This window comes from Komagataeibacter oboediens (assembly GCF_018491655.1).
GTDB classification, from domain to species: domain Bacteria; phylum Pseudomonadota; class Alphaproteobacteria; order Acetobacterales; family Acetobacteraceae; genus Komagataeibacter; species Komagataeibacter oboediens.
Map to the genome: position 1 here is coordinate 1 of NZ_JABLUU010000012.1, position 57671 is coordinate 57671.

Here is a 57671-nt window from a genome sequence, read left to right on the forward strand (position 1 = left end):
TGCGATGTAGTGCCACAGCACCGACCGTTTTTCCTGCTAGGCTAGGATCACGGTGCTCGGTAAGGATGCGTTTGTCGCCACAGCCTGAGACGTCGTCGGTCGCAAGGTCAGCAAGTCTCGTCTATTTGGCGACATCTGGGAAACCGCTCAGACATCCATCGCCTTGCCGATCGCCCCGATGCTCCTGCGATCGCTATGTGGCCAGGGACCGGCATGATCCGGACCTGCGCCGCAAGGCGCTCACAGTCATCACCGCAAAGATGGGACGCGTTGTGCACGCGATCATTAAACGCGGTGACGATTACCGGCCCTTCGTTGAGGGGCCGGTTCCTGGTGGAGGAACCCCTCTCACTCAGCGCTGAGAGGGCACGTCAGCGACCTTGTAGACAATGTTTGGGTCTCTCCATCTGGGTTATCGCATCCCATCTTCAGGACGGTTAGAGCCACGGCGCCATCACGCCGCTCTGGACTCTGTGTTTGCTATGGCAGGGAGCACCTTTATTTTGCGTTGGAGACCGTCTGATTTTTGCTTGCAGTATTCTTCAACGACAGTGCAAACTGCCGGTGGAGGCGTGTTGCCAAATCGACCGAATGCTTCCCAATATAGGACGTAGCACATTGCATTATAACCGGTGTACGTACCGTATTCTGCGCAAGGAGAATTATAACATACTATTAAAATTAATTACAAATACAACATTAAGTAATAAATTTCCAAAAAAAATAATCGAATTTTATTGATCTATCGACCCCGGCTGTTCGATGATGATCCGCATACCCCATGTTTTTCCACCGTCAGCAGTTGTCAGCACAACCTGATAGGTTCCATTATTGGGGATTATAATATGATCGAGTGGCGTGTCTGTTGATGGCCAGATGATATTCCTGTCATCATAATGCTTTAACGACACAGTCATCGGTACAACCGGTGCTGCCGTGATCCCGCTTATGATGGCTGCTTTCTGAATATCTTTAGGCAGCAAGGTTTCGATCGCCCTGATATCGATATCGCCGCCACGGTTCGAAGGCAGGCTCAGGATAGCGGAAATGCAGGTTTCGTATTCCTTGTAGCTCTCACTTGTGCAAGGTGTCTGGACGGTCACGCTTGTCGGAGTTCCATCGGGAAGCTTGATGTCTGTCGCATACGCATGGCCAGTCAGCAGGAGTGCTGGAACAAGGGCGAAAAAGCTTTTACGCATAGTACGGGACACCTTACGGGAAATTTGGATAACGTTCACAATCCCACTTTGATTACTCTAAATTGCCTCTGATGCACAGGATGTGATGGCAATGTGTCGAATGGTTAACACATTATTTTATAATCACACATATCCCGTGAAAATAGCTTTCATGTGCTGTGCAGGTGGCTGAAATAGGCAATGCGATCACAATCATATTCACGTTCCCTGTATCTGACATATTTTGTATTCTTCGGTTTGGTGCTTCTGCTGTCCAATGGAGCGAGGCTCTTCCCTCCAAAAACTGGCAACATATGGGTGCACAGAGTCGAACCCGTAAGCATGGGTGCATATAAATTGAGCATAATTGCCATTAATTTTAATAATGTCATAACAATATGGCAACCAGAGCATCGCCTTGGACACCCGGCCAATTATTAAAAGTATGTATGAAATGATGGTGATCGTGATTATCGCCATTGCCAGACAAAAAACAATGTAGTTACAATTTAATAAAATCGCGTGTTATCATGATAGAATGCAATCAGGTCAGTTTATGAAGTCAGGTACCCAACCGTTACCAAGAAAAAACAGTTAAAATGAAATATAATACGTTATATTAAAAGATACAGAGTTTTATTGTTATGAAAAAGTTTACGGTGGTGCCGCTCATTTTCTTGTTGAGTGGATGTTATGGTGTCGGATCTCAAAGACTCGATCGTGATCAACTTGATTATTCTCAGGCGCTGATTGGCTCTTCCAAACAACAGACACTCCTTAATGTGGTCCGTTTAAGATATGCCGACACCCCGGGCTTTCTGGATACGACCCAGCTGATTTCCGGCTACCAGTTGCAGCGCAATATTTCCATTGGGGTTGGCTCAGACTCAAATCCGATCAGGCCAGCGGGGGCTATCGGGGCGCAGATACAGGAAAGTCCGACTTTTACTTTCCAACCCGTTACGGGAGATGCCTATGCGCAAAGTTTCCTGCGCCCGCTTCCTCCCGGTAGCCTGCTTCCCCTGGCCATGGGGGGGTTGCCCATAGATATTTTATTTCGTTTATCGGTCCAGTCGGTTAATCTTATCAATAACGCAGGCGCCATAGGGGGCGATGTCGGGAGAGGTTCGCCTGAATTTTTCGAACTCATCTATGATCTCCGCCGGTTGCAGATTGCAGGCCTTTTAGGCATACAACTAGAACATAGCGAGGAAATACCGGGAAAAACTCCGGCTTTTGATCGCGTATTTCTTACGGTATCATCGACTACAGATCCTCTTCTGGCCGAAGTGGTCAAGTCAACGCGGCGTTTTTTCGAGATGGGCCCAAAAGACGAGCGTGTGGAAGTCGTATATGGGGCAGGAAAACCGCAACATGGCCAGATCAGGCTACTTACCCGTACAATGCTTGGCGTTCTAGGACAGATTGCTTATCAGATCGACGTTCCGCAGGAAGATATTGATTCGGGGCGCACTCTTCCCAAAATCATTCTGGTAGGGCGCAATACAAAACCGACGGTTTTTGTTCATGTCAGCAATGAACAGCCGCATCTTTCTTTTGTGTCAATAAAATATAATAATAAATTCTACTATATATCAGATACCGATTTTCCCAGTAAGCTTGGATTTACAATGTTGCAGATTCTGATGGAGCTTTCAAAGACCACCAAAAATCCGGGTGCCGTGCTGACCATACCGGTGAATGGGTGAATGTCGTCAGCTTATGGATTGAAATATCAGGAGATGATTTGAAAATAACCTGTTGAGTAGTCACAGGCGGAATGCATCACATTCCCTCTCTCCAAAATGCTCATACCTGTTGACGGGACGTGTGGATGCACTAACTGGATTCCGATCAGGCCCGCACCAATAGTTATGGCGATGAGGATAACGAAGAGGAAGAATGTGGCTGCCTTTTCGTATTGGCAGATAGCGGCAGCGCGCCATTCCTTGCGCCTTGTCCACAGGGTTTCGACCAGATGCCGGTGTCAGTAAGCCCATTTGAGACAGGCGAACTCAGGATCATTCTTTCTTGGCAGCATGGCATTGCGACATCTGCGGTTCCAGGGATCTTTACGGGATTTGTGCTAGATATACCCACGATCACAGGCAACGTAGGGAGGTAAACGCAGCAGACGTCGCGCGGATTATAAATGTGATGACAGTTCGTGTGCCTGTCCGGGGACGGTGTGAATGATAGTGTTCTGCCATGCCGCATCTGCGCCGATGCACACCCAGATGCCAAAGCTGCCACGTGAGTGGCCAGGAAACCTAACGATCCCTATGGCGTCCATTGTATCCCTGTTTTTGGAGCGGTTTCGGCTGCCTTGTGATGGGTACGGATCGGCGCCCAATCGAGAAAGACCCTGCAGAGGGGCTGATCCCTGTCTCTGAGTCTTTTTAAAGAGGTGCTGCCACACGTGGAGCCTCGACCATCGGATAAACAATTGTGCGGCGGTTAACCAGGGACCCAACAGTAGCTGGCAGGGCACGCCACTTTGCGCCGTTTGTATGCCATCAGAAGGTCACGGAAATCTTCCGCCGAAGGTTCTTCGGCGGGGTCTTGCCCCTCGGATAGACTTTCTTGATTAAAGAGATCCAGACAGACTGCATCGTGCTAATAATAAACAGCTGTACGTTTCATTCCGAAGTTAAAGTACTAAATGATTGTATCATAATATAATTAAATTAAAAATCTTCAAACATTAGTTGCTATCAAGGGGGGTGATTTTCATATGCCTGAATTCTGTCATGCCATTTTCGGAAAAGGCTATGACACGATCAGCCCTGGCAGGTGGGAAGATAAGGTCCGTTATGACGACAGAACCGTTTCGGGAAAGAATTTCAATAGAATTGCGGTCAACAATAACATGTAAAGAAATGTCCCCTGTCTGCGAAGGCATATTGACGATATGTTCATGACTGAATTTTGGTGAGAAATCAGTCAGGCCCGAACGTGACCGGTCGACGGTCAACATATGCTTTTTCATATCGTAAGCAATATTAGTGCCGGTATGGCCATCGGGTGTGGCTCGCACGACTATTCCGGCACGATCCGCGTTTTGCATGTGCATGCTCATGTCAATATCCAGAACCTGACCATGCACACGGTCAGGTAGCAGATGGTCTCCCGAGAATACCTGCAACCCGTCGAAAGATAGCGTCGGTCGGGCCGCAACCAACGCAGTGTAATGGCTTTCGGGGGTCAGGCAAAGCTGGGGGGTGCCATCAATTGTTCGCAGGGTCATGGTCATGGGCAGGGTCATCTGGCCTTTCCATGGCGATGTCGGTACCTGGGAGGCATAGTCCCAGTTACTCATCCAGCCGATGGTAACAGGTGTGTTTTCAGGCAGGCCAGCAAACGGGATTGCGGCATAATGGTCCGCCCCGTGATCGAGCCAGTCATATGCTGCCGGGTCTGATCCATCGGGCGGCAGTCTGTCCGGGTGGAATGCCGTGCCATCGAAGGACCCAACGAAATAGATGCTGCCCGATCCGCCCGCGATGCTCCATGGATTGATCCCCAGCATCAGGACCCATTTCTGCTGTGCCGGATTCCCGTCCAGGGGCAGGGGAAATAGCGATGGCATTTCCCATAACATTCCCGGGCGAATAAAGCCGGCCGGACCGAAATCGCTGAGGAATGTCCAGTCCGTCAGGTTGGCCGATTTGTATAGTTTGACGACCGGTGCATTTGCAACGACCGTTGCCATGACCCAGTAACCGCCGGGCGCGTACCAGAACACGCCGGGGTCACGAAAGTGAAGTGAATCCGGTGATAACGTCAGGACAGGGTCTTTCTTATAGGGTTTCCATGTCTGGCCATTGTCAAGACTGTATGCAAGGGACTGCGCCTGCACGCCGGGTTCCCTGGACGCGTTTTTCTTGAAGACACTGGTGTACAGTGCCACCAGCGGCGGATTGTTTGCCGTGCCCAGCCCGGACGTATTATGGGGGTCCGCCACGACTGTTCCGGAAAAAATGTCTTTTGTCTCATTGGACGGAAGCGCGACATCATGTTCATGCCAATGCAGCAGGTCCGTGCTGGTCGCATATCCCCAGGACATATTCCCCCATTCGGAGGCTACAGGATTGTACTGATAGAAAAGATGATAGACTCCCTTGTAAAAAAAAGGGCCATTGGGATCATTCATCCAGTTACGTTGGGGCGTATAATGCAACAGCGGGCGCCACTGTGGGGTGGCGACCTGTAATGGCGCGGTCTGTTGCATGTCGGCTGCCTGCGCCGTCGCCAGCGCAGGCAGGTTGGTCGATAATACCAGCAATACAGCCCACCGTATCATTTCTGCCCGCATTTTATTGATGGCTCCCCCTCAGGAATGTGGGCATCATATGAACAACTGCCGCATTATTGCTGCTGTACGAACGAGGCAAGTGATATACTGGCATTGGGCGATCTTCCGGACTGCAGCAGGTCACGCACAAACCCCTGCCAGTCCAGATCATACCGGTTTGCCGGGATATTGCCATATCCACCCAGCCCGTTCTGACCATATGACAGGTCGATCTGGGTCGTTGCATCACTGATCTGGATCTTCACGGTGGGCGCCAGTGCCCCGCCACGCCGGCCTTCTACCGTGTCGATAAACGATTCAACCAGACCATTAGGCATCACATAATGCGAATACGCCTGAAATGCACGTGGGTTCTGCTGTGGATCGGGATCAAAATCCGAACCCGCTGCGGTATTGAGGTCGGTGGGATTGCCCAGCGCCAGACCGCTGCCCCAGTTCAGCGGTTCGAAATCGCTTCTCAGGCCATTGCCGACAAAACCATAAACCCCATCTGGTCCATCAATGCCTGCTGCGAAGGTTGAGCGATGACTGATGGTGAACAGATAGTATTTCCCATCCTTGATATAGACCTGAGGCCGTTCCGTCTGGTCGTTGACACAGTTCGCGGAAATAAGGGGCGGCAGGAAACGCCATTGCGTCAGGGAACTGTCGGTGGATACAGCCAGGCCGATATTGGCTTTCTGGTATGTCGCTCCCGAATTCTGTACGGTATCCAGATCTTCGGCATTGGGGTCACCCGCCTGATAACCCAGGTCGGCTGCCGTGCAGTCCTTTGCGCCGCGTTCGCCCGCCGTGTTGCCTTCGAATACCATGAATGTCTGCCCGGGGTTCTGCGGATCCTCGAACGTGAAGGGATCACGGAAAGAGTAGAATTCATTCTGCTGCCCGGTCTGGTAATAGGTTCCATCAGGCTGCAGCAGCCCGGTATGGTTATTGAACCCGGTAAACCAGACATGGTTCAGGTCTGCATGGATCCTGCCGTTCGTCTTGGAAATGATCGCAACGGGGGGCGCAATGTTCGCCCCCTCCGCCGTGCGGTTGAAGCCAAGTGCGGTATAAAACACCGCTACTTCGTTTCCGTCCGTTTTCAGCAGGCGCGTCGATCCTGACCATTCGGCATTGTTGGTCAGCGGGGTGGAACCGAACACCTTGACGCTGGCCCCATCGGGGAACAGGTGACCGCCATATATCCACCCCCCGTTACGTGGCCGCGCCGAAGCGGGGATGCCCGCACGACGGTAGAAATAACTGATACGCGCATGCACGTGCCGGTCATCAAAGGTATATCCGGCATTGGGGTCAGCCGTCAGCGCGAAAATGACTTCCCATCCATTATAGCTGAACTGGTTGGCGTGGGCATCGATCAATGTCCATGTATCCCATAGCCATACATCCGGGTTCGTCTGGGGAAAGTCGGCAGGAATATCGGGCATTGTCACGCTGGTCGGCATGGAATTCGCCCCTACGGCAACATTCGGGTCGGATCGGGCCTTGATCTGCCGTGCATCCGCACGTGTCCATCGGGAGGTGAACGTGTCGAACGGGCTATAGACCTGTTGTGTATGGGTGGTAGGCGCCGGAAAACCGGGCACCGGGGTGACTGCGGTCTGCGCGTGCGCCGTGACAAGGGGGACACTGCCCGTAATGGCACAGGCAAGGACCAGTCTGATGGCGGTTCCATACACTTTTCGGCCAGAATGACCGTTGCCGATTATTCTGGAGACATCCTGATTGGAAATTTCCATTTCTACGTACTCCGGCATAGGATGATCCCGCACTTCAGACGCCGTGCCGAAGTATACGGGTTATGGACTCGACGTCATTACTTGTTCCGTATCGTTGTCGCTGTCTGTTTCAGGGCATGAACACACGATCATGACTGTCGCGTCTATTTTCGTTGTATTTGAGAATCATGTCGTCATATTTTGATAAATACAGGCATGACATCTCGTGTCTCGAACGGCAGGCTCATGAACAGGTTGCCCGGACAGGAAAATATTTTAACGCATTTTTAATACAGGCCATAAGAACAGCCATACGTTTTTATTTTCCTTCGGGAATGTCCCATTCCAGTACCCGGACGGGGGCTGCAGCGTTATCCGCAGGCGCCTTCATGATGATCGCATGACGGAAGGCACGTGCGCCAGACCCGTCCTGCGCGGCGGATTCAATACTGACCACCTGCTCGGCCCGGGCCATTCCTCCAGTGGGGAAAGTGTATCCGGCATTTATCACGGCCTGACGCACCACCGGGTCAGCGTGTTCCACGACCGGGTCGTCATCCCAGTATATGCTCATATGTGGTATGAGGCGGGCCGCGATCACGGGTGTCATGCCCAGCACCAGGCGCAGTTCCCCCACACTCTGGAACGGTGCGCCCGGTGGTCCGTAGGGCAGGCCGGCTGCGGCATAGGCGGCCGGTCCGCCGGGTAGTACGATGCTGTCCGATGATGCAGGGAAGCGCCATGCACGGATATTGAGGGTCAGTGCCTGTGCTTCGTGCATGTCCAACCCTGTTGCCCGTAACAGCGCCAGCAGTAGCCCGGTTGAGGCAATGTTGGGATTGATCTTTCCCGCTTCACTGGTGATCCGCAGATCCAGCCGCGTGTTCCCGTGCCGGATCAGGTGGTCGGTTCCATCCGCCCCCCAGTGCCCGGCCGAGGTATCAAGCAGGTGGAACGCCGCTTCCCATATCCCTCCGTCAGCTTCCTGCTGCAGGCGGGCATGAAGACGTAGCAGATCGGTCGTACGCATTTGCCCCCGCCCTGCGGATGCGATGGCAAATGCCAGGAATGACAGCAGGACCACCGCCCACAATACGATCAGCAGTGCGAAGCCACCATCGGTCGTGGTTCGTATACGTGGTGGCGGTGTCTTCACGGCCCCAGCCCGACGCCACGGCGGATACGGGCCTGCGGGTCGGCACTGCCGGTGGACCGCATGGTCGTCAGTTCATCAGGCACGCCGGCCGCATTGGGCAATGTATCGCGCAGGTCAGCGGTCAGCGCCTGTGCGTCCCGCTGGTCATGCATGACGTGGGGGGTGATGAGAACCAGCAGTTCCGTGCGCTGGCGGTTATTGCTCTGGTCGCCTGCCAGTATGCCCAGCACCGGGATATCTTTCAGCCATGGAATGCCGCTGTTGTTGCGCGAAGATGTATCGGTGATCAATCCGGCCAGCCCCAGTGTCTGCCCGTCCTGTATCACCACGCGGGACGTGACGGAGCGGTCATTGAAGGTCGGGTTGACCGTGCTGGATGATGTGGAACTGACCGAGCTGACTTCCTGCGAGATGTCCAGCGTCACCAGTCCGCCGTTATTGACCCGTGGCGTCACCTGCATGATGACCCCGGTGGGCTGGTACGTGAACTGGTTGTAGATCGAGGTCCCGATCGTGCTGGACTGTGATCCCGTCTGGATCGGAACAAGCTGCCCCACCTGCAGGCGTGCTGGCTGGTTGTCCAGAACCATGATCTGGGGCGAGGACAGGACATGCACCTTCGTCACATTCTGCAGCGCATCCAGGGCGATGGGCGCCCCGCCGCTGCCACTTGCGCTGCCGATGATGAAACCGGGCAGGGTATGACTGAACGCGGCGGAAGCCAGCTTGCCGGTGGTAATGGTCTGGCTGTTGCTGCTCAGCACGCCGTTGATGCCACCTGACTTGAAAAAGAACTGCGTGCCGTAGCGCAGGGCGTCATTCAGTTGCACTTCGGCAATCACGGCATCGATGCGTACCTGCACGGGAAGGATGTCCACCTTGCGCAGCATGTCTTCAATCGTGTCGTTTTCCTGATCGGTGGCATAGATCAGCAGCGCGTTATGCTGGGGGCTGGGGATGATCCGCATGCCCCGGGCCCGACCGTTTCCCCCGGCGGTATTGTCAAGGCCGCCCAGCAACGGATTGGCGTTCGCAGGCTGCGTGCCGCCTGCCGCACCGACCTGTGCCCCGGGCTGCGTGATACCAGACATCATGCCTGTGCCGCCGGCCAGTCCGGTTCCGCCACCCAGCGTACTGCCGGACTGCATGCCCCCCAGTCCGGACAGGCCACCACCACCCGTCATGCCTGTGGTGGCCTGCTGGCCCGCACCGGGAATATTTGCCTGTGGTGGCTGGGTAGGCTGGGCCGTCACGTCATCAGGGGTGAAGGCCTGCTGCAGGATATAGGCCGCGTCATTGGCATTGGTATTCTGGATATAATAGACGTGCCACGTACGCATTGTCGTCCGCCGGGTGCGTTCCAGCAGATCGAATAGCCGGCGCGTATCGGCAATGTACCGGGCGGAACTGGCGACAACCAGCACGGCATCCACGCGCGACATCGCAATGACCCGTACCACCTGCGCCAGTGCGCCGCCATGTCCGCGCAGGGCTTCCTGCAACGCCGTGGCCATGTCGCGCGCTGCCCCGGAAGAGACGGGCAGAAGGGCATAGGACTGTCCCGCCAGCATATCGACATCGAAGGCATGGACAAGATCCACGATCGTATTGCGCGTGACGGGATCACCGGCGACAAGCAGCGCATTCGCCCCGCTGGCCGCGGTGACATGGCCGCTGCCCTGCACGAAGGGCTGCAGCGCCTTGGCAAGGTCTTCCGCCCCGGCATAGCGCAGTGGCACCATGATGCTGCCCGCCATTGCCGGATCTTCCGCCAGCCCCACCGGGCTGCCGCCTGCGGCACCCGCACCGGCAGCCGTGCCCGCAGGCCTGGCGGCACCGGGCGTTACCCGGTACAGATCGCCTACCCGGTCCAGGGTCGCCCCCACTTCCGACAGGAGCATCTGCAGGACAGGCAGCATTTCCCTGCTCAGCAGCGGTGTTGCGGTATGGAGTGTCACCGTGCCTGTTACCGCTGGATCGATCGTGTAATTGACGTGCAGCACATTGCCCAATATCTGCGCCACGACATCACGGATATCCGTATCGGCAAAATCCAGCGTCACGGTTCCTGATGGAGTTGTCTGCACCCCGTGGGCCAGATGGGGAACGGTATCACGGCCATAGCTGACCTGTGCGGTCATGGGGTGATCGGTCGATCCGACCGGCCCGTTTACCGGGGGCTCGGCCCCGCCATGCAGCAACTGGGGACCGGGCAATGGTGATACCCTGGGTGGCGCGCCCGTATCGCATCCTGTCATGGACATGCACGCCAGCAGGGCGGCACACCACCCGGACAGGGTGGCGAAGCGGGCAGGGGTAACGGAAAATGGATTCATGGATGCGACCGGGCCGGAGGGGGCGGGGGAACGGGAAGGCGTGCTTCAGGGATTGTAATGGCATCATCCGGACCGGCAGACGCATCGTCGCCCTGCTGGCTGCCCGGTGGGGCGCGTTTGCCGCCACCCCGTTCCCGATCGGGGCGCAGTTCCGTCATGCCGTGACTGCCGTCCACCCCCACGGTTTCTGGTCCGATCCGGCGTATGTGCCATGGTCCGATCACGTCCCCCTCGCGCGCCAGTATGCCGCGACTGCCTGCACCCCGGGAGCTGCCGGGGGCGTGCAGGATGCCCGGTGGTACCGCGCCGCGGGGCAGGGAAAAGATGGCGGTCCTGATGCCGCCCGGTCCGATCACGATGCCACTCAACCGCATGCCTGCCGTGGCCGTGGTGCCGTCATTCGCCGCACGACGGGAGGGGACGAACAGGGGACGCTGGAGGATGGACGGCAGCCCGCCTTCCAGCCGGTCCGTCCCATTCTGCGCAGTTTGCTGCGCCGTGGGCAGTCCCCTGAGGATATCAGGTTGCGCGGGTGGATGGGGGGCGGGGCTGTGGCATTCTTCAACCACAATGCCCGCCAGTACCACACCACAGCAGACCAGCGCCAGCAGTCCGACCGGAACCGGCAGTCGGAGGGGCAGGGAAAGGCGGATCATCGCGCCCCCTTGCGCGGCGTGCCGCCTTCCGGCCTGTAGGCAATGACGGTCATGGCCGTATCCAGCATGGGATTGTCACGCCGCGCCCCCGCGGCAAGATGCAGTTGCAGTTCATCAACCACCATTGCCGGTGTTGCCCGTGCGATGGCATCCAGCAGCCGGACATCCGTTTCAAAGGAAACCGTGGTGGCAATCCGCACGCTGACGCGGTGATAGGCCCCGGACTGCACGACGGGCAGGGTTTCCACACTCGACAGCGTGGCCCCCAGCGCTGTTGCCATGGCCTGCACCCGGTCCTGCAACGCGGCGGCAGTGACCGTGTCGTTGGCCCCGTTGAGGAAAAACGACGGGCCGGGCCGGGATGTCGCAGCCCGCTGGCGCAGGGCAGGCAGGGCGGCCGCCAGTTCGGTCATGCGCGCAGTCATTGCGGCGCGCATGTTTAGTGCTTCGGCCCGTTGATGGTACCAGCCCATCAGTGGCAGCGCGATGCCATTCCATATTACCAGAATGACAATCCCTGCCATGGCGCATGCCAGTATCCTGCCAGACCGCCCTTCGGGCAGGATGCCCTGTGTCATGGTGGGAGGGGGCTGGGACACCATCAGCGCTTTCCCACCGTGGCCTGTATGGAAAACTGGCTGTAGCCCCGGTCACTGGACCGGGTGACGGGGGCTGCGAAGGAAGGCGCCATAAAAACCGGGTCGGCGTTCATCGCCTGTATGACCGCAGTCGTTGCATGTGACTGGCCGCTTATCAGCAGTCGCCCCTGCTGCAGGGACAGGTCGGTCAGGTAGGTATCATCGGACAGCGCAGTGGTCAGGGCGCCAAGTATGACAAGGGGATTGCCCAGTCGCTGCTGTTCGGCGCGTATAAGGTTCCGTCCCGCAGCCTCGCCCTGTATGTCCTGTCTGATCCGGGTTGCGGCCAGTGCGGGGGCACGCACACTGGCCATGCGGCGGTCCAGCCGTGCGTAAGCCACGGACTGCAATGCAAAGGGCAGGACCAGGGCCACGACCGCCAGCCCCCCGCATATCGCCGCCGCCCCGGTAAGCAGGTGCCGGGCACGACGCTGCGCCATTGACCTCCGCTGTGTCAGTGAAAGGTGCAGCGGGCCTGGCCCGGGCCGGAGAATTTCCAGCGCCAGTGGCTCCATGCCGGCACTGCGCAGGACAGGCAGCAGCCCGCCCAGTGCTGCGGTCGGCACAAGGGAAAGACATACATGCAGCCGTCCCGCCGCCATGTCCCGCCGCATGATCCGCGCACCGAAGACAACATCCGCAGCGGCAAAGGGCGTCAGACGGTCCATTTCGTAAACCAGAACGTGGTCAAGTGAGTGTTCCGCGGCTGTTGGCAGGATCACTTCACGTTCCAGCAGCATTGTGGGATTGGGCCGCAGGATGACTTCCCTGCGGCCATGGGTGGCCACGATCGCCGTCAGCGCGTCGTGCAGGGTGGACTGATCGGCCGCAGGTATGCCCCCGCCATCCACCTGCGGCGCAGGGCCAGGCAGGGACACGGCCGTTCCATCCGGCAGGCGCAGCATGACCCCATCGGGCAGGTAGTCGATCATGTAGCCATCGAATGCACGGCTTTCACGTATAAGCCACGCAGGAAGCAGATCGTGCATCTGTCGTAACCACCAGTCCCGGACGTCGCGTATTTTCATGGTCAGGGAAACTCTCGCATCCATGGTGTGTTCCGGGTGTCGGGGAACGTATCGGCCAGTATGGCGATGACGTTTCACCGCCCCGTCTGTGCCGCGGCAAACAGGCGGGCTGCCGATTGCATGACCTGCAACTGATAGGCCCGGTTCAGGTCGGGAGTATGGGAATGGTAATTGCCGACAGCCCGAAGCAGACCGTCATGCGTGGCATCCATCTGGGTGCGCATGATCGCCCCCGCCGCCGCAATGTTGTAGCAGGCGTCATCACGCAACCGGTGATAGACCGTGGCCATGGGTGTGCCGGTATAACGGACCAGTGGACCAAGCCACGCCGTATTGACCTGCATGACCCCCAGATCACGGGTGCCGTTGGTATTGGGGTGTTCCAGACCGGGATAACCGCCCTCCACCGCCTGGATTGCGGGCAGTACGCGCGGCGGCAGATGATAGAGCGATGCGACAAGCGCCATGCAGGCCAGATACGGAATTCCCATCGTTCTCCCACACCTTCTGACCGTGGCGCCGTGCCATGCGGCGGGACAGCCCCGCGCGATCATTTGCAAAACGCAAGAAAAGAACGGCGGTTTATTTCAGGGAAAAGAAAAAAAACTGCCCGTTTCATAGGGTTCCACAAAAAACGCGACGAAAAAGGATTCACGTTAATCGAACTGCTGGTCGTTATCGCAATCCTTGGCCTGCTGATCGGACTGGTCGCCCCGGCGGCCCTGCGCCAGCTGGGTGGGGCGCGTACCTCCGTCGCCCGGCAGTCAATCGAACGGATGGGGCAGATCCTTGACCTGTATAAACTTGATGTCGGATCCTATCCCTCCACCGATGAAGGGCTGCAGGCCCTTGTGACCCGCCCCGCTGATGCCGAGACGTGGAATGGTCCTTATGTAAAGGACAGTCGCCCGTTACTCGATCCGTGGAACCATCCCTATATCTATCGCAATCCTTCCGATCGTCCCGACCATGATTATGATCTGTGCTCGGCCGGACCGGCTGGCCATGGGGATGATCCCGCCCACCAGATATGCAACCCCTAGAAGGGAAATGCGCGGATGGATGGAACGCTTCTCATCGCGCTGCTGGCCGCCCCTTTTGCGGGATCATTCCTTGGTGTCCTGATCCGGCGCCTGCCGGTCGGTCAGCCGGTTGTATTGTCCCGCTCCGCCTGTGAGCACTGCGGATCGCGGCTGATGGCCCGCGATCTGGTGCCGTTACTGAGTTATGCCGGGACACGTGGGCGGTGCCGGTACTGCCGTGCGGCCATCGGCCGGTTCCATCCCCTTGTCGAACTGCTGGCGCTGGGGGCGGCTGTTATCGTGGCCTGTGCTGGATACATGCGTTTTTCCACACCGGCCCCGGTATGGATATGGAGCGGATGCGCGCTGGGCTGGACCCTTCTTGCGCTGGGCTGGATTGACCTGAAAACCCAGCGTCTGCCCGATGCGTTGACCCTGCCGTTGCTGCTGGGGGGATTGCTGTCGTGTCGCCTGCTGTCGCCTGCGGTCGTGCCCGAACATACGGTTGCAGCGGCAGCGGGGTACGGCGGTTTTCGTCTGATCGCGCTGACTTACCGCCGCCTGCGTGGGTATGAGGGGCTGGGCATGGGGGATGCAAAGCTGCTGGCGGCGGCCGGGGCGTGGACGGGTCTGGGCTCCCTGCCTTTCGTTGTCACGGGGGCCGCCATCGTGACGTTGGTTGCAACGGGTGTGGCATATACCGGCCTGTCCCTGCGCAGGCAGATGGAGGTTGCGCCAGCGCACAGCGAACGCGGGCATGTAACAGCCATCCGCATCCCGTTCGGGCCGGGACTGGGTCTGATGATGTGGCTTGTGTTCCTTTCGGGTGTGGGGGGCGGCGCGTCATGATGATGGAACCGCACGGGGATGCCGGTCCCGCACCGGTGATGGTGACGGAGGGGCCACCTGCACCCGGGACAGTGGACGCACGCCTGCTGCAGCTTCTGGTCCGGACGGGGCGGTGTGATTCGCGCACGCTCGATCGCGCACGCCGGGCGGCGGCGGATATGGGGGGGCGGATTGATATCGCGCTTCTGCGGCTTGGGCTGATTTCGGAACGGGGGCTGGCGGAAGCCTATGCCGAACTGCTGGGAATACCCGTTGTCGGTCCTGACCGGTTTCCTGCTGAACCCATCCTGGCCGACAGGTTGCAGCCTCGTTTCCTGCGTGATGTCCACGCGCTGCCGATCGCCCGCACGGAGCATACGCTTGTCGTTGCGCTGACTGATCCGCTGGACCATTTTGCCGCGGCCGCCATCACGGCCGCCACGGGGCTTGCGGTGACACCCGCCATTGCGATTCCTGTCGAGATCGAGGCGGCCTTCGAACGTCTCTATCCCCCGTCCGATGTGGCGGAGGGGGAAGAAAAATCAGATACGCCGTTTGAGGAAGATACGGAACGCCTGCGCGACATGGCATCCGAAGCGCCGGTTATCCGGCTTGTCAACCAGATCATCTTCCGCGCGGTCGAAAACCGGGCATCCGATATTCATATCGAACCCTTCGAGGATCGCCTGCGCATACGCTATCGCTATGATGGCATATTGCATGAAGTCGAAAGCCCGCCAGTGTCACTGACCGCGGCTGTCATCTCACGTATCAAGATCATGGCGCGGCTGGATATTGCCGAACGCCGTCTGCCGCAGGATGGCCGCATCCGGCTGCCCATCCGGGGGCATGAGGTCGATTTCCGTGTCTCCACCATTCCTTCCCTGCATGGTGAGACGGTGGTGCTCCGCGTTCTGGACCGCTCGGCTGTCACTTTTGATTATGCTGCCCTGGGCATTGCGCCCGCCGTCGTTGCCTGCCTGACCCGGACGCTGACGCTGCCCAATGGCATGGTGCTGGTGACGGGGCCGACCGGATCGGGAAAAACCACGACCCTTTATTCCGGTCTGCTGACCCTGAATACGGTTGATCGCAATGTGGTCACCGTCGAAGACCCGATTGAATTCCAGTTGCCCGGCATCAGCCAGATTCAGGTCAAGCCACAGATCGGCCTGAATTTTGCGACATTGCTGCGTGCCATCCTGCGACAGGACCCGGATGTGGTGATGGTGGGTGAAATCCGGGACGTGGAAACTGCCCAGATTGCGGTTCAGGCCGCCTTGACCGGACATCTGGTCCTGTCCACGCTGCATACGAACTCTGCCGCCGCCGCCATTGTGCGCCTGCGCGACATGGGGGTGGAAGATTATCTGCTGACAGCCGTGCTGCGTGGGGTCATGGCGCAACGGCTGGTGCGGCGGCTGTGCGGGGCATGCCGCCAGCCCCGGCCGGCATCGTCCGAACTGATTGCCCGTTTCGGACTGGCGGAACGCAGCGGCGGGCAGGCCGTCACCCTGTTTCAACCCGTGGGTTGCCCCCGTTGCCGTCACACCGGCTACGCCGGGCGTCTGGCCATTACGGAATTCCTGATGCCTGATGAGGCGGTTACGCATCTGGTCTTCACCGGTGGCGACCACGCAGCCATTGAACGTGCGGCGATTGCGGGCGGCATGGTGCCAATGTTCGAAGCGGGGCTGAACGCCGCCCTTGCAGGCCAGACCACGATCGAGGAAGTCACCCGCAGCATACGGGCGGAACAGCCATGAGCCAGCCTTCACCCGCCAGCCATACATTCCGCTTTTCGGCCCTTACGCCCGATGGGCAGACCATACGGGGCATGGTCAGTGCCGGTAGCGAGGCCGAAGCCGTCGCATGGATACGACGGCAGGGCAATCTCCCGCTTCGGGCTGAACCGGGGGGTATGGGGATAACCCGGTTTCTGCTGGGGTGGCTACCGTCGGGAAAACTCCGTTTTGCCGGTCGCCGTCATGGCCTGCGGCGGGCGGAGGTCACGCACATGACGCGGGAGCTTTCCGTCATGCTGGCGGCTGGACAGGATCTGGACCGGGCGATGCGGTTTCTGGTCGAAACGGCGGGCGGGTCACGTATGCGCGCGGTGCTGGAGCGTATCCGCGTTGCGCTGCGTGACGGGCGCAGCCTGCATGTGGCGCTGGCTTCATGCCCCGACAGCTTTCCGCCGCTGTATGTCGGGCTGGTGCGTGCGGCCGAAGCGGGGGGCAGCCTGCCTGCCACGCTTGAACATCTGGCGGGCATGATGGAGCGTGAACACGCGCTGGTTGCAACCATCCAGTCCGCCATGATCTATCCCGCCCTGCTGTCGGTCGCAGCCGTTGGGTCCGTCGTTCTGCTTCTGACGCAGGTGCTGCCGCAGTTCGTGCCGTTATTCATGGAAAACGGGGCGACACTGCCGCCTTCCACCCGTCTGTTGATCGGGGCGGGTCACTGGCTGGGGCAATACGGGATCATCATGCTGTTCGGCCTGTTTCTGATCGGCATGGGGGGCAGGTGGATGCTCCGCCAGCCCGGTCCCCGCCTGCGCGCCGACCGGTTATGGCTGCATCTGCCTGTGATTGGCATGTTGTTGCGCGAGACGATTGCCGCGCGCTTTACACGTACGCTGGGTACCCTGCTGACCAACGGCGTGCCCCTGCTGGCGGCGCTGGGCATTGTACGTGACGTGATTGGCAACCGGGCCGTGCTGGGGGCAGTGGAGCAGGCAACGGATACCGCCCGGAGCGGTGGCGTGCTGTCGCGTTCGCTGGGCGCATCGGGGCTGTTTCCATCGCGCACCATCCATCTGATCCGGCTGGGGGAAGATACGGCGCAGCTTGGTCCGCTGGCGTTACGGGCCGCTGGCATTCACGAAGAACAGGTGCGCCTGCGGGTACAGCGTCTGGTTGCCCTGCTGGTACCTTTGATTACCATCATCATGGGGGCCATGATTGCCGGTATCGTATCGTCGTTGATGCTGGCCATGCTTGGGCTGAACGACCTTGCGCAGCACTAGCGAAAAACGTGCGGAGGGGTTCACCCTTATTGAAATGATCGTGGTGCTGGCGGTGCTGGGGCTGGTCGGTATGGTGGTCCTGTCCCGTGGGCCCATGCGTTCACCCACGCTGGAACTGCGCGTTGCGGCACAGGGCATGACTGCCGCCATGCGTGATGGACGGATGACCGCGATTGTCATGGCCCGTCCGGTCATCTTCATGACCAATGCCTCACAGAGATGGTATGGCATGGAGGGCAGACCTGACCATACGCTGCCATATGGCGTCATGCTGGCGGATAATGTCACCCTTGTATTTCATCCCGACGGGAGTGTGACGGGCCGCACGATCACGTTGTTCCGGGGGGCGCGGCGGATCACGCTTGCTGCCAATGCCCTGACGGGGAGCGTGACGGTGCGTGAGAACGTTCCATGACGGGGAGGGCGGGGCATGACGCGGGTTTTACCCTGCTGGAGGTCATGGTGGCGTTTGTCATTGCCGCCCTTGCGCTGGGTGTCCTGTTTGATACGGGCACGGGTGGATGGCGCAATGCATGGATCGCCGATCGCGCATCCGAGGCCCTGTCGCGCGCCGAGTCCCATCTGGCGGTTGTGGGGCATGGGCTGGCTGTGGCGGCTACGGTGCAGGAGGGCGATGACGGCCATGGCTTCCGCTGGCAGCTACGCATCGCCCCGGTCCAGAGCGCGGGGCGTCTTACACTTTATTCCGTCGAGGTCAGGGAAACGTGGTCGCGCGGCGAAAGCAGCACGATGCAGGCAGATGAGGATAATCCACGCGTGGTCCTGCTGCGCACGATGCGTATTGGCGGGGCGGCAGGAGGCGGACCATGATCCGTTGCGGCCGATATGAGGGGCCTGTCGCCGATGCTGGCTTTACCCTGCTGGAACTGCTGGTGGTTCTGGTCATATTCGGCGTTCTGCTGGCCACGCTGACGCAGGGAACGTATTTTGGCGTAACGGTGTTCGAACGGCAGCGCCGGTCGATTGGGGAAAGCGAGCGCCTGATCAATCTTGACGGGTTGTTGAGGTCGATGATCGAACAGGCTGATCCCGGCAGCAGTCTGGATACGCGCACGTTGACGGGCACCCATCATGGCATGGTTTTTCGTACCCGCCTGCCTGAGGGGGCGGCGATGACGGCTGCCGATCGTCTGGCGGATGTCCGTCTGAACCGTGAAGGGGACGTACTGCTGTTATCCTGGCTGCCCCATCAACATGTCCTGCCACGTGGATTGCCAGGTGCGCCGCAAAGGGCCGTTCTGCTGTCTCCGGTTTCAGATATGGAAATCAGTTATTTTGCCCATGGGCAGTGGCTGGCGGAATGGGCAACGGATGGACTTCCTGATCTGGTCCGCATCCGTATCGTATTGCCGGATCAGGAAAAGCGGGTATGGCCTGATATCGTTGTTGCGTTGATTCGGTATCCGCGAAATTAATTCAATATACTCAGTATGATCCGTACGTCCTGAGGGTTGGCCTGATTGTGGGATAATGAACTGTCCCGAGTTTACTGGAGAGCGGCTTGCAGATCTGAACAGTAATTGATGATTCGTATGTTTGTGGATGTAGGGTGAATTTGTGAATGATGTGTTCTCGCTGCCTCAAGGCCAGCCGGAGCGGATTGCGCCGTATTTTTCGCTGGCGCTGAGGGGCGGAGATGGATGGCCGTCGGATTGTCGCGGTGCTGACTGAGTTGGGCGGGGGGCTTAAAACGTCGCATGATCGACGCGATACACTTCAAAGCGCACAGGATGGTGGCCCTTCTATCCAAAATGGGGCTTTTCCCCGTCATATAAGCCGAATAAGAGGTGGTTGGGACTGCAAAGCTGTGAGGGCGTATGTATGTTGACGGCCAGGGTCGATCTGGCCGCCTTCAGATGACCGCAGGGCAGGTCAGCAATTTCAAGGGCGGAGATGGTCTTCTGGCTGATACGCGCATCGTTGGCCTGTAAATTTATACCAGAGATGCTTCATGGATCATAAATGTCGTTGTGCCTGGGTCAGTGCGCGCCCCCTGATGCAGGATTACCATGATACCGAATGGGGCGTGCCTGAGCGTGATTCGCGCAGGCTGTGGGAAACACTGATGCTCGAAGGCTTTCAGGCAGGCCTCTCGTGGGAGATCGTGTTGCGGAAACGTGTGGCGTTCCGGGAGGCCTTTGCCGGGTTCGATCCCCGGAAAGTCGCGGTATTCACGGCAGAGGATATTGAGCGACTGATGGGCAATGCCGGCATTATCCGCTCACGTGCCAAAATCGAGGCGACCATTCGCGGCGCACGGATTTTCAATGCGATGCAGGATGCGGGCGACGATTTTTCTGCCTTCTGCTGGTCGTTTACGGACGGCAGGCCATTGGAAGGTTCCGGATACAATACGGAAACCGAGTTATCCCGAACCATCTCGAAAACACTGAAAAAGCGGGGTTTCAAGTTCGTTGGCCCGACCATTGTCTATGCCTGGATGCAGGCGGTCGGCATCGTCAACGATCATGCCCCATCCTGCTTCCGTAAAAGCGAGGTCGAGAACATGTCTGGAGGACCGAGGCACGGCACGTAGTGAATGCGTTCATCATGGCAAGCAGCAGCGAAGATGGAAAGTGTATCATTTCGTGCATGAAGATGGGAATGTGCACGTTATCAATCTGCTCCGGACCGGGGCAGTCGATTGTCCGGTGAAAGTGCGCTGAAGAGGGGGCGGAGGCAGAAAAACTCCGGTGTCAGGAGCGCTTTTCCGATACCTTGACAATGAAGGCCCGCAAGTCGGCCAACAACAGGTCCGGCTCTTCCAGAGCAGCGAAATGGCCGCCTCTGTCCATGTCGGTCCAGTGCACGATATTATAGGTTTTTTCGGCAAACGAGCGTGGTGTCGGCAGGAATACGGGATCGGGAAACGCTGCGACCCCGGTCGGCACACCTATGCGCGTGCCGACGGGAAACCGGTCCGAACCTTCCAGACGTCGGCCGAGATAGATCCACGTTGCCGTCACGACTGCCGAGGGTGCGATATAGAGCATGATATTGGTGATCAATTCCTCTTCCGAGAACCGGCTCCAGATATCCGGACTGCCATCGGCGGATGTCGGGAGGTCCGCCCATCTGCCAAATTTTTCGAGTATCCAGCCAGCCGCACCGACCACGCTATCGGCCATCGCAACGCCCAGTGTCTGCGGGCGTGTTGATTGCTCGTGACTGTAGCCGGTCTCTCGATCGAGGATCGTGGCACGACGGGAAAACAGATCTTTTTCCTCAGGAGTCGTTGGGGCTGTGTCGTCGGCGAAGACGCTCATCGTGTTGACGTGGATGCCGAGCAGTGCCTCGGGGCGTGTACAGGCCATCCAGCTTGCAATATGCGCCCCCCAGTCGCCGCCCTGAACGACGTAACGGGCCTGACCGAACAGACGAACCATCAGCCCGTGCATCAACTCGGCCACTCGACGTGGCCCTGTGACACCGGTGATCGGATTGGAAAAGGCAAAGCCGGGGAGCGAGGGCACGACAATATCATGCCCGTCTGCGGCCAGTGGCTTTAACAGCTGCTTAAACTCAAGATACGAGCCCGGCCAGCCGTGGAGGAGGAGGACGGGTGGTCCGGAGCCGTCACCTCTCACATGAATGAAGTGAAGATGCTCGCCTTCAATATCGGTTATAAAGTTGGGCAACGCGTTAAGGCGCCGTTCGACCGCGCGCCAGTCATAGTGCTCTTTCCAGTATGTGATGAGACGCTTCAGGTCATTGATCCCGACGCCCGCTGACCAGCCGCCCGCATCAGGAAGCTGGCTCCAGTCATAGGTTTCGATACTGGCCCTGATTGAGGTGAGCCGTTCGGCAGGTATGTCGATCGTGTAGGGCGAGATCATGATCTTCTCCGCGCAGAGGCATCATTTCATGACGTTTCACATTGGCTCTGTTGATGAAGCGCTACACTTTTAAACCATGCGGGTTCGTCATAGTTCAGTGGTCCGCTAATGCCATTTGTGGTCCAGAAGCGGGCCGGAACTCCTCCCTGCCCATAGCAGCCGCCAGCCCGGGGCCATGAAGGACTCCTGATCTGGCAATTTTATTTTTCCGTCAGCTTACGGTTATGATGCTGCGGTTGTCGGCGTCTTATCGTGCCACGTGGATTGAAGCCGATTTTTCTGGCAGCCAGGCAATTCGCGGACCGGCATACGCCAACCATCGAGCAGGAAGCCCTCACATCGCTTCTGGAAGGCGGGCTGTATGAACGGCATATCCGGCGCGTTCGTCGGCGCAATGGAGAACTGCGTTGCTGCCTGCTCGGTGTTTCGGATTAGGCTTTTGGCGCACGGGTCGCGATCAAGGGCGCGGACGGCGGACTGCAGACCGTAGTTTGAATATCTGTCCTGTTTACCATGGTGGAAGCCGGTCTGGTGGTACGCGGCCGTCAAAAGCGGATCGGCCTCTCAGGATCTGCACGAGCACGTCACTGCATGATGCTCGGACACTATAATTAATATAACATATACATTATATATTAAACTAAATAATTGAAATTATGCCCTCAAGGGCACCCTCTTGGGTGTGGGTTGCATGTGTAATCGCGCCTCAAGGCGACCATCCTGACCGGTTGTGTTTTGTATTGATGTTCATGGTTTGATTTTGATGTGTGGGCATACCTGCTCATTGGTAATGCGCAAGCGCCTGAGGGGGCTGCTGCTTTTCTGTTCAGTTGGGTTTGTGTCTGTCTACATGAATAAAATCGCTGAATTCTGCGGAAAAATGGCTTTTTACTGCGCGCTGTTGCGTGTGTTGGTCGGCTGTTGGTCGAGGATTCATCTGCAGGATTGCATTGTCGGATGGGTGGCTCCCCGCCCTGTCGGGTTCGGTTGTTCCGGCCTGCCTGAAGGTTGCCCTCATCTGGGTCTCGTCCGCCTCCCTTGGTGGGGTTCGTTGCCCGAGGTGGTTTTTTAAAGAAGACCAGTCTGCTCCTTCTTGACATTTAACAGTTACATAATTAACTAAACTGCACATACATAAAGTATGTAACTCTCTGCCCGGATAGGGGCGGATGAATGGTGTGAAAGTGGTTATGGACTATCCCGGGAATAGAACGCTCATTGGGTTTACGCGGCGCATCGGCCTCTGGCTGGGTGCGGCTGTCGTGCTTGGTGGGGCGGCGGCGATCATGCTGGTGCTGCAACTGGCTGTGCTGGCGCGTATCGTCTCGGACCTCGCATTCCATAATCACGCCATTTCCGATGAACGCGCCGGATTGACGCTGCTGCTGGCCCTGCTGGCCGGACGCGCGCTGCTGCAATGGGCTGCCGATATGGTGGCAAATGAAGGCAGTCTGCGGCTGACTGCAGCCATACGTGGCGAACTGCTGCGCCACCTGTTCAATGTCGGCCCGGTTGGCCTGACCGGGCAGGCGACCGGCCATATGGTCACGGTACTGGGCGACGGCATTGCAGCGCTGGAACCCTATTTTGCGCAGTACGTGCCGCGCGCCGCCATGATGGTGGTCCTGCCGCTGCTGGTGCTGGGCATGGTCGCGCATCTGGATGCATGGAGCTTTGTCATCCTTGCCTGCACGGGGCCGCTTATTCCTGTCTTCATGGCGCTGGTGGGGTATCGTGCCCAGGCGATCATGGACCGGCAGTGGACGCAGCTTCTGCTTCTGGGCTCGGCCTTTCTCGATACACTGCAGGGGTTGACCACGCTGCGGCTGTTCGGTCGCGCGCGGGACGCGGTGGCTGCCGTGGCGGGCATGGCCGATGAATACCGCGCCACCACCATGTCGGTCATGAAGGTGGCATTCCTGACATCCGCCGTGCTGGAATTCTTCGCCAGCCTGTCCATTGCGCTGGTAGCCGTCGTGTTCGGTGCACGCCTGCTGGACGGAAAGGCGGATTTCCAGTCCGCTTTTCTGGTCCTGCTGCTTGCGCCGGAATATTTCATGCCGCTCCGTGCATTCTCGGCCAGTTATCATGCCCGCCAGAATGCAACGGCGGCCATGGCGGGCATCAGCCAGCTTTTCGCCCTGCCTGAAACAGCCACCCGGCACGCGACACGGGACAGTGCAGCCGGTGTCCCACTGGTCGCCATCCGCTGTGAAGATGTTACGGCCGGGTATCAGGCCGATGCACCGGTGCTGTCGCATGCAGGCTGCACCTTCAGGCGGAATGCCCTGACGGTTATAACGGGCGAAAGTGGCGTGGGTAAAACCACCCTGATCCGGCTGCTGCTGGGGCTGTTGCAGCCCATGCAGGGGCATGTCACGGCCGTGGACGAATGTGGCATGCCGCATGCCAGGTGGCAGGACAGGGTTGGCTGGGTGCCCCAGCAGCCACGGCTGATTCATGGCACCGTTGCCGAAAACCTGCGCCTGGCCGACCCGATGGCGGATATGGACACCCTGCGTGCCGTCGCGGCCCAGGCCGATGCCCTGTCCTTTATCGAGGCCCTGCCGCAGGGGTTTGATACCCCGGTGGGGGAGCGTGGGGCATGTCTGTCGGGTGGGCAGGTGCAGCGTCTGGCATTGGCCCGCGTGCTGCTGCGCAACCCGCAGGTGCTGATTCTGGATGAACCCACCGCCAGCCTTGATCTGCAGAGTGAACAGCGTGTCGCCGCGGCCATTGCGCGCGCAGCGGTGGGGCGGATCGGGATTGTGGTGGCCCATCGGCCTGCCATGATCGCACAGGCGGCACAGGTTGTGCGCCTGCGTGACGGGCGGCTCTTTTCTGGCCCGAGCACCGTGGAGTGCGCGGCATGAGCACGCTCGCACGCATCATCGGCCTTATGCGGCCCCTGCGGGGGCGGATGGCGCTGGGACTTGCGCTATCGGTTGCGGCGTCGCTGGCCAATTTCGGGCTGCTGTTCCTGTCGGGCTGGCTGCTGGCGGCTGCTGCCGTGGCCGGGCTGGGTGGGATTGCTGCACGTAATGCTTTCAACCTGTTCCTGCCTGCGGTCGGGGTACGGTTTTTTGCCACCATGCGTATTCTGGCCCGTTATCTGGAACGGCTGGTCACGCATGATGCGACGTTGCGCCTGATCGGGCGGGTGCGGGCGTGGAGTTTTGAACGCCTTGCCCCGCAGGCGCCCGCCGTACTGGCGCGACAGCGCAGTGGGGACATGCTGTTCCGCTTCGTGGCGGATACGGACCGGATGGGGCAGTTCTATCTGGAAGTGCTGCTGCCCATCGCCAGTGCCGCCATCTGCTGCGTGGTGTTTGTGACGGTTACGGGGGTGTTTTCCCTTCCTGCCGCTGTCGTGCTGGCTGTGGGGCTGGTGGTGTGTGGCGGCGTGTTGCCGGGCGTGGCCGGTGCATTGTCCGCACACGGCATGCGGCGCATCAGCCACCAGCAGGACGTCATGCATGCTGACCTGACCGAAGTGCTGCAGGGCATGGGTGAGTTCATGTTCCTCGGCGCAGCACGGACCGTGCAGGCGCGGATTGCCGACCGCGACGCTGATATTCGTAATGAACGCCGGCGTGTGGCCCTGATTGAAGGGGGCGCGCGGAGTGCGATGACCGTCATTGCCATGATGAGTGCGGCAGGGGTTCTGGTCATGGCCGATATGGCCTATGGCGCCGGTGCGCTGTCTGCGGCCTGCCTGCCCATGCTGGCGCTTGGTGGTCTGGCGGCGTTTGATGTGCTCATCCCCGTGCCTGCGGCCTGGCAGTTGCTGGGGCAGGTGCGTGTGGCGGCAGGGCGGGTGTTTGCCCTGTGCGATACGCCGCCCTGCGTGCCCGCACCCGCAAGGCCCGGCAGCCCCCGGGCACCGTTCGACCTGTCGCTGTCCGGTGTCGGCCTGCGTTACCCCGGGGCGACGCACTGGGCCTTGCGCCATGCCGACCTGTCGGTGGCACAGGGTGCGCATGTGGCGCTGGTCGGTCCCTCTGGCGCGGGCAAGAGCACGCTGGTCAACCTGCTGTTCCGTTTTCATGACTATCAGGAAGGGCAGGTCCGCTTTGGCGGTGTGGACCTGCGTGATGTCGATGCGGATGTCATGGCCCGGCATATTGGCGTGGTGGCGCAGGACTTTCACCTGTTTCAGGGCAGCATACGACGCAACCTGACCATTGCCTGTCCCACCGCCACGGAGGAGGCGATGTGGCAGGCCTTGCAGGTCGCGCAACTGCATGCGTTCGTGCAGTCGGAACCCGCAGGTCTGGATACTCTGATCGGGGAGGGGGGCATGCGCCTTTCCGGCGGGCAGGCACGGCGGCTGGCCGTGGCCCAGGTTGTGCTGCGTAGTCCGGACTGGATCATCCTTGATGAACCGACCGAAGGGCTGGATGCACGGACCGAGCGTGACCTGATGGACGCGCTCCTTCAGGCCCTGCCACTACGGACAACCATCATATGCATTACCCATAATCCTGCCGTGGCGGCACGGATGGGCCGGGTGGTGCGTGTCGAGGGCGGCCGGTTTCATGAGGCCGGGAGGACGTAATGACCCGACGATGACCTGAATGAATCCCGGAAAATTCCCTCACGCCCATACCGAAATCAGGAGACCTGACGGTGGAATTCATTAACCCCGATGTCGTCGATCTGTCGCGCTTCCAGTTTGCGCTGACGGCATTGTACCACTTCATGTTCGTGCCGCTGACACTCGGCCTGACATTCATGCTGGCGGCCATGGAGACGGTGTACGTCGTCACCGGCCGGCAGATATACAGGGACATGGCCCAGTTCTGGGGCAAGCTGTTCGGCATCAACTTCGCCATTGGTGTGGCCACCGGCATCACCATGGAATTCGAGTTCGGCACCAACTGGTCCATGTATTCCCACTTCTTTGGGGATATGTTCGGAACTCCGCTGGCTATTGAGGGGCTGATGGCCTTCTTCATGGAGTCCACGTTCGTCGGCCTCATGTTCTTTGGCTGGGACCGGCTGAGCAAACAGGCGCATCTGGCCATTACCTATCTGGTGGCCCTTGGCTCCAACCTGTCGGCGCTGTGGATCCTGATTGCCAATGCCGGAATGAACATGCCTGAAGGCGCTCATTTCGATCCCGAAACCATGCGCATGCAGTTCGAAAGCTTTGTCGATCTGGTCTTCAACCCCGATGCGCAGGCCAAGTTCGTGCATACTTCGGTGGCGGGCTATGTGTCGGCGGCCATGTTTGTCATGGGTATCAGCGCCTTTTACCTGCTGCGTGGTCAGCACCGGCAGTTTGCCGCGCGTTCGTTCCGCATGGCTGCGCTGTTTGGCATCATTTCCACCGTGGCGGTCATTACGCTGGGCGACGTGCTGGGACGGCTGGATTATGAAAAGCAGCCGACCAAGATCGCTGCGATCGAAGGGCTGTGGCACACCAGCAACCCGCCGTTCGAACCGTGGATCGTCGCTGCCCTGCCGGATGATGCAAAGCAGGAAAATCGCTACGAAATTGGCGTGCCGCTGGTCCTGACCCCGCTGATCACCCACACGTTTGACCAGCCCATTACCGGCATGCATGAACTGGAGGAGGAAGCAGGCCCCCGCATACGTTCAGGGATCGATGCGGTTGCGGCACTCCGCCGTTATGGTGTCACCCACAGCAGCATGGACCTTGCCCAGTTTACCGCGCATGAGCAGGACATGGGCTATGGCCTGCTGGCCACCCGCCATGCCCCGGGTCAGGATGTCACGGCCATTCCCGCGGACCAGATCGATGATGTGGTCAGGGCAACGCAGCCCGACATCCTGCCCAACGTGTTCGTCACGTTCTGGTCGTTCCGGCTGATGGTGTTCCTGTCGCTGTGGTTCTTCGCGCTGTTTGCCATTTCGGCCTATCTCAGCCTGAAGCGTCGGCTTGAACGCAGCCGCCTGCTGCTGAAGCTGTGCATGTGGTCGATCCCGCTGCCAATCCTGGCGACCGAGTTCGGCTGGATCACGGCGGAAGCAGGCCGCCAGCCTTGGACGGTGTTCGGCTGGCTGCCTACTTTTCTTTCTGCCTCCAGCCATGGCGTGTCCTACATGGTGTTCTCGCTGATCGGCTTCGTGCTGCTCTACAGCGTGTTCATCGCGGCTGAACTCTACCTCATGTTCAAGTTTGCCCGTCTTGGCCCCGAACATGACAGCATGGAACCGCACGCGCCTGCCGCACCCAGGGCATCCGCCTTTGACATGCGTCCCATGGCATCCTGACAGGAAACGGAGAAATGGAACTTTACGCGATACTGAAAATAGTCTGGGCAGCACTGCTGGGTGTGCTGTTCATCGGACTGGGTACCATGGTGGGCATGGATATGGGCGTCGGCACGCTGCTGCGCTTTGTTGGCCGTAATGATGGGGAGCGGCGCACGGCGCTGAATATCATCGGTCCCCACTGGGATGGTAACCAGGTGTGGTTCATCCTGGGGGGCGGCGCGATTTTCGCGGCTTTTCCCACGCTGTACGGCACGTCGTTTTCCGCCTTCTATGTGGTCATGATCACGCTGCTGTTCAGCATGATCCTGCGGCCGGTGGCGTTTGAATACCGCTCCAAGGCGGACAGCCGGCTGTGGCGGGCAGGCTGGGACTGGGTCTTTCTGGTGTCGGGCTTTGTACCGATGTTCATCTACGGCGCGGCGTTCGGTAACGTGCTGGAAGGGGTAGGCTACCACTTCGGCTGGACAGGGCAGTACTATCAGGATGAATCCTTCCTGTCCTACCTGCTGAACCCGTTTGCCATCCTGTGCGGTCTTATGTCCGTGGGGCTGAGCGTCTATCAGGGTGGGGCGATGCTGATGCTGCGGGCGGATGACCCGATCTGGTCGCGCGCCCGGCGTTATGCCATGGGTGGCGGTCTGGTTGCGGCTACCCTGTTTGTCATCGGTGGCATATGGGTGCAGTTCCTGCCCGGTTTTGTCATGACCGCGCCCGTCAACCCCGCCATGCCGGCCAATCCGCTGCATGGGCAGTCCGTGGCGGTGGTTGCAGGGGGCTGGATGCATAACTTCCATGCGCATCCCGCCCTGTGGCTGCTGCCGCTTGTGGGGCTGGGTTGTATGCTGCTCGGGGTTGGCATGCTGGCTAGGGGCCACACGGTTGTGTCCTGGTGGCTGGGGCTGGGTGCATGGGCAGGTACCATCATGACGGTAGGGTGTGCCATGTTCCCGTTCCTCATGCCGTCTTCCACCACGCCCGACCAGAGCCTGACGGTATGGAACAGTACCGCCAGTGAATATGGTCTTGGCTGCATGCTGGTGGTGGCGGGGATCTTTGTCCCGATCATCCTGTCCTATACTTCATGGTGTTATTACGTCATGCGCGGGAAGGTTCATACCGCCGATGTCGTGAACGATACCCATAGCTACTGATTACGAGGTCGTGATGACAAAGCTTCTGCGTCTGGCCGGTCTGGCCGTTATTCTGGTTGTTTCCCTGCTGTTCGCCGTATTCGTGGGGGATCAGGGGCCGTGGTATTTCGCATGGGTGATCGGCACGGTCATGATCATCCTGATTTCCGGGGCTGGCGCGATCATGCTTGATGCCCAGTCCAGTCTTTCATCCGATGGGGAGATCTGACCATGATGGGAGATCTTGAACGGATCATTTTCTTTATTCCGATGATTTACATGGGGCTTTACCTGATTGCCTACCGCTGCGGGCGGCGCTGGTTCCCATGATACGGATGGCGGTGGGTCTTTCTTCATCTCACGCCTGCCGCCATATCACGGCATCACCCTGCCGATGATACGAAGCGCGCCACCCGGGCACCGACGGGTGGCGCGTTCTTTATTCCTGGCGCATTATCGGAACGTATCGCCGGTTGGCAGATGGCTTCCATTAGACGTGTATTACCAGGGTTGTCCATAATCGGTCCGGCGATCACCGCAGGGCCGGTTACGGAAACTGGTGTCATCGAAGGTGAGGGACGGGAAGGAATATCCCATGCCAGATGGCAGCTGCTGCCATCTGGCAATCCTGAACCTGACCTTCCGTTATCCCTGTTCAAAGGGGACTGTATAAGTCAACGTCGTGAAAATACGACCAGTGCCAAAAAACGGCACTGTTTGATAGATATTCATTGACGGACTGGTATCTGCGCAGTCATCAACCTCAGTTTATATGAAAAAACGGGTAATCAGCCGAACCTGCGGATCATCCAGCTGAAGAAAGTGGCGTGCCAGAGGGTCTGGGCACCAAGCTGGCAGTGTTCAGCGCCCCCGGAGAGAGTATCGAAGGTAACGGTTTCGACGGATCGTGCGGCGGTGCATGCTTTTTCGAAATCTATGGCCTGGGCTCCCGGGACGAAGTGGTCATGTTCACCGACAAGGATCAGTACGTCGGCAGTGATTTTTCCAGCTACGTCCTTGAGTGTGTAAGGGCGGATAGCCGCGACCGCTTCGGGCATGGTGCTGACGCCAAGGGTCCAGCAGGCGTTATCGACGGCCCAGACAAGATCGGGATTTTTCGCAGCAGCGGGGTTCTGTGCAAGGGCGGCGTAGCGATCGGCGATGCTGCCCATATCGAACAGGACATCATAGGCGACAACGCCAGTAATGCGGGAATCGAACGCGGCGGCGCGGGGGGCAAGGTAACCGCCCATGCTCATGCCGATGAGGATGGTGTTTTCCGGCCGGAACTGTGTGGTCTCGAAGTAATCCAGAATGGCAGACGTGGGTTTTTCCCATTCCGGGGTGAAGGTAAGGCCATATTCGCGCAGGACACCGCCCTGACCGGGACCTTCATAGGTCAGGACGCCGTAACCCCGGTCATGTGCGGCTTTGACAAGGACGAAATACAGTTCTTCAAGTGTGGAATCATAACCGCCGACGAGAACGATCAGCGGCTTTTTCTGCCAGCCATCCGGACCGGGATAGAAAATGCCCCGGAGGCGGCCATCACCATACGGAATGGTGAAACGTTCATGGGCGATTCCAGCCAGTTTCAGCCCGTTATCAAATGCGGCGATTTCCCGCGTCCAGGTGGTCTTGCGGCGCGCATCGTCGGGACGAAGAAGAAATTCGGCGGTGCGCCAGTAATTATGGGCACGGAGCCACGCGTAACCTTTGCTGAGCGGGTCGGCACATGCGGCAATGCGGTCTTCGGTCCGTATGGCCAATCCGGAAAAGGCGTCGAACCAGGCATCCGTGTCGCCATCAGGGATGGCGCTGATCGCTGTCAGCACCTCGTTAAGATCAGCACCGTTCGCCGCTATGTCATTCAGGGCGCGGAGGGTCTGAAAATGGAAGGTCTGGTTACGGAAGAACCGGGAAAGGCCGTGATCAGCCATTTCGGTGGGAGCAGGGCCATCGGGCATGTCTGTCATTGGTTACAGGGCTTTCTATATGAATGGTATCTGGTTTTTACAGGGGGCTGTAGGCGGACATATTTTGTGCTTACGCCGTGGTTACGCTATGTACGTAGCCATCCGGGCGAATTAATACGGATGCAATGCCAGTAAAGGACGGGCTGTTACCGACGCAGCGGGCCCTTATGTATTTCACGATATCTGGCTTGAGCCATTCGGGAAACGCCGGATCATCCCGTTTTTCCGGTGCGAGCGCTATATGCACCCATTCACCTTTTTTCATGCAGTCATAAAGCGTCGCCGGCTGGGTATCGATCATCAGATCAACATCCGGAACACGTTTGCCCGCAGCCAGGCAGGCCGGCAGATTTTCTGGTATGACTGTGTCGTATCCGTATGCAATGTCAAATCCGGAAATTTCGCCGGCCAGGCGACGATTCACATCCGGAAAAGACAGGACATCATTCATTGTATTGCGCAATGACAGATTGGGCGGTGTAAAATCTGTCGCCAGTGCAACCTGCGCCAAGGTATTGTCAAACAACATCTGGCCGACGGGCCTGCGCTCGGAATGATAGGTATCCAGCAGGCTTTCAGGCGCCTGCTTTCTGACGACCATGGCAAGTTTCCAGCCAAGATTCATTGCGTCCTGCAGACCGACATTCAGCCCCTGGCCACCCATGGGGGCATGAATATGGGCCGCATCCCCCGCCAGCAGGATACGCCCCTTTCGGTAGGCGGATGCAAGGCGCGTCGCATCGGTAAAGCGGGACAGCCAGGACGCTTCGCCCATTTCATAATTTTTACCGGAAATTTTCAGTGCGGCAGAGGCCAGCTCCGCAACGGTTAGAGGTGTGTCCTTTTCCACTGACGGTCGTGCCGCATCAATAGCGATCACACGATGATGCACGTCATCACCCAGCGGAGACATCATGAGTGCACCACGGGCGTTGACCATGGACAGGATACCGCCGCCTTCGGGCGGTTTTGCCAGAACCACATCTCCAAGCATGGCGGTCACACGGCCATCAAAACCGTCAAAACTGATCCCGGCCTGATGCCGCACCAGACTGCGTGCCCCGTCGGCTCCGACCAGCCACGGGGCAGAAAATGGCCCGCGAGATGTGGTGACATGTAATCCTGCCTCATTTTCCTCCACCTGGGTAACCTCGGTTTCACGCAGCAGGGGAACGCCGAGAGCCAGGGCGCGCTTTTCTAGAAATTCCTCCGTTCTGGTCTGGCGGAGGAACAGGGTGAAAGGAAAGCGACTTTCAAATCGGGAAAATACCAGTCGCGTATTCAGCGCCCCATATTCCATCATGGGAATTTTGCGGCCAGCGCCAAGAAAATCCCCAGCACAATCGCGCAGCCCTAACAGTTCCAATGTCCGCCCATGTATGGCCAGCGCACGGGATTCAGTTGTCCGGACAGGGCGCCGGTCAAGCACAGCGACATCAATCCGGGCAAGTTTCAGCTCACACGCGAGCCATAAGCCAACAGGACCAGCACCACAGACCAGGACGTCGTACGAAGTTTTCATGGACGATTCCGTAAAATCTAACATTGTTAGATTAAAAATCTAACGGCATTAGATTTCGAGAGCAAGGAGGAAACAGGAAAGCTGTGAGTGCAAAAATCGTAAAGGAACAGGTCGTCAGTTCGGCACTGCAATTGCTGGACAGGCTGGGTATGGAAGGGCTGACAATGCGCAAGGTGGCGGATGCGCTGAATGTGCAGGTGCCTTCGCTTTACTGGCATTTTGCGAATAAGGATGCGTTGTTCGAAGCCGTGGCCGATACACTGCTGGAACAGGTCGCCACGACGACAGTCGCTGGCGAAACGTGGCAGGATATGTTTTTCAGAATTTCCTGCGAGGTGAGACAGGCATTACTGGCCCACCGCGACGGTGCCCGCTTTCTGGCGCGGACCTATCCTCTTTCCGATAATGTGGCCCGGATCAGTTCACAAATGATCTCCAGCCTTAAAGACGTCGGTGCGGACGATCGCACAGCCGCCTGGGGCACTTTCTCCACCCTATATTTTGTCATCGGTTTTACAATCGAAGAGCAGGCATTTGCCGAAAAACGCCCGGATCATAACCAGGACCCGGATATTAAGTCGCTTCTGTTACGGTATCCTGTAGCGGCCCAGGCATGGCAGCAGATATTGGAGAGCGATACTGATGAAGGTTTCCATTTTGGCCTGAATATGTCGCTTCAGGGGCTGGTACACCATCTTTATACCCCTGAAAAATAGTGTTGCGAGATGTCGATACCATGACCATCGACCGAAAGACGGTTCCGTGACGCAATGTTTTTGAATGAGGGACCCCAGTTCATGCCGGCAGATTGGAAAAGGCTGGGCTGGAAACCCTTTCGGACTACGTTGGTGACATCGTATTTATGATTTTATTTTCAATGTACACTTCTATTTTGACCTGCGTAACTGAACCAAAATATTAATCGGCTTGTAATGAAAAATATATCTTCCCGGACGGGACGCAGTTTGGACTTTCAGCCGATCAGTGTGTTTTCGTCTATGCTGGCGGCACGGAAATCTTCTAACCGGACACGTCCTTTGCGCAGGCATCATGCCCGACTGACCAGTTCATCTGGTATCCGGACAATCCGGTCCTGATCGTGTTCTGTCACAAAGCAGACCATTTCACAGGGCCTGACAGCAGGAACAGTCACGCGGTCGAAGAAACCGGTGCAAAACATCTTTTCTATCTATAGTAAAATGTGATGTCATCGCAGTCCGGGGCAGGACAACGACTGTTTGCACGACCATGCGCCAGGCAAAGGACAGTCGGGACGATGTAGACTGCCTGCGCAAATACCTTGCCTGTTGTGACCTGAACTGGCAGGCACGCGCAGTAGACACCTGAGCACAGGGGCCCGAAGCTTCTTGGCCCGAGCGGCTTTCTGACGATTTAATCCCGCTACTTCGCAATTCGCAATATGCACGAACGCAGAGGCTCTTCACGATAGGGCAATTAAAGTCATGGATCTTGCCGCCAGCATGGTATTACAGCCCCGCATGGGGTAAACCCGTCATTAACCGTGATCTGCAGGAGCAAGCCGCCATTCGTGCTGTTACGTCCATTGATGTCGCCCGGCTGGCTGGCGTATCCCAATCGGCTGTATCGCGCGCGTTTTCTCCTGATGCCAGCATTTCGCCACGCACAAAGCAGAAGGTGCTGGCCGCGGCCGCCAGCCTTGGTTACCGGCCCAACCGTATTCCGGCCATCATGCTTTCGGGTCGGTCATACATGGTGGGCGTGGTGATCGGTGGGCTGGAAAACCCATTCTATGCCACGGCGCTTGAGCGTCTGGCGACTGCATTGCGTGAACGCGGCCTTCAGGTATTGCTTATGTATGTGGATGATGCCCTGACGCTTGATAGCGCGCTTGATCAGTTGTTGAGCTACCGTATTGATGCCGTCGTCACCTCGCTTGCAATCGGGTCGAAAACGGTAGCGCGGGCATTGTCCCAACTTCAGATACCGGTTGTCTGCTTCAATTCTTCACTGGTGGGCCCCTGGATCTCGACGGTCAATTCCAACAATCACGGGGCAGGGGTCGCTGCTGCGCGCCTGATGGTGGAACGGTGCGTGGCGCGACCGGTCTGGCTGGCTGGTCCCGGCAAGAATGCAGCATCCCGCGCACGTGGCGAAGGGTTCTGCCAGGGGTTGCAGGAGGCAGGAATGTGCATGACCGGACTGACCCGGTTGCGGGGTGATGATACCTACGACAGTGGCTACGACGCCATCACCCGCCTGTGGAAACGGGGTATCCGGCCGAACGGTATTTTTTCCAGCAATGATATGATGGCCTGCGGTGCGATTGATGCCCTGCGGGAACGCATGGGCCTGATCTGTCCACGGGATGTCATTATTCTGGGATATGATAATATTCCTCAGGCCGGTTGGCGCAGTTACGACCTGACATCTTTCGACCAGCATACGGACCGGATGGTTACAGGCGCCATGGAACTGCTGGATGAGGCCCTTTTGGCAAAAGACAGCCCCCTTCCGCGCACCCATGTTGTTGACGCTCAGTTGATCGAACGCGGCAGCACAACCCTGCCTGACTGATGGATTAGGGCTTGCGTCCGGGCGTAAAAGGCGTCTTGTCTTGCATAGCTATGCAATTTACCTTTCACCCGTCAGGAACGTCGTATGAGCAACCAGAATTTCCGCAGCATTCTTACCGGCTCGTTTTCCACACCCTGCGCCGACAATCCGACCGTCGCGATGATCGAAGCGGCGTACCGCCATGCCGGGATCGATGCGCGCTATATCAATTGTGACGTCAAGGCTACGCATCTGAAGGCGGCGGTAAGGGGCGCGGTTGCCATGGAATGGGCAGGATTCAACTGCTCCCTGCCCCATAAGGTGGCCGTGATCGAATATCTGGATGAGCTGGCTGAAGCCGCGCGGATTATTGGTGCCGTAAACTGTGTCGCCATTCGCGATGGCAGGCTGGTGGGCGACAATACTGATGGCAAGGGCTTTCTTGCCTCGCTCAGGGATGTGGTTGATCCGGCTGGCAAGAAAATCTTTATGCTTGGCGCGGGTGGGGCGGCGCGCGCCATTGCGGTGGAACTGGGACTGGCGGGAGCTGAACATATAACGGTAATCAACCGCGACGCGGCAAAAGCCGAAACCATTGCAGCGCTGGTGCGCGACAATACCGGGAGTGATGCAGTCGGCCGCCCATGGTCCGGAAAGGCCTGCGTTCCAGACGGCACCGATATTGTCATCAACGCCACATCGGTCGGTCTTGGTGACGCGCAGGCCATGCCTGAAATCGATCTCGATACGCTGGCAAAGGGGCAGATCGTGGCGGATGTCATTCCCAATCCGCCCATGACCCGCTTCCTGCGTGAAGCCCGTGAACGTGGCTGCACATCGCTCGATGGTCTGGGAATGCTGGTCAATCAGGGTGTGATTGGCGTGGAGCTGTGGCTTGGAAAGACACTTGATGCAGGCGTGATGAAACAGACCCTGCGCGATATTTTCAGCGCATCAGACGCAGGCTGACCACCGGTTTGTCTTGACCACAGGGAAAAGGAAAGCCCGGAATGCCCACCACCCCGAACATTCAGGACATATCCCGCTACCATACCCATAAACGTGCCCTGTCCGCCCTTGCGGCCATGGTGCATCGGGGGGACCAGACCCTTTCCGCGCGGCGGTATGTGTCCGTTGCCGCTGCTGTTGCTGCGGTGGGTGGCCTGCTGTTCGGATATGATACCGGGATCATTGCTTCCGCCCTGATTTTTGTTACCCAGACGTTCTCGCTTTCTACGGCGGGGCAGGAATGGGTGGCTGCGGCGCTGAATATCGGGGCGATTTTTGGTGCCTTGCTGAGTGGCCCCGTATCGGATCAATGGGGACGTCGGCCTGCCATCATGGTGGCAGCCGGTATATTCATCGTGGCATCGCTGGGGTGTGGGCTTGCTCCTGATGTCAGCACGCTGATTTTTGCGCGCCTGTGGCTGGGGGCGGCGATAGGTGCCACCACGCAGATCGTTCCGGTCTATGTTGCCGAACTGGCCCCGGCATCCCGGCGCGGGGGGCTGGTATCGCTATTCCAGCTGGTTTTTTCACTTGGTCTGCTTCTGGCGTTTTTCGTGGGGTATGAACTGTCTGGCGGTGTCGAGTCATGGCGCGCGATGTTCATGCTTGGAGCCCTTCCGGCAATTCTTCTTGCTCTTGGTATGATCTTCCTGCCGGAAAGTCCGCGTTGGCTGCTGCATCATGAACATGAACACCGTGCCGTCTCGATCCTGTATAAACTGCGGGGGCATAAGGATATCGTGCGTCAGGAACTGGATGATGCCCTGACAGTCGATGCGGGGGTAGCTGACGAAGCCAACGGAGCCAGCCTGAAACAGCGCTGGATACGGCCTGCTCTTCTGGCGGCATTGGGGGTTGCGGCTTTCTCCCAGCTATCCGGCCCCAATGTCATTGTCTATTACGCGCCCATCATTCTGTCGCAGGCCGGGTTGGGTCATTCGGCGGCATTGCTGACGTCTGTGTCCGTCGGGGTTACATCCACCATTACGACGGCAATGGGGATCGCGTTTATAGACCGCATCGGCCGTCGGCGCATGATGCTGTGCATGTTGCCAGTAGCCGCCCTGTCCCTGTTTGTGCTGGGGGCTGTATTCCTCAGCTCCGCGCCGCTTACGGGGGTGCGGATGGTTCTTATGGTCGTATCACTTCTGGGCTATATCTTCTTTAATTTCGGTTCTCTATCCGTTGCGGTATGGCTGATCGCTGCCGAAGTCTTTCCCCTGTTTGTCCGCAGCAAGGCCATGGGAATGGCCAGTGCGACGGTGTGGGTGTCCGATACGCTTGTTTCTCTTGTCACGTTATCGCTGGTGCAGGCGCTGGGCACGACGGGTACTTTCTGGCTGTTCGGGTTCATAAATCTCGCGGCCTTTGTATTCGTGTGGAAATATGTGCCTGAGACCGCGGGAACCACGCTGGAGGAGATTGAAAGCGCGCTTCGATCTGGAACGTTCTATACAAGTATTGGCAGGCAGGCTGGCGCGCGTCGGAATTCCTGACAGGAGGGAACGGGACTGTTCCTTCTGTCGAACGCACATGATTATGGGACCTGTGGGCCACATCGAGCGGAAAATGTGCCTTTGAAGATCGCGTCGCGCGCTGTGCCGCATGATCGTCAATAGCTTTGCCCATTCAGCATTTTGACCATAGTGCACGGGCTGACCCGCCGCCTGGATCAAAACAGCGCAGGCGGATGTCAAAAAGCTGGGGCTGGCATAGGTAAGCCGACAAGGGCTTGATATGTCGTGTGAAAGCATGTCGCCGTAGCCGTCAGGCACTTGCCGTCCAAAGACGTTTTCGCAGCACTTCGTTGCGGGCACGCCCGTACGTAGTGCTGCGGAGATTGGTGGCATCATGGCACTTTGTGAGGAGATGGTTGCCAGGGTGTATCATGACACGACAACCGAAGCCCGGAAAGACAGGGATGGCCCAGCCTGCTGGAACAGATCAGGCTGGTGTGACCCTTGCTTGTGACATCGCAAGGCCGGACTATGATGGTACGGTGCCTTCAGCCGGGGAAAGGGGCAGGTGTCAGGATAATATCTGGGGTCAGGAGTGAATGTGCGACCGTGCCATATAACGCTTCCGCATGGGACGGAGTACAGCAAAGGCCAGCGTTGCAGTCAGGATATCGCCCCCGATGGCGCAGGCAAAAACCGGCCCCCAGTTTCCACCTGTCGCCTCGTGCAGCCACGCCGCCAGTGGCCCCCCCAGTATCGCCCCGACCCCCTGTGCCATATAGAGGATGCCGTAATTGCGTGATGCATCCCGCGTACCGAACGTGTCAGTCAATGTGGCGGGAAACAGGGAAAATATCTCTCCCCATCCCAGGAAGACCACCCCGGACAGCAGCACGAACAGCACCGGGTGACTGGATAGCCCAATCCAGCATGCCAGCGCCACGGCTTCCAGCATGAACGCAATGGTCATGGTCAGTTCACGGCCGATCCGGTCCGAAATCCAGCCGAACATGGGCCGTGTCAGGCCATTGGCAATACGGTCCAGCGTCATGGCCAGCGGCAGGGCCGCCATGCCCCATACCATAAGATGGGCAATCCCCTTATCCGCTGCGATCTGTGCAAGCTGCGACGTGACCATCAGGCCGGATGTCGCCATGGTGGCCATCATGAAGAACATCAGCCAGAAAATGGGGCTGCGCACCACCTGTGCGGTATTTGCCCCCCAGAGCACCTGCTGCCGGGTGGACAGGGCATGAGCATCCGGGCGGTAGAGGAAACACGCTGCCACCGTTCCGGTCACCGCAATCAGCAGGCCAAAGACAACCATGGTGCTGCGCCAGCCTGATGCCGCCATCATGTGCGCGATGGGAAAGGTGGTCAGCATGGCCCCCATGCCGTACCCCGCAGCCCCCATGCCCGCCGCCATGCCCCGGTTTTCGGGGAACCATTCCATCAGGAGCGAGACGACACCGACATAGACAATACCGGTGCCAATGCCCCCCAGCAATCCATAGGTCATGTACAGCATGGCCAGCGAATGCACCTGTGCGGCAGCGACCCAGCTCAGTCCCGTCACGATCACTCCTGCACCGATCAGCACGCGGGGGACGACATGGCGCGCGATCCACCCCTGAACGGGAGAAAACAGGGTCTGCACGACGATCAGGATGGAGAACGTCACCTGAAGCGCCGGCGCCCCGAGGGAAAGTTCGGTGCGCAGATGGGGCGTAAACAGCGTCCAGACATATTGCGGGGAAGAAATGGATAGCATGCAGATCAGGCCTGCAGCCATCTGGCCCCATTTTTTGGCGGTCATGACAGATTTCCTAAAATATATGATGCATCGGGTACGAAGGGTTATTCACGGCGGTCCTGTCAGTTACGCACGCGGTGCAGCATTGGCAGGCCAAAGGCTGGATTGAACTGGATGTTGAGCAGCAGCCCCGACTGTACGGCGTAATGCACATCAGGCTGGGGTCTGGACATGGCCAGTTCATCGGGGTTCCAGATGTACTGGAAATAGGGGGTCAGGGTTATGCCGGGGGCAATATTGGCGCCGTAATTGATTTCCAGCATGGTTTCCTGGCCGTTCCACTGGTTATGGTGGCCCTGCTTCTGCATGGTATCATTCATGTCCTGAACCAGACGCCGGTCCCAGCGCAGGGTCTGGACCACCAGACCAACCGAATCACGTGGACGCGCCCTGAAGGGGCCCCAGTCAAACACGCCCAGTACGAACCCGTCCTTTACCGGGGCATCGCCCGATGTCATGATATTGGCCGCACCGAACAGGATCAGGCCACGGGTATCGCGGGCATCGGGCTTCCAGATCATCTGCTGAGCCTGGATATAGAACTGTGTCCGGCCCCGACGGCTTTGTGCATTGCCGCCAAAAAGGGCCTTGGGCTGACCCGCCGTATTGTACAGCGGGTCGCTGTATTTGGCATCATCGTAGATGAAACCTATATCATAGGCGCGGGGGAACCGGTCATTCGAAAAATTTGTCCGATACCCGCCTTCAACCGGAATGAACTCACCTTCCGACTTGTCAAAACCCCAGTCAGGGCCGGGCCAGCTGTTGTGGTTCGTGGCTTTCAGCCATGGTTCCGCTTCCCATATGCCTCCCTTGATATACGATTTCTCGGTGGGCTTGATCAGCAGCCGCACACCCCAGGAAGATGTGACAAAGGACGGCATGGATCCGTTAATGGTCATTGTGGTCGGCACGGAACACATGAAGGTGGGGAATTTGCAGTACAGGTCGGACCCGTCAAATTCACCACCCTTTGGCATGGAACGGCCAGCCAGCAGGAAAACCTTGTTCTTGAACAGCGCCTGGTCCCATGTGAATTCACGGATCTGGAAACCGTCGTGATTCCCCCAGTAGGACACATACCCCCAGTTGGAACCCGTAAATTCCCCTGCATGGCCCTGTCCCGCCACGTCATCCGCCAGAAAGTGGATCTTGGCGCCCGGAATGTGGGCCAGCTTCTGCATGTCGAGATCCAGTCCGATCCCGGCAAAGTTGTTAAAGAACGATCCGTGGTTGATGCCGCCTGCCGGTACGCCGGAATATTCCGATGCATCCCACCCGGTCAGGTAGACACCCGCGCGCGCCATGGTCTTGCCCACGTTGTCCCCGCCTTTCGTATCCAGGCTGAACAGGTAGGGCTGTGGCGCAATGGAATGGGCGGAATTGGCTGTGGGCTTCGACGGAATACCTCCCGGTGTAAAGAGTGACGGGACCAGACCGGGCATGGAGGGATCGGTTACGGCGCGTTCTTTCTGCAGCGCTGTGTGCTGGCGGCTCTGCCATACCGTCACGTTGACAGGCTGCGTTGTGCCAGTGGCTGCGGGCTGTTGTCCCGTGGTGGGCACGGTCTGCGCCTGAACCGCCATTGCAGCCAGGAGCGGACCGAGAAAAGAAACAGCCCCGGCGAGGTTGGTCTTCATGTCATGTCGTATTTCTGGAATCATGAAAGTATAACCCAGTAAGGAGGGGAGGGTGAAAGCACTGTATTTTGGATAATTACAGGGAAAACATTTTCTGTTTTTTGTTCAGTCTTGTTTTCATTTTTTTTATGAAAGCATTCGCCGGGCCGTCGGAATTCGATGACTGGACGGATGCAATGAATTCGACCCGGGGCATCGGGCTTAGGGTGCTGGCATCCACAGGAACGATCCCTTCGGCAGACAGGAAGGCCGGTTGGGGCGTGATGCCATACCCGGCTCTGACAGCAGCCAGGATTGCACTCAGGTTTGTACTGCTGAAGGCGATATGCCAGGGGCGTCCGATGCGATTGAGGGTTTCGATCGCCAGTTTCCGGGTGATGCTCCGATCCGGGAAAGTAACGAGTGGGAAAGATTCATCCGGCGCAAGGGAGCAGGTGGATGCGTGGGAAAACCAGACCAGTTCATCTTCCCACAGCAGCTGTCCATGCGTATCGCTGGACTGTCGCATGCCGCAGACAATATCCAGCCGGTCATCGGCCAGAAGCTGGTGCAGGTGGTGGCTCAGCCCCACGGTCAGGTCAATCTGCAGCTGCGGATAATCCTGCCGGAACATGCGCAGGTCTTCGGGGAAGCGCGACAGGACCAGATCTTCCGTAATGCCAAGACGCAGGGTTGCGTGCAGTTGTTCCTTGTGGAAATGCGCCAGCACACGCTCCTGCTGGCGCAGGATGTTCTGTGCCATGCCGATCAGGGCCTGTCCGCCATCTGTCAGTTCCACCTGTTTCGTACTGCGTTTGAGCAATACGCAGTCAAGTTGCGCCTCCAGCCGGTGGATATGCTGGCTGATGGTGGACTGGCTGGTGGAGCATATATACGCCGCGGATGTGAAATGCAGCGTATCCGCAACCGCAAGGAAGGAACGCAGGTGGGCGATATCAAGATTGTCTTTATTTGACATTACGATATGTCAACATTCATTTATCGCCAAGTCAATTCGATATGACAACAATATGAAATATTTTTAAAAAATCCAATTATAACAGTTTGTTGTAAGATATTTCTGCATATGTAATAACACAATACAGAAGAATATTTATATTTTATGTTTCTTTATTTATTTCTTTTCCATGGTGTCGTTGCTGTTTTGGAAACGGAACGGCGCCCTGTTTCCCATGGTCAGTCGCCATGCGGCTTCAGGCACAGGCTTCTTTACGGCATCCGGAAGATGACGCGCCGGTCGTAATATTATGGCCAAGAATATGCCCATGGTTTCCTGGAACAATGTTTCATGGAGCAGGGCCCGCCAGGTACACCCCGCCGGGCTTGTCGCCATAATTCTGGAAGCGGCAGTTCATGGTCTGGCAGCGCAAGGTGCCGCGTGTTTTACGACGGCGCGTGTGGCGGAACGGGCGGATGTAAGTATCGGCTCGCTTTATCAGTATTTTCCCAACAAGGCCGCGATCCTGTAACACCGCGAACTGATGCGGACATCGCGGCTTATGCCTGCGGCATGGCCGATATGTTCGCAGCCTATCTGACGCATCCTGCGGACGGACACGATAAGGCAAGCTCCGGTACGAACAGAAGGAAGGGGCAGCGTATTCAATTTCATATGAACAGGGCTGTGGATATGACAGATATTCCATAGAAGCCTTCCGTCCGGTCTTTATGTGCAAAATGAAAGACCGGCCCTCCCGGGAGTATAGAAGTATATATCAAATATTCTATGGTTATTGAGTGGTATTTGTCTGTTGTATGTATTTTAGTATAAACAGACATGCATTGAATATGTCTCGTTCATAAGCGCTGTTTATAATCTTATGTATGATCTGTCTTGGACGTCCTGCTTCTGATTGATCTATTCCATCTTCCAGGACACCGCAGCATGTATCCGTCTTTCAGGGCGGAACATCGTTGACGGAACCACTATGCCGGGAAGCTATTTATGAATTCCAAGTCTTCCGGCATGAGTTTTGGAAAGTATCGATGCAGTACGCACATGACCCGGCGCTTCTTCTGGCGCGTTTTCAGTTCGCCTTCACCGTAGGCGTCCATATCATTTTTCCGGCCTTTTCAATCGGGCTGGCGGCCTATCTGGCAGTTCTGGAGGGACTGTGGCTCAGGACCGGACGACCGGTATTCCTTGACCTGTACCGCTACTGGATCAGGGTATTTTCCATCGTCTTCGGCATGGGGGTCGTCTCGGGACTGGTCATGTCGTATGAATTCGGCACCAACTGGTCGATCTTTTCCAAAAAGGCCGGACCGATTACGGGCGTGCTCCTGTCCTATGAAGTCATGACCGCCTTTTTCCTTGAGGCAGGTTTCCTCGGTGTCATGCTGTTTGGCATGAACAAGGTGGGACGCAAACTGCATTTCGCCGCCACGTGCTGCGTATCGCTCGGCACCCTGATTTCCATGACATGGATACTGTCATCCAATTCATGGATGCAGACACCGCGCGGGTATTCCATTGATCCGGCCACCGGGCGGTTCATGCCTGCCGACTGGCTGGCGATCATTTTCAATCCGTCCTTTCCGTTCCGTCTGGTGCATATGGGGCTGGCGGCCTTCCTCTCCGTTGCGTTCATCGTGGGCGCAACGGGGGCATGGCACATGCTCAGGGCACGGAAAGAAGGAAAGGCGGCCAGCGAACCGGTGCGGGTCATGTTTTCCATGGCCATGTGGATGGCGGCGCTCGTCGCCCCCCTCCAGATACTGGCTGGCGATGCCCATGGCCTGAACACCCTGAAACACCAGCCGGTAAAAATCGCGGCGATGGAAGGGGACTGGGTTTCGGAAGATCATGCGCCTGAACTGCTGTTCGGCATTCCCAACATGAAGACCGAACATACGGATTATGCCCTAAGGCTGCCGCTGGCCGGATCGCTGATCCTGACACACAGCCTGAATGGCAGGGTGCCGGGCATGAAGGACTTTCCCCGTGACCAGCGGCCGCCTTCACCGGTCATCTTCTTCTCCTTCCGCATCATGGTGGCGCTTGGCATGCTCATGATGCTGGTGGGGTTGTGGTCCCTGTGGCTCCGGCGGAACCATACCCTGTTTACCAACCCGGTTTTCCACCGCGTCGCGCTGTGCATGGCGCCTGCAGGCTTCCTGGCGCTGTTGTGTGGCTGGGTCACGACGGAGGTCGGCCGTCAGCCGTGGACGGTCTATGGCCTGCTGCGCACGTCCGACAGCGTATCGCCGGTTGCGCTTTCCTCCATGGCCTTTTCGATGACAGCGTTCGTGGTGGTCTATGTGCTCGTATTTGGCTCCGGGCTGGGCATTCTGGTGCGGCTGCTGGCGCGCGCGCCGCATGAAGGCGAGCATGATACAAGTCCCGCCCACGCTTCCGATATACTGGGCGCCCGCATGCATCCGGGCGTGATTGATCCCTCTTCCGGCAAAGGAGCCTGAGGCATGATGGATTTCGCATACTGGCTTCCCATCGTGTGGGCCGTCATTCTGGTGGCCGCCATTTCGATCTATGTCGTTCTTGACGGCTTTGATCTTGGCATCGGGATGCTGTTTGCATTCGAACGCCATCCGGACCGTCGGGACGTGATGGTCAACACCATCGCTCCCGTATGGGATGGGAACGAGACATGGATGGTACTGGGTGGGGCCGTGCTGTACGGTGTTTTTCCCGGCGCTTACTCAACTTTGCTGCCCGCTTTCTACCTGCCGATCGTATTGATGCTGCTGGCGCTGATCTTTCGCGGCGTGGCGTTTGAATTCCGCGTCATGACACGCGGGACAGGGCGCGAAGGCATGTGGAATGCAGGTTTCATGGCAGGCTCCGGCATTGCCGCCTTCTGCCAGGGCGCGATCCTGGGTGGAGTTGTGCAGGGGATCAGGGTTGTCGACGGGGCTTTTGCCGGTGGGCCGCTCGATTTTCTGACGCCGTTCAGCGTCCTGTGTGGTCTGGCGGTCATGTGCGGCTATGCCCTGCTGGGGGCGACGTGGCTGATCTGGCGCACCACCGGTGTGCTGGAGACATCCTGCCGTCGCTGGGCCGCACGGCTGGCCGTGGGCCTGTTCCTCGGCATCGTGGCGGTCAGCCTGTGGACGCCGCTGCTGCATGCGCCTTACCTGCGGCGCTGGACCGATTGGCCGAACATCGTATTTGTCGCCCCGGTGCCGGTTCTGGTGGTCGTGCTGGGTGCCCTGTTTGTCATGGGGCTGCGCAGGGGGCACTCAAAGGGGCCGTTCCTGTGTGCGCTGGGCTGGTTCTTTCTGTGCCTGTCCGGTCTCGGGATCACGGTGTGGCCCTATGCCGTGCCGCCGGGGCTGACGCTGTGGGATGTGTCTTCCCCGCCATCCAGTCAGTTTTTCCAGCTGGTCGGCACGGCCATCCTGCTGCCGATCATCCTGACCTACACGATCTATTCCTATCATGTCTTTCGCGGAAAGGTGACGGAAACCGATGGCTATCACTGAGATTGTCCGGGGCAACGGCGACGATGCGCCACCCCGCACCGGTGTGCGGATTGCATGGTTCGTTGCGATCTGGTCGCTGAGCACCTGCGTGTTTTTCGGGGCTGCATCCCTGCTGCACCTGATCGTGCCCAGATAGAACGGACGGCATGTCCGGCTTTCTGCAGCAGGACACGGGACGTCCATGAAATGCGGAGGGTGCGCGAAATCCGCAGCCGTATCGCGCGCCTGCATGTCTGATGAAACCGGGGGCAGGCATCATTGGGTAGCGAAAAAAGCCCGAATGCCGACCCTGCCATCATCCACAGGTGGCGCCGGGACACCGGTGAAGATGCACGGTCTCCCGGTCGTGCCGACGTAATATGATGCTGAAGTGACCGGAATGACCCAGTGGCTGTCTTATTCTGGCAACACCTTACAGCTATATATACCTAAATACAGGTCTGGATACGAATATATATAGACAGCGGCATGTCGGGAATGGAAGGAAGGGCCCAACGTCATTTGTTCATATCACGGACGAACCGCCTTATGCTTCGTTGCTATAGTACTTTTTTCATAACCGGAACGTCGGGAATGTTCCTGCTGGCCAGCACCGCGCTGGCTGCGCCGGTAACATCCACGTCGCAGGATAAGACTGGCAGGCCTGTCGCCGTAAAGGCGGCATCCCCCGCGACGTCCGTCGCAAAAAACCAGACCACCGGGACGCCTGCGGGCCAGGCATCGGGCACGGCTGCCCCCATCGCCGGGATACTGGATGGTTCAAACGGGGAAACAATTACCGTTCATGGCCACCATGCGGCGGATGGCACCAGCGCCAAATATATGAACAAGAACATCTATCTGGGGCCGCTGGGTAACCGCGATACGCTGGATACGCCCTATTCTGTCATGGGTGTGCCGCATGACGTCGTGGTCAACCAGCAGCTGCGTAACATCAATGACATGGCGCAGTACCTGCCTTCAGTGCAGCTGGAAATCCGCGGTGATCCCAACACGTCGCGCCCGCAGTCGCGCGGGTTCGAGGCCGATGTGGTGGCCAACTCCCGTCTTGATGGCCTGAACGTGGTCTCCACCACGCCCTATCCGGCGGAATGGGTTGATAACCTGCAGGTCCTCAATGGTCTGGCCGGGGCGATGTACGGACCGGAAAACCCGTCTGGCGTGTTTGAATATACCCTCAAGCGTCCGACCAACCGCCGCACCGAGCGGCTTTCGGTCGGCGTGGATTCCATCGGCACGCCTACGGTCAATGGCGATATTTCTGGCCGGGTCGGTCGTAACGGCTGGTTTGGCTACCGCCTGAACATGCTGCATGCCAATGGTTCGGCCTATGCGCCGGGCAGCTGGATCCGGCGTGAGATGGTCAGCGCCGATTTCGATATCCATTTCGATTCCAAGACTGTCCTCGAACTTGATGCCAGCCACTATACCTATGATGAACGCGGCATGGCGCCCGGCTTTGGCATTGCCGCCGGCACAGCCGCCAATCCCACGGGCATTGGCGGGCAACTGCCCGAAGCGCCGGATCTGGGCAGACGTCTCGCCCCGGACTGGAGTGGGTACAACATGGAAACCAATACCTTCCTGGCCAAGATCAAGCACCAGATCAACAAGGACTGGAGCTTCACGCTGGGCGGGCTGTACCAGGATGCCATGCGCCAGTCCTTCGGCATAAGCGATACGTTGAGTGCAACCCAGGGGTATGAGGGCTTTTACAGTTCAAAAGCCACGGCCACGACAACGGCAGATGACTTCCGCGTTGGCAGTAACATGGCGTATTTCAACGGCCGTGTTCATACCGGCCCCCTTACACATGACCTGGTCATTGGCACCAATGGCTACATGATGGGGAATTACAACCCGACAACTGCGCTTACATCGGCGCAGAGTCTTGGTACATACAACATGTATGGTGCCGCCCCGACCAATGGCACGCAGCCCTATTATAGCGGGCGTTACAAATCCAGCAGCATCATGAGCCAGTCCTTCATTATTGGCGATACGATGCGGATCAACAAGCACTGGTCGGTCATGGGTACCCTTGCATGGAGCTGGATTGACCAGAAGGGTGCGCTCAATGCCACAAGCCCGCTCAAGAATACCTTTGAGGCCAATGCGACCTTCAGCCCGACGGCCAGCCTGATTTACAAGCCAACCCAGAACCAGACCCTGTATTTCACCTATGGCCGTTCGGCTGAAGCAGGGCCGGTCACGCCCAACAGCAAATATTATACCAATACCAATATTGCCCTGCCTGTTGCACATTCGGAAGAATATGAAGTCGGCTACAAGCTGCGATACCAGAAAATGCAGTTCAACGTTGCCGGTTTCCGTATGACGTCACCTTATGCAATGTATATTCCCGCAGCGGACGGCTCCTGTTCGGGTGGCACGACCTGCCAGACTTATGAATATGGCGGCACACAGCGCAATTACGGTGTGGAAGCCCAGATTTCAGGTGAAGTCCTGCCCAACCTGTCGGTTCTGGCCGGCATGACGTGGCTGGATGCGGAACTGGTCAACAGCAAGACCGCCGCCTATAACAACAAGGAAATCGTGGGCGCGGCCCCGCTGCAGGCCAACCTGCTGCTGGATTACCGCCTGCCGGCGTCGCTGGGTTCCTTCGCTTCGGGCTGGGCCTTCAACGCCAGCGTCCATTACATGGGCAACCGTGCCGCCAACATTACCAACACGCTGCATACCGGTTCCTATACCACGCTGGACCTTGGCACACGCTACGCCTTCCATGTTTCCAAGTTCCCGTGGGTTGCGCGTTTTGGTGTCAGCAATGCCACGAACGAGCGGTACTGGGCCTCGGTCTATACAGGTGCGCCCAGTGGCACATCCGGCGCCGCATCAACCCTGTATGCGGGGCTGCCACGCGTCTATCATTTCACACTTTCGATGGAGTTCTGATCCACGTTTCATGAAGGTGGGGCATGTGGGTCGCATGCCCCCTTTTGTGTGATACGGATCGCCTGTAGCTGCCAGTAAAGCAGACGGTCAGGTAGGCAGGCATCCTTGCCCGCATCCTGATCCGTTGGCTTCGATCATGACCTCCCCGGTTTAGCCATTGCCCGCAGGTACGCCACCGTGATGGTGCAGGCTGCACACGCAAAAACTACGTTGATCGACAGCATCGATCCCCGGCCATTCATGGCGCACATTCCGTGCAACCTGAAAAATGAAACGCCCGGCGGGCACCACCATCGTATCCTGCGCGCGTCGCTTAGGATGTAAATACAATCGTCTTGTGGCCGGTTATGATGGTACGGCGTTCAATATGGTACCTGACGGCACGGGCCAGAACGCGGCGTTCTATGTCACGTCCCTTGCGCACAAGGTCATCGGGCGTATCGGCATGGGAAATACGCTCGACATCCTGTTCAATGATCGGGCCTTCATCAAGATCGCTCGTCACATAATGCGCTGTTGCGCCGATCAGTTTGACCCCCCGGGCAAAGGCCTGATGATAGGGGCGTGCGCCCTTGAAGCCGGGTAGAAATGAATGGTGGATATTGATGCAGCGCCCCGACAGCCGGTGCGACATGTCATTGGACAGGATCTGCATATATCGCGCCAGCACGACCAACTCGGCCCGGCTGTCGTCCATGATCTGCAGGATCCGTGCTTCCTGCGCCGGTTTGGTGTCCGGTGTTATGGGCAGGTAATGAAAGGGAATACTACCAAAATCGAGGTTTTTATATACGTCACGCGGGTGGTTTGAAATAATGCCGACCGGATCAATCGCCAGTTCCCCGATCCGCCAGCGATAGAGCAGGTCCACCAGGCAGTGATCAAAACGGGACACCAGTATGAGAACCCGCGGGCGCCGGGCCGTGGTGGTCAGGGACCATGACATGTCGAATTCATGGGCCAGACGCATGAATTCCTGTTCCAGCACCGATCTGTCCGTTGTGCCATCCTGTATTTCAAAGACGACACGCATGAAGAACTGTCTGCTTTCCGTTTCGTCAAACTGCTGGGCTTCGGTAATATTTGCGCCCAGTTCAGCCAGACCATGGCTTATGCCCGCCACGATACCGGGACGGTTGGGGCATTTTATCGTAACGATATAGATTGTTTTGACACCCTCGGTCATGGGCAAACTTCCGATACAGGTACGCCGCCACGCGCCGCGTGGCAAAGGTCGTGGTAAAGACTGTGAGCAAGACTGCGAAAAACGAACAGGTCGTATGTCGGCGTCATGTCATGCTGTAAGATCTGGACAGGTATATGTCCCGCCAGTGTAAGGGCCGTGCTATCGGGGGCGAATGCACGGGGATGCAGGTCAATCGGGACAAGTTTTGACAGGATCGCGCGTGAATCCCGGCCGCGGACCCGTATGACGCTGCGTCCATCCCCCTGTGCCGTAATGGCCGCATGGGGCTGCGTTACCCGTCGCAGCCCGCCCAGGAGGTCAGCCTGCCCCTGCGGTGCACAGACCAGCCACTGGTCCAGTCCCGCCCAGATGAAACGCACGGCGTCACGGCCATCGCGGGCATGGGGTGTCACGGGTGCCTCCACGCCATATGCCTTCATCAGTGCGGTCTGGACGGCGGCATGGGACGCAGGGGAAAACTGCATGCTGGCAAGCTGCAGATCCGGCCCGGGGCCGATCGTGACGCGTGCGGCCTGTTCGCCCCCGGGCGGGATGAAGGGGGCTGACGGAATGGGTGACGTGGCGGCCAGTGTCTCAGGCATGCAGGCGGTCTCCGGCAGGATCGAAGAAGGTGGGAGGGCAGACGACTGCGGCAACCTGGCTGTCGGCCAGCGGGTTATGGACCATGACCATCTCGCCATGACGGGCAGGACCGCCAGACAGGAAGCCCAGTGCGATCCATCCATCCAGTGTCGGGGACCATGCGGCAGACGAGATCCATCCCTGATCATGCGCGCCCGTGGCCTCGGCGCCATGGGGCAGCAGGTGGCTGCCCGCGACCAGTTCATCGTGGGCATGAACCGGACGCAGGCCCACCAGCGTGGGGCGCACGGGGTCGGTCAGGGCAGGGCGGGCAGCCATGGCGCGGCCAATGAAGTCCTTTCGGGTGGACAGCATCCGCCCCATGTTCAGGTCATGCGCCGTTGTCTGGCCATTGAGTTCCGGTCCGGCGGGGTGACCCTTTTCAATGCGCATCACCCCCAGCGCTTCAGTGCCATAGGGCGCGATGCCGTACGGGGCGCCAACCTTCATGAGCAGCCGTGCCAGCGCATCGCCATACCGTGCGGGAACCGCCAGTTCGTACGCAAGCTCCCCGGAGAAGGAAAGGCGGAACAGGCGCGCGGCCTGTCCGCCGCATATGGTGATTTCGGCAGCATGCATGTAACCGAAAGCGTCATTGGACAGGTCCGTATCCGGATCGACGACATGACGCAGCACATCGCGTGAGCGCGGGCCGGCAATGGCCATCTGCGCCCATTCATCGGTTACGGATATGAAGTGGACATCCAGTTCCGGCCACAGCCACTGGTGGCACAGTTCCATATGCTGCATGACCGCACCAGCATGTGCGGTGGTCGTGGTCATGACATAATGCTGTTCACCCAGTCGCGCCGTGGTCCCGTCATCAAAGGCAAAGCCGTCCTCCCGCAGCATCAGGCCGTAGCGGACCCGCCCCACGGGCAGTTTTTGCCATCCATTGACATACAGGCGATCAAGGAAGGTAGCGGCGTCAGGACCCTGAATATCGATCTTGCCCAGTGTGGTGACATCACAGAACCCGACGGCCGTACGGACGGTTCTCACCTCGCGGTTGACGGTATCGCGCCAGTGGGTTTCTCCGTCCTGCGGGAACCACTGTGCCCGGTGCCAGATGCCATTGGCCGTAAACACGGCGCCCTGCTGGTGCGCCCATTCATGGGTGGGGGTCAGTCGGTCCGGCTTGAAATACCTGCCGCGATGCGCGCCCGCAAGCGCGCCGATGGCCACGGGCTGCACGGGCGGCCGGAACATGGTCGTGCCCGTCCGGGCAATGTCCTGACCGGTCTGCTGCGCCAGTGCAGCCAGACCATTGATGTTGGATGTCTTGCCCTGATCGGTTGCCATACCCAGCGTGGTGTAGCGCTTGACATGTTCAACGCAGCGAAAGCCCTCCATCGCGGCCAGGCGCACGTCCTTTGCCGTGACGTCATTCTGGAAATCGATGAACGCCTTGCTATCTCTGCCTGCCTGATCCTGCAGCACGGGCTGGATGGCCTGAATGCCGTAGCTTTCCCGCGGTGCGGCCGGCAGGGGGGGCAGTTCGGTGTCAAAGCCACACGCGGCAGCGGCTTCCTGCCCGCGCGCAGCCCCTTCGTGCAGGCAGTCGGCAGTCATGAAGGTGCCATTGGCCACGCCAGCCGCCAGCATGCCGGGCGGGAAAGACCCGGCTGTGAAAGCGCATAGTTCCGGGTCATAAACCGGTTTTGCGCCCAGATGTGTCGTCAGGCTCAGTTCCGGGTTCCAGCCGCCCGACATGGCGATCAGGTCGCAGGCCACATGCCTGACCCTGCCCGACCGGTCCCGTATGGCCGCAGTATGAACCCCGAGGCGGCCATAGGTATTGGAAATCGCGCCGCCAGTGGAAAGGCGCGCACCAGTGTCATGGGCGACCTGCTGTGCCATATCGCTGGCCTGCGTGCGCGTATCCACAATGGCGGTGACCGCCGCACCGGCATGCTTCAGGTCCACGGCCGTGCGCAGGCCATCGTCATTATTGGTGAAGACGATGGCGCGCTGTCCCGCCACGACGCCGAAACGGTTGATATAGGTGCGCACGGCCCCGGCAAGCATGATGCCCGGACGGTCGTTGTTGGGAAAGACCAGGGGACGTTCGATCCCGCCGCCTGCAACAATGCAGCGACGGGCGACAATGCGCCACAGACGCTGGCGGGGCAGGTCAGAGGCGGGACAGGACACATGATCCGGCACACGTTCCAGCGCGCCATAGGTGCCGCCATCATATGTCCCGAAAACACAGGTGCGCGTCATTATGCGCACCTCGGGCATCTGACGCAGGGCGGCCACGGTCCGGTCCGCCCACTGCCAGCCGGGAACGCCATCAATATCGGTCCGCTCCGCCCGCAGGCGTCCACCTGTCACGCTGTCCTGTTCACACAGGATGACCCGCGCGCCCGAACGTCCCGCCACCAGGGCCGCGGCAAGCCCCGCCGGGCCACTACCCACCACCAGCACATCACAGAACGTGGTGATTTTTTCATACAGGTCGGGATCCGCCTCGTCCGCTGCCCGGCCGAGGCCCGCGGCACGGCGGATGAGGGGTTCATATACCTTTTCCCAGAACGCGGCGGGCCACATGAAGGTCTTGTAGTAGAACCCGGCCGTAAACAGGGGGGAAAACAGCCCGTTAACGCCAAGTGCGTCCATGCGGAGGGATGGCCAGCGGTTCTGGCTGCATGCGTCCAGCCCGTCGAACACTTCGGTGACAGTCGCGCGGCTGTTGGGTTCGCGCCATGCGCCCATGCGCAGTTCCATCAGGGCGTTGGGTTCTTCCGGGCCGGCCGTCAGGATGCCGCGCGGGCGGTGATACTTGAACGAACGCCCCGCAAGATGCTGCCCATTGGCCAGCAGGGCCGACGCCAGCGTGTCACCCGGATGTGCGTTATAGCTTATCCCGTCAAAGGTAAAACGGATGATCGTATCCGGATCGATCCCGTTGGCGGGGATACGACGTCCGGCCTGTCCCGACAGGCGGTGGGAGCAGGCATCTTTCTTCCACGGCAGTTTCATGATCTGGCGTTTTCCCTGGCCTGGCGTGCGACATCCACCGCGCGGGCAACATCGGCAATTTCATGAGTGCGCATGTTGCGCGTCACGACCAGCCATGCATGGCAGCCCGCGCCGTGGTACCACAGTTCCCGGTGCCATCCGTCGGGATTGTCACGCAGGTAGACATAATCCACCCAGGCATGTGCCGGTGCATCCGTACCGGGACGGTGCACCGTGGCATCCCCCCGATAGGTGAATTCTTCAATGCCGCGTGGCCCGCAGCAGGGACAGTTCAGACGCATTGGAACCTCAGTGCAGATTGGGCTGTGCGCCCATGCCTTTTTCGTCGATCACGGCCCCACGGCCAAAGCGGTCCAGACGGTATGCGGTTGCGACCGGATGGGGTTCGTTACGTGCGATCAGGTGCGCGAAACACAGGCCTGATGCAGGTGTCGCCTTGAACCCGCCATAACACCATCCGGCGTTGAGATAGAGGTTGTCCACCGGTGTCCTGTCGATGATGGGGCTGCCATCCATGCTCATGTCCATAAGGCCGGCCCAGTGACGCAGCAACCGGACACGGCCGATCCGGGGCATGAGCGCCATGCCGCCTTCGCACACATCCTCGATGACCGGCATGTTCCCACGCTGGGCATATGAATTATAGCCGTCGATATCGCCACCAAACACCAGGCCGCCCTTGTCGGACTGGCTGATATAGAAATGACCCGCGCCAAACGTCACCACGCAGTCGATGAATGGTTTCAGCCCTTCACTGACGAAGGCCTGCAGCACATGGCTTTCAATCGGCAGGCGCAGACCCGCCATGGCCGCGACCCGCGACGAATTGCCCGCACATGACAGTCCCACGCGCCCCGCGCCAATGAACCCGCGCGTGGTTTCCACCCCGACTGCCCGGCCCGCATGCATGCGGATGCCGGTGACCTCGCAGTTCTGGATGATATCCACGCCCAGCCGGTCGGCTGCACGGGCGAAACCCCACGCCACGGCGTCATGCCGCACCGTGCCGCCGCGTTTTTGCAGCAGGCCGCCCAGTATGGGGAAACGGGCCGCGTCGTAATTCAGGAACGGCAGCTTCTGGCGTACCGCTTCCGTATCCAGCAACTGCGCATCCACCCCGTGCAGCCGCATGGCGTTGCCCCGGCGGGTGTAGGCGTTGCGCTGGGCATCGTTATGGAACAGGTTGAGCACGCCGCGCTGGCTGACCATGGCGTTGTAATTGATGTCCTGCTCCAGCCCTTCCCATAATTTCATGGAACATTCGTAGAAGGGGATATTGCCCGACAGCAGGTAGTTTGAACGGATGATGGTCGTGTTGCGGCCGATATTTCCGTTGCCGATCCAGCCCTTCTCCACAACCGCCACGCGGTGGATGCCGTACCGCCGGGCAAGGTAATAGGCAGTGGCCAGACCATGGCCGCCGCCACCCACGATCACGACGTCATAAGCGGGCTGTGGCTGTGCGTTCCGCCATACGGGGCGCCAGCCCGTCTGCCCGCGCAGAGCTTCCCTCAGAAGGGTAAAAATGGAATAATGATTGCTTTTCATTACGAAATCTTCGCTCTGCCACCGTAGTCCATGCTAACGGCTTTCATAATGGAGACATTATAAATTTTTCTTATGGTATGGGATGATGTCATTGAACGCTCCCCCGTTTGACCTGTCCGCGCTGAACGTCTTCCTTGCCGTATGCGACAACGGCAGCATGGCGGCGGCGGGACGTATGCTGGGCATAACCCAGCCCGCCGTGTCACAGACGATAGCCGAGCTGGAAAAGCGGGTGGGAACGCAACTGTTTGACCGTGGAGTGCGCCCCATGGTGCTGACGGCGGCGGGCACGGTGCTGCGTCAGTATGCGGCCGGGTTGATGGTCGAGATGCGGCAGATCGTCGGACGCCTGCATGAAATGCGCTCCGGCCGGGTCGATTTGTTGCGTATTGGCATAGTCGATTCCCTGTCGCGTGCCGTAATGGGCAACGTATCGCATTTCATGCGCGACCGCGTGGACCGACTGGTGGTGCATGCCGGCCTGACCGAGTCCCATGTCACTGCCCTGCTGACCCGGCAGATCGATTTTGTCCTCAGTGTCGATAATCTGGAAGATGTCGCTGATCTGGAACGCTGGCCGCTGTTCGAGGAACCATACATGCTGCTGTGCCCCGCCGGGCTGCAGCCACCTTCACGGCTGCCAGACCTGCCGGGATTTTTCGCAGCCCACCCTTTCGTGCGGTTTTCCCTGCGTTCACGCACGGGCATGGAGGTGGAACGATACCTGCGGCGACTGAACCTGGACATTCCCTATGGCCAGGAATTTGACCGTCCGGAGGGGGTACTGGCCGCGTGCAGGCTGGGGGGTGTCGCCATTACCACGCCGCTATGCATGTACGAGGCTGGCTTCGACGGTGGTGACGGGCTGGTATGTCACGCGCTGCCGGCGGGCATGCTGCGCCGCAGGCTGACGCTGGTGGCGCGTCGGCGTGAATTCGGGCGCCTGCCGCTGGAGTTTGCCAGATCGCTCCGGGCTGTCCTCACGGACCGGACGCTGGGTGAACTGACCGCCCGTTTCCCTGCCTTTGCCGACCAGATGGACGTCCTGTCCTGATTTTTGCCTTTCCGGGAGAAGAGACATGAGTACCGTGCGCAAGCCCCGTTCTGAAAAAAAGACCACCGAACTGATTACCGGCTCATCCGCCGGTCCGGTCCGTGAACTGACGCTTGAAGAGTCGCTGGGCGCGCAGATCCGCCATCTGCGGCGGAAAGGCGAACTGACTGGCGCTGATCTGGCCAGTGGCGCGGGCATATCGCTGGGTATGCTGTCGAAAATAGAAAACGGGCAGATTTCGCCCTCATTATCCACCCTGCAGTCCGTATGCCGTGCGCTGAATGTGCCGCTCAGCCAGTTGTTCGCCACGTTTGAGGAGCAGCGTGACTGTTCCTTCGTCAAGGCGGGACAGGGTGTTGTCATTGAACGCCGGGGTACGAAAGCCGGACATGAGTACCAGTTGCTGGGGCATCTGCTGGATGGCACCCTGGTGGTCGAACCCTACCTGATCACCCTGCATGAAGATGCAAAGCCGTATACCAGTTTTCGCCATCAGGGGGTGGAAATCATCTACATGCTTAGCGGTCGCGTGTTATACCGTCATGGTAACGAGTCATACGAGATGGGGGCGGGGGACACATTGATGTTCGATTGCCAGGCCCCGCACGGGCCGGAGCTATTGATAGAGAAACCAATGAATTATCTGTCGATTATTGTATATATGCGACAGGACGATTAACCGGAGTTTCTCTTAAAGAAAGTTTTGTTCTTTTGCGTTGACAGGGTGGGGAGATGGGGGCTTTATGGTCACATCTTTTCCTCTTTCGGCGGAGAAATGACGATGTGTGGCATCGTTGGGTTGTTTTTGAAAAATCCCGATCTTCAACCTGAACTGGGGCTTCTGACATCCCAGATGCTGAAGGTCATGACGGAGCGCGGGCCCGACAGCGCAGGTTTTGCCGTCTATGGCGGCGCACGGCACGGGCAGACCAAGATTACGGTGCGTGGCGTCGCCCCCGCGCAGGCCGCACTCTTTGAAAAAGGGCTGGCGGGTATTGCCGGTCCCGAAATGTCCGTGACCTGCCGCAATGACCATACGGTCATTACTCTGCCGACCGAACATGAACAGACCGTGCGCCGGTTCATCGACGCATTCGGCCACGGGGTTGCATTCGTTTCCAGCGGTGACAGCATCGAACTGTATAAAGGCGTCGGGCTGCCGGAAGATGTTGCAGCCCGCTTCGACCTTGCGGGCATGCGTGGCACCCACGCCATCGGGCATACCCGCATGGCGACGGAATCCGCCGTAACGACGGCTGGCGCGCACCCGTTTTCGACTGGCCCGGACCAGTGTCTTGTGCATAACGGATCACTGTCGAACCATAATACCCTGCGCCGCCAGCTGGTACGTGAAGGACTGAAATTCGCCACCGAGAATGACTCGGAAGTTGCCGCGGGCTATCTGTCGTGGCGTCTGTCACGCGGTGAACGGCTGGATGAGGCGCTGACAGCCTCCCTTGCGGACCTTGACGGTTTCTACACCTTCGTCGTCGGCACGCGTGACGGGTTCGCGGTCCTGCGCGACCCGGTGGCATGCAAGCCCGCCGTCATTGCGGAAACGGATGACTATGTTGCGTTTGCTTCCGAATACCGGGCATTCGCCCGGCTGCCGGGCATCGGGCAGGCAACCGTTTTTGAACCTGAGCCACAGCGCGTCTATCACTGGGAACATGCGGCATGAGTAACATGCAGGAAATCGATCTGGCCCGATGCACGCTCCGTGAAGCCAACAGCCAGCTACAGGGCGAGGATGCGACAGGTGCATGGGTCATTCGCAATCCGCAGGGTCGGCACGCCCTGGCCGTTG

46 protein-coding genes and 2 pseudogenes (1 of these 48 running past the window's edge) are annotated in these 57671 nt (G+C 58.6%); 28 read left to right on the forward strand and 20 right to left on the reverse strand.

The window, feature by feature from the left end:
* Window positions 1-188 precede the first annotated feature (188 nt).
* Window positions 189-362, forward strand: a pseudogene (locus tag HNO79_RS17505) (IS110 family transposase); the annotation flags it as partial.
* Window positions 363-734: 372 nt separating this feature from the next.
* On the opposite strand, the gene HNO79_RS10705 reads toward HNO79_RS17505, so the two are convergent.
* Window positions 735-1199 (reverse strand): hypothetical protein, encoded by a 465-nt coding sequence (locus HNO79_RS10705; protein WP_214164510.1) that lies wholly within the window; start codon window positions 1197-1199, stop codon window positions 735-737.
* A 623-nt stretch (window positions 1200-1822) separates the two neighbouring features.
* On the opposite strand from HNO79_RS10705, the gene HNO79_RS10710 reads away from it, so the two are divergent.
* Window positions 1823-2887: a hypothetical protein gene (locus tag HNO79_RS10710; RefSeq protein WP_214164511.1), complete on the forward strand. Its 1065-nt coding sequence runs from the start codon at window positions 1823-1825 to the stop codon at window positions 2885-2887.
* 995 nt (window positions 2888-3882) lie between these two features.
* Here the strand turns inward: HNO79_RS10710 and HNO79_RS10715 are convergent.
* The 8 genes from HNO79_RS10715 to HNO79_RS10750 form a co-directional block, all read right to left on the reverse strand.
* Window positions 3883-5409, reverse strand: coding sequence for a glycoside hydrolase family 32 protein (locus HNO79_RS10715; protein WP_214164512.1), 1527 nt, complete (start codon window positions 5407-5409; stop codon window positions 3883-3885).
* A gap of 137 nt (window positions 5410-5546) precedes the next feature.
* The gene (locus HNO79_RS10720; protein WP_082071134.1) at window positions 5547-7238 is read right to left on the reverse strand and encodes a glycoside hydrolase family 68 protein; all 1692 of its coding nucleotides are present in this window, start codon (window positions 7236-7238) and stop codon (window positions 5547-5549) included.
* A 298-nt stretch (window positions 7239-7536) separates the two neighbouring features.
* The gene (locus HNO79_RS10725) at window positions 7537-8373 is read right to left on the reverse strand and encodes a type II secretion system minor pseudopilin (RefSeq protein ID WP_244987511.1); all 837 of its coding nucleotides are present in this window, start codon (window positions 8371-8373) and stop codon (window positions 7537-7539) included.
* Window positions 8370-10709, reverse strand: a complete 2340-nt coding sequence (gene gspD / locus HNO79_RS10730) for a type II secretion system secretin GspD (RefSeq protein ID WP_214164513.1) — start codon at window positions 10707-10709, stop codon at window positions 8370-8372. Before gspD ends, HNO79_RS10725 begins: the two co-directional genes overlap by 4 nt.
* Window positions 10706-11365 carry a hypothetical protein gene (locus HNO79_RS10735; protein ID WP_214164514.1) on the reverse strand — a complete coding sequence of 220 codons (660 nt, stop codon included), beginning with the start codon at window positions 11363-11365 and terminating at the stop codon, window positions 10706-10708. Before HNO79_RS10735 ends, gspD begins: the two co-directional genes overlap by 4 nt.
* The gene (gene gspM, locus HNO79_RS10740; protein WP_214164515.1) at window positions 11362-11967 is read right to left on the reverse strand and encodes a type II secretion system protein GspM; all 606 of its coding nucleotides are present in this window, start codon (window positions 11965-11967) and stop codon (window positions 11362-11364) included. Before gspM ends, HNO79_RS10735 begins: the two co-directional genes overlap by 4 nt.
* Window positions 11967-12992 carry a PilN domain-containing protein gene (locus tag HNO79_RS10745; RefSeq protein WP_200410632.1) on the reverse strand — a complete coding sequence of 342 codons (1026 nt, stop codon included), beginning with the start codon at window positions 12990-12992 and terminating at the stop codon, window positions 11967-11969. The genes gspM and HNO79_RS10745 overlap by 1 nt, the downstream gene beginning before the upstream one ends.
* Before the next feature lie 113 nt (window positions 12993-13105).
* Entirely contained in the window at window positions 13106-13522 is a 417-nt protein-coding gene (locus HNO79_RS10750) for a lytic transglycosylase domain-containing protein (RefSeq protein ID WP_214164516.1), read from the reverse strand.
* A 126-nt stretch (window positions 13523-13648) separates the two neighbouring features.
* Here HNO79_RS10750 and gspG point away from each other — a divergent pair, with 126 nt between their 5' ends.
* From gspG to HNO79_RS10790, 8 genes are all read left to right on the forward strand, one after another.
* Window positions 13649-14074: a type II secretion system major pseudopilin GspG gene (gene gspG, locus HNO79_RS10755; protein WP_244987519.1), complete on the forward strand. Its 426-nt coding sequence runs from the start codon at window positions 13649-13651 to the stop codon at window positions 14072-14074.
* Between the two features lie 15 nt (window positions 14075-14089).
* Window positions 14090-14902 carry a prepilin peptidase gene (locus HNO79_RS10760; protein ID WP_214164518.1) on the forward strand — a complete coding sequence of 271 codons (813 nt, stop codon included), beginning with the start codon at window positions 14090-14092 and terminating at the stop codon, window positions 14900-14902.
* A complete protein-coding gene (locus HNO79_RS10765) occupies window positions 14899-16647 on the forward strand; it encodes a GspE/PulE family protein (RefSeq protein ID WP_244987512.1) in 1749 nt (582 codons plus the stop codon). The genes HNO79_RS10760 and HNO79_RS10765 overlap by 4 nt, the downstream gene beginning before the upstream one ends.
* Window positions 16644-17909, forward strand: a complete 1266-nt coding sequence (locus tag HNO79_RS10770; RefSeq protein ID WP_244987513.1) for a type II secretion system F family protein — start codon at window positions 16644-16646, stop codon at window positions 17907-17909. The genes HNO79_RS10765 and HNO79_RS10770 overlap by 4 nt, the downstream gene beginning before the upstream one ends.
* Entirely contained in the window at window positions 17896-18324 is a 429-nt protein-coding gene (locus HNO79_RS10775) for a prepilin-type N-terminal cleavage/methylation domain-containing protein (RefSeq protein WP_214164519.1), read from the forward strand. Before HNO79_RS10770 ends, HNO79_RS10775 begins: the two co-directional genes overlap by 14 nt.
* Entirely contained in the window at window positions 18321-18740 is a 420-nt protein-coding gene (locus tag HNO79_RS10780; protein ID WP_214164520.1) for a PulJ/GspJ family protein, read from the forward strand. The genes HNO79_RS10775 and HNO79_RS10780 overlap by 4 nt, the downstream gene beginning before the upstream one ends.
* Window positions 18737-19345 (forward strand): prepilin-type N-terminal cleavage/methylation domain-containing protein, encoded by a 609-nt coding sequence (locus HNO79_RS10785; RefSeq protein WP_200410637.1) that lies wholly within the window; start codon window positions 18737-18739, stop codon window positions 19343-19345. Before HNO79_RS10780 ends, HNO79_RS10785 begins: the two co-directional genes overlap by 4 nt.
* 581 nt (window positions 19346-19926) lie before the next feature.
* Window positions 19927-20466 carry a DNA-3-methyladenine glycosylase I gene (locus HNO79_RS10790; protein WP_244987514.1) on the forward strand — a complete coding sequence of 180 codons (540 nt, stop codon included), beginning with the start codon at window positions 19927-19929 and terminating at the stop codon, window positions 20464-20466.
* A gap of 160 nt (window positions 20467-20626) precedes the next feature.
* Here HNO79_RS10790 and HNO79_RS10795 read toward each other — a convergent pair whose 3' ends face one another.
* On the reverse strand, window positions 20627-21766 hold the full coding sequence (locus HNO79_RS10795; protein ID WP_214164522.1) for an epoxide hydrolase family protein: 1140 nt from the start codon (window positions 21764-21766) through the stop codon (window positions 20627-20629).
* A gap of 1169 nt (window positions 21767-22935) precedes the next feature.
* Here HNO79_RS10795 and cydD point away from each other — a divergent pair.
* From cydD to HNO79_RS10820, 5 genes are all read left to right on the forward strand, one after another.
* Window positions 22936-24639, forward strand: coding sequence for a thiol reductant ABC exporter subunit CydD (gene cydD / locus HNO79_RS10800; protein WP_244987515.1), 1704 nt, complete (start codon window positions 22936-22938; stop codon window positions 24637-24639).
* A complete protein-coding gene (gene cydC, locus HNO79_RS10805; RefSeq protein ID WP_214164523.1) occupies window positions 24636-26324 on the forward strand; it encodes a thiol reductant ABC exporter subunit CydC in 1689 nt (562 codons plus the stop codon). Before cydD ends, cydC begins: the two co-directional genes overlap by 4 nt.
* A gap of 71 nt (window positions 26325-26395) precedes the next feature.
* A complete protein-coding gene (locus tag HNO79_RS10810) occupies window positions 26396-28006 on the forward strand; it encodes a cytochrome ubiquinol oxidase subunit I (protein WP_048856254.1) in 1611 nt (536 codons plus the stop codon).
* A 14-nt stretch (window positions 28007-28020) separates the two neighbouring features.
* The gene (gene cydB, locus HNO79_RS10815) at window positions 28021-29160 is read left to right on the forward strand and encodes a cytochrome d ubiquinol oxidase subunit II (RefSeq protein WP_214164524.1); all 1140 of its coding nucleotides are present in this window, start codon (window positions 28021-28023) and stop codon (window positions 29158-29160) included.
* 13 nt (window positions 29161-29173) lie between these two features.
* Entirely contained in the window at window positions 29174-29368 is a 195-nt protein-coding gene (locus HNO79_RS10820) for a hypothetical protein (protein ID WP_010515393.1), read from the forward strand.
* Window positions 29369-29927: 559 nt separating this feature from the next.
* On the opposite strand, the gene HNO79_RS10825 is transcribed toward HNO79_RS10820, so the two are convergent.
* Complete coding sequence (locus HNO79_RS10825; protein ID WP_214164525.1) at window positions 29928-31115, reverse strand: alpha/beta hydrolase family protein; 1188 nt, start codon at window positions 31113-31115, stop codon at window positions 29928-29930.
* A 70-nt stretch (window positions 31116-31185) separates the two neighbouring features.
* Window positions 31186-32637, reverse strand: a complete 1452-nt coding sequence (locus HNO79_RS10835; RefSeq protein WP_244987516.1) for an FAD-dependent monooxygenase — start codon at window positions 32635-32637, stop codon at window positions 31186-31188.
* An 83-nt stretch (window positions 32638-32720) separates the two neighbouring features.
* Between HNO79_RS10835 and HNO79_RS10840 the strand changes: the two genes are divergently transcribed.
* The 4 genes from HNO79_RS10840 to HNO79_RS10855 all read left to right on the forward strand — a co-directional run bounded on the left by HNO79_RS10840 (window position 32721) and on the right by HNO79_RS10855 (window position 37676).
* Window positions 32721-33353 carry a TetR/AcrR family transcriptional regulator C-terminal domain-containing protein gene (locus HNO79_RS10840; protein WP_214164526.1) on the forward strand — a complete coding sequence of 211 codons (633 nt, stop codon included), beginning with the start codon at window positions 32721-32723 and terminating at the stop codon, window positions 33351-33353.
* A gap of 754 nt (window positions 33354-34107) precedes the next feature.
* On the forward strand, window positions 34108-35193 hold the full coding sequence (locus HNO79_RS10845) for a LacI family DNA-binding transcriptional regulator (RefSeq protein ID WP_214164527.1): 1086 nt from the start codon (window positions 34108-34110) through the stop codon (window positions 35191-35193).
* An 84-nt stretch (window positions 35194-35277) separates the two neighbouring features.
* Window positions 35278-36141, forward strand: a complete 864-nt coding sequence (gene aroE, locus HNO79_RS10850) for a shikimate dehydrogenase (RefSeq protein ID WP_214164528.1) — start codon at window positions 35278-35280, stop codon at window positions 36139-36141.
* Window positions 36142-36182: 41 nt separating this feature from the next.
* Window positions 36183-37676 carry a sugar porter family MFS transporter gene (locus HNO79_RS10855; protein WP_214164529.1) on the forward strand — a complete coding sequence of 498 codons (1494 nt, stop codon included), beginning with the start codon at window positions 36183-36185 and terminating at the stop codon, window positions 37674-37676.
* A 550-nt stretch (window positions 37677-38226) separates the two neighbouring features.
* Here HNO79_RS10855 and oxlT read toward each other — a convergent pair.
* The 3 genes from oxlT to HNO79_RS10870 all read right to left on the reverse strand — a co-directional run bounded on the left by oxlT (window position 38227) and on the right by HNO79_RS10870 (window position 42048).
* Entirely contained in the window at window positions 38227-39453 is a 1227-nt protein-coding gene (oxlT, locus tag HNO79_RS10860; RefSeq protein WP_214164530.1) for an oxalate/formate MFS antiporter, read from the reverse strand.
* Window positions 39454-39512: 59 nt separating this feature from the next.
* Window positions 39513-41090: a carbohydrate porin gene (locus HNO79_RS10865; protein ID WP_214164531.1), complete on the reverse strand. Its 1578-nt coding sequence runs from the start codon at window positions 41088-41090 to the stop codon at window positions 39513-39515.
* A gap of 76 nt (window positions 41091-41166) precedes the next feature.
* Window positions 41167-42048 carry a LysR family transcriptional regulator gene (locus tag HNO79_RS10870; RefSeq protein ID WP_214164532.1) on the reverse strand — a complete coding sequence of 294 codons (882 nt, stop codon included), beginning with the start codon at window positions 42046-42048 and terminating at the stop codon, window positions 41167-41169.
* Between the two features lie 307 nt (window positions 42049-42355).
* On the opposite strand from HNO79_RS10870, the pseudogene HNO79_RS10875 reads away from it, so the two are divergent.
* The 5 genes and pseudogenes from HNO79_RS10875 to HNO79_RS10895 all read left to right on the forward strand — a co-directional run.
* Window positions 42356-42556, forward strand: a pseudogene (locus tag HNO79_RS10875) (helix-turn-helix domain-containing protein); the annotation flags it as partial.
* 520 nt (window positions 42557-43076) lie between these two features.
* Window positions 43077-44510: a cytochrome ubiquinol oxidase subunit I gene (locus HNO79_RS10880; protein WP_214164533.1), complete on the forward strand. Its 1434-nt coding sequence runs from the start codon at window positions 43077-43079 to the stop codon at window positions 44508-44510.
* A 3-nt stretch (window positions 44511-44513) separates the two neighbouring features.
* A complete protein-coding gene (gene cydB / locus HNO79_RS10885) occupies window positions 44514-45533 on the forward strand; it encodes a cytochrome d ubiquinol oxidase subunit II (protein ID WP_214164534.1) in 1020 nt (339 codons plus the stop codon).
* The gene (locus tag HNO79_RS10890; protein ID WP_010515375.1) at window positions 45520-45669 is read left to right on the forward strand and encodes a hypothetical protein; all 150 of its coding nucleotides are present in this window, start codon (window positions 45520-45522) and stop codon (window positions 45667-45669) included. The genes cydB (HNO79_RS10885) and HNO79_RS10890 overlap by 14 nt, the downstream gene beginning before the upstream one ends.
* A gap of 437 nt (window positions 45670-46106) precedes the next feature.
* On the forward strand, window positions 46107-48449 hold the full coding sequence (locus HNO79_RS10895) for a TonB-dependent siderophore receptor (protein ID WP_214164535.1): 2343 nt from the start codon (window positions 46107-46109) through the stop codon (window positions 48447-48449).
* A 313-nt stretch (window positions 48450-48762) separates the two neighbouring features.
* On the opposite strand, the gene purU is transcribed toward HNO79_RS10895, so the two are convergent.
* Genes purU through HNO79_RS10920 form a run of 5 tightly spaced genes read right to left on the reverse strand, consistent with a single transcriptional unit; the run spans window position 48763 to window position 54810 of the window.
* Window positions 48763-49635, reverse strand: a complete 873-nt coding sequence (purU, locus tag HNO79_RS10900; protein WP_214164536.1) for a formyltetrahydrofolate deformylase — start codon at window positions 49633-49635, stop codon at window positions 48763-48765.
* On the reverse strand, window positions 49632-50237 hold the full coding sequence (locus tag HNO79_RS10905; protein WP_214164537.1) for a sarcosine oxidase subunit gamma: 606 nt from the start codon (window positions 50235-50237) through the stop codon (window positions 49632-49634). The genes purU and HNO79_RS10905 overlap by 4 nt, the downstream gene beginning before the upstream one ends.
* Window positions 50230-53262, reverse strand: coding sequence for a sarcosine oxidase subunit alpha family protein (locus tag HNO79_RS10910; protein WP_214164538.1), 3033 nt, complete (start codon window positions 53260-53262; stop codon window positions 50230-50232). The genes HNO79_RS10905 and HNO79_RS10910 overlap by 8 nt, the downstream gene beginning before the upstream one ends.
* A complete protein-coding gene (locus HNO79_RS10915) occupies window positions 53259-53543 on the reverse strand; it encodes a sarcosine oxidase subunit delta (RefSeq protein ID WP_214164539.1) in 285 nt (94 codons plus the stop codon). The genes HNO79_RS10910 and HNO79_RS10915 overlap by 4 nt, the downstream gene beginning before the upstream one ends.
* 7 nt (window positions 53544-53550) lie before the next feature.
* On the reverse strand, window positions 53551-54810 hold the full coding sequence (locus HNO79_RS10920) for a sarcosine oxidase subunit beta family protein (RefSeq protein ID WP_048856242.1): 1260 nt from the start codon (window positions 54808-54810) through the stop codon (window positions 53551-53553).
* An 85-nt stretch (window positions 54811-54895) separates the two neighbouring features.
* On the opposite strand from HNO79_RS10920, the gene HNO79_RS10925 reads away from it, so the two are divergent.
* The 4 genes from HNO79_RS10925 to HNO79_RS10940 form a co-directional block, all read left to right on the forward strand.
* Window positions 54896-55864: a LysR family transcriptional regulator gene (locus HNO79_RS10925; RefSeq protein WP_214164620.1), complete on the forward strand. Its 969-nt coding sequence runs from the start codon at window positions 54896-54898 to the stop codon at window positions 55862-55864.
* Between the two features lie 25 nt (window positions 55865-55889).
* Entirely contained in the window at window positions 55890-56543 is a 654-nt protein-coding gene (locus tag HNO79_RS10930; protein ID WP_010515365.1) for a helix-turn-helix domain-containing protein, read from the forward strand.
* Window positions 56544-56645: 102 nt separating this feature from the next.
* Complete coding sequence (locus tag HNO79_RS10935; protein WP_214164540.1) at window positions 56646-57545, forward strand: class II glutamine amidotransferase; 900 nt, start codon at window positions 56646-56648, stop codon at window positions 57543-57545.
* On the forward strand, window positions 57542-57671 hold the 5' portion of the coding sequence (locus HNO79_RS10940; RefSeq protein ID WP_372380120.1) for a GltB/FmdC/FwdC-like GXGXG domain-containing protein. 557 nt of this gene lie beyond the right edge of the window; the window shows 130 of its 687 coding nt (coding positions 1-130); it begins with the start codon at window positions 57542-57544; its stop codon lies beyond the right edge, outside the window. The genes HNO79_RS10935 and HNO79_RS10940 overlap by 4 nt, the downstream gene beginning before the upstream one ends.

Coding starts and splice junctions, on each gene's coding strand:
- HNO79_RS10705 (WP_214164510.1), bottom strand. CDS start 1,199: ATGCGTAAAAGCTTTTTCGCCCTTGTTCCAGCACTCCTGCTGACTGGC.
- HNO79_RS10710 (WP_214164511.1), top strand. CDS start 1,823: ATGAAAAAGTTTACGGTGGTGCCGCTCATTTTCTTGTTGAGTGGATGT.
- HNO79_RS10715 (WP_214164512.1), bottom strand. CDS start 5,409: ATGCAACAGACCGCGCCATTACAGGTCGCCACCCCACAGTGGCGCCCG.
- HNO79_RS10720 (WP_082071134.1), bottom strand. CDS start 7,238: ATGGAAATTTCCAATCAGGATGTCTCCAGAATAATCGGCAACGGTCAT.
- gspD (WP_214164513.1), bottom strand. CDS start 10,709: ATGAATCCATTTTCCGTTACCCCTGCCCGCTTCGCCACCCTGTCCGGG.
- HNO79_RS10735 (WP_214164514.1), bottom strand. CDS start 11,365: ATGATCCGCCTTTCCCTGCCCCTCCGACTGCCGGTTCCGGTCGGACTG.
- gspM (WP_214164515.1), bottom strand. CDS start 11,967: ATGGTGTCCCAGCCCCCTCCCACCATGACACAGGGCATCCTGCCCGAA.
- HNO79_RS10745 (WP_200410632.1), bottom strand. CDS start 12,992: ATGCACGATCTGCTTCCTGCGTGGCTTATACGTGAAAGCCGTGCATTC.
- HNO79_RS10750 (WP_214164516.1), bottom strand. CDS start 13,522: ATGGGAATTCCGTATCTGGCCTGCATGGCGCTTGTCGCATCGCTCTAT.
- HNO79_RS10760 (WP_214164518.1), top strand. CDS start 14,090: ATGGATGGAACGCTTCTCATCGCGCTGCTGGCCGCCCCTTTTGCGGGA.
- HNO79_RS10765 (WP_244987512.1), top strand. CDS start 14,899: ATGATGATGGAACCGCACGGGGATGCCGGTCCCGCACCGGTGATGGTG.
- HNO79_RS10770 (WP_244987513.1), top strand. CDS start 16,644: ATGAGCCAGCCTTCACCCGCCAGCCATACATTCCGCTTTTCGGCCCTT.
- HNO79_RS10780 (WP_214164520.1), top strand. CDS start 18,321: ATGACGGGGAGGGCGGGGCATGACGCGGGTTTTACCCTGCTGGAGGTC.
- HNO79_RS10785 (WP_200410637.1), top strand. CDS start 18,737: ATGATCCGTTGCGGCCGATATGAGGGGCCTGTCGCCGATGCTGGCTTT.
- HNO79_RS10790 (WP_244987514.1), top strand. CDS start 19,927: ATGCAGGATTACCATGATACCGAATGGGGCGTGCCTGAGCGTGATTCG.
- HNO79_RS10795 (WP_214164522.1), bottom strand. CDS start 21,766: ATGATCTCGCCCTACACGATCGACATACCTGCCGAACGGCTCACCTCA.
- cydD (WP_244987515.1), top strand. CDS start 22,936: ATGAATGGTGTGAAAGTGGTTATGGACTATCCCGGGAATAGAACGCTC.
- cydC (WP_214164523.1), top strand. CDS start 24,636: ATGAGCACGCTCGCACGCATCATCGGCCTTATGCGGCCCCTGCGGGGG.
- cydB (WP_214164524.1), top strand. CDS start 28,021: ATGGAACTTTACGCGATACTGAAAATAGTCTGGGCAGCACTGCTGGGT.
- HNO79_RS10820 (WP_010515393.1), top strand. CDS start 29,174: ATGACAAAGCTTCTGCGTCTGGCCGGTCTGGCCGTTATTCTGGTTGTT.
- HNO79_RS10825 (WP_214164525.1), bottom strand. CDS start 31,115: ATGACAGACATGCCCGATGGCCCTGCTCCCACCGAAATGGCTGATCAC.
- HNO79_RS10835 (WP_244987516.1), bottom strand. CDS start 32,637: ATGAAAACTTCGTACGACGTCCTGGTCTGTGGTGCTGGTCCTGTTGGC.
- aroE (WP_214164528.1), top strand. CDS start 35,278: ATGAGCAACCAGAATTTCCGCAGCATTCTTACCGGCTCGTTTTCCACA.
- HNO79_RS10855 (WP_214164529.1), top strand. CDS start 36,183: ATGCCCACCACCCCGAACATTCAGGACATATCCCGCTACCATACCCAT.
- oxlT (WP_214164530.1), bottom strand. CDS start 39,453: ATGACCGCCAAAAAATGGGGCCAGATGGCTGCAGGCCTGATCTGCATG.
- HNO79_RS10865 (WP_214164531.1), bottom strand. CDS start 41,090: ATGAAGACCAACCTCGCCGGGGCTGTTTCTTTTCTCGGTCCGCTCCTG.
- HNO79_RS10870 (WP_214164532.1), bottom strand. CDS start 42,048: ATGTCAAATAAAGACAATCTTGATATCGCCCACCTGCGTTCCTTCCTT.
- HNO79_RS10880 (WP_214164533.1), top strand. CDS start 43,077: ATGCAGTACGCACATGACCCGGCGCTTCTTCTGGCGCGTTTTCAGTTC.
- cydB (WP_214164534.1), top strand. CDS start 44,514: ATGATGGATTTCGCATACTGGCTTCCCATCGTGTGGGCCGTCATTCTG.
- HNO79_RS10890 (WP_010515375.1), top strand. CDS start 45,520: ATGGCTATCACTGAGATTGTCCGGGGCAACGGCGACGATGCGCCACCC.
- HNO79_RS10895 (WP_214164535.1), top strand. CDS start 46,107: ATGTTCCTGCTGGCCAGCACCGCGCTGGCTGCGCCGGTAACATCCACG.
- purU (WP_214164536.1), bottom strand. CDS start 49,635: ATGACCGAGGGTGTCAAAACAATCTATATCGTTACGATAAAATGCCCC.
- HNO79_RS10905 (WP_214164537.1), bottom strand. CDS start 50,237: ATGCCTGAGACACTGGCCGCCACGTCACCCATTCCGTCAGCCCCCTTC.
- HNO79_RS10910 (WP_214164538.1), bottom strand. CDS start 53,262: ATGAAACTGCCGTGGAAGAAAGATGCCTGCTCCCACCGCCTGTCGGGA.
- HNO79_RS10915 (WP_214164539.1), bottom strand. CDS start 53,543: ATGCGTCTGAACTGTCCCTGCTGCGGGCCACGCGGCATTGAAGAATTC.
- HNO79_RS10920 (WP_048856242.1), bottom strand. CDS start 54,810: ATGAAAAGCAATCATTATTCCATTTTTACCCTTCTGAGGGAAGCTCTG.
- HNO79_RS10925 (WP_214164620.1), top strand. CDS start 54,896: ATGTCATTGAACGCTCCCCCGTTTGACCTGTCCGCGCTGAACGTCTTC.
- HNO79_RS10930 (WP_010515365.1), top strand. CDS start 55,890: ATGAGTACCGTGCGCAAGCCCCGTTCTGAAAAAAAGACCACCGAACTG.
- HNO79_RS10935 (WP_214164540.1), top strand. CDS start 56,646: ATGTGTGGCATCGTTGGGTTGTTTTTGAAAAATCCCGATCTTCAACCT.